This window comes from Chlamydia abortus (assembly GCF_002895085.1).
Lineage (GTDB): Bacteria > Chlamydiota > Chlamydiia > Chlamydiales > Chlamydiaceae > Chlamydia > Chlamydia abortus.
Window position 1 is genome coordinate 403,700 of the sequence record NZ_CP024084.1, and the last position, 55,833, is coordinate 459,532.

The following is a 55,833-nucleotide window of genomic DNA, read 5'->3' on the forward strand; positions in this document are numbered from 1 at the left end:
CAGATCTCGTATCTACAGATTTGAAAAACATTCGTGTGATTTTTTCAGGACCGGATGAGAGTAAAAACGCGATTACTCAAGGCTACGTAGATTTAATAGATAACGCAAAGAAGTCCATAAAAATTGCCAATATGTACTTCATTCCTAACAACGACATTCTTGAGAGTTTGAGATCAGCGTCTTTTAGCCGTAAAGTACGTACCGAAATTATTACGAATGGATCCAATGAAAATAGTCCCCCACTTACAGAAGTCTATGCTTGGGGAAATCGTATGAACTATTTCTTTCTATCTTATGGTGAACGCCCGGCACTATGGAAAAAGTTCATTTTTTCTAAAAAACAGCCGAATTCTTCCCTACGCGTAAATGAATATTACGTTCGCGATACACAGTTACATAAGAAATGTATGATTGTAGATGATCGTGTGTTTGTCATCGGTAGCTACAATTTTGGAAAGAAAAGTGACCTTTTTGATTATGAAGGTATCATATTAATTGATTCTCCAGAGGTTGCTGCTAAAGCCAATGTCGTCTTTAAGAAAGATTTGAGCTTATCCAAACCTATAGAGAATTCTGAAATTTTTGGTTGGTATTTCGATCCGATGTATAATCTTCTTGGTCATTTACAGATTAATTTTATGCCGGCGTAAATCGGCATATACAATCCTACTGGGAAAAGAGCCCTTCTCTTTTCTGGTTCTCAGGGGATCCTTCTTGGTTTTTTCCGATCAATAGTTTACACTAAGTTTTTTATTGTTTATTCCAAGAGGGTGGCTTTGCTAGCGTTCTTTTATAAGCATCAGAAAAAATTCATGGGTTTTGTCATTGTTGGCGTATGCGTATCAGGTATAGGTATAGGCTGGGGACGCTATCCAGGAGAATCTTCCCGTGGCTCTAAGAAAATTGTTTTTTCTGTTCCGGGTAAAAAATATTCTGAGAGAGAATTTTTAGCTTTTAAGAGATTCTTCACCAACGAAGCTTATCCTTTCACTGGGAATCCTCAAGCGTGGAACTTCTTAAATGAAGGTTTATTAACAGAGCGCTTTCTAACGAATAAGTTAGGGGAAAAGCTGTTCTTAAAAGTATATTCTCAAGACTATCCCGCCTTTAAAAAAGAAAAAAACTATCAGTCATATCGGCGATTTGACTCTCTTTTTATTTCTTCCGAAGAGGTATGGAAATCCTCAGCACCACGTTTATATCAAGCTTTGGTCGCTTTGCAGGAAATCCATGATCCTGTATCTCCTGAGGGCTTTGTCGCTAGGGTTCAGCTATTTTTAGAAGAAAAAAAATTCCCTCATTATATTCTTAAACAAATGCTTGAATATCGTAGGCAGATGTTTAATCTTCCTCAAGATCCTGTTTTAGCTCAGGGCAAGGATCTACATTTATTTGGTTATCGAAACATTGCGGATTGGTTTGGTGATGCGTACGTTTCTGCGGCTGTTGAAGCTTTATTGCGTTTTGTCAATGAGCAGAAAAAAAATGTCGCCATGCCTTCCTTAAAAGAAGCTCAACAAGATTTTCAAGACAAAGCCAAACAAGCTTTTACGAAGTTAAGTAAACACGCTGGCCTGACTTTAAGCTTTGATCAGTTTGTTGCTTCTTATTTTGATTTTATGGGAGTCAGCGAATCAGAATTTTTCAATATATATCGCGAGATTCTGTTATGTAAGAGGGCTTTCTTACAATTAGAAGGTAGCGTAACTTTTGATTATCGTCCTTTGCAAGAGTTCTTCTCCCTGGGCAAAGACTCTACGTCTGTAGAAATGGTAAAACTTCCTCGTGAATATCAATTTAAGAACAAAGAGGATTTAGAAGCTTTTGAAGTATACATTAGTCTTGTGGGCGAGCCTATAAAGGATTGTCTTAGTGTTCCGCGGTGTACTTTGCCTATAAAAACTATAAAAGCTAAAGAACCCAGGTTAGTAGGACGAAGGTTTTTAGTTTCGTACAAGAGCGTGAAACTTCAGGATTTAGAAACGAAAGTTCCTATGGTGGAGGTGCACCAATGGCAGCAAAATCCTGAAAATTTCCAAGTGCTACTCCAACAGTTCCCTAAAATTGAAACATGTAATTCGAGCAAGGATTTCCAAACTCTTAAACCTTCCCTTGTAGAAAAGATCTATTCTTTCACCAGGAAAGAGATATTACGATCTTCTCCGAAAAGAATCCTGGAGGGGTTAGCTCAATGTGAACAGAAAAGTCATGAAGTTTTCCTCTCTGCACGGAAAGATAGTGTCTTAGAAGGGATCCTAGATGGGAATGAGTTGGCCAAGTTGTTGTTAGATAATGAGGTGTTAGAAGCCTATAGTCAGGACGGCGAACATTATTATACTTTTGTAGTTGATACATGCTTTGAAGGGGAAGAAGTGATTCCTTATCGTGAAGTTTTGCGTAAAGGTCTGGCCAAAACCTTAGTTTCCTCTCATAAAAATATTGCGCATATAGATAGAGTGGTGGCTGCTTTAAAATCACGGTATCAAGAAGAAGAGAACAGTAATTTATGGCAAAAGCGGCTGTGGTTGCTCGTCGAGGAACATAGAGAGGGCACATACCAGCCGGGCGCTCTTTCCTGGAATCTGGAAAAATCTATCAAAGTATTTACTCGTGGGGATCAAAATATTCCTCAGCCCTATCCTGTCTTAGCTTCTATGGAGGAGGGGGCATTGTCCGGTGTGGAGTTTAACCCTGACGAAGGCCCATTTTTCTATAAATGTTTATCTCATCAGACATGTATGGAGCCCACGAGCGTGGAAAAGTTGTTCCTTACTAAAAACCATTTAAACGAAGAAATCCTTGGTAGTTATATAGAACATTTCATTGATGAAGGAGTCAGATAATGTGGTATTCTGATTATCATGTGTGGATCGACCCCATACACGAGAATATTGTACGTTTAGGATTGACGTCTAGGATGCGAGAAAATCTGGGGCAAATCCTTCATATTGACCTGCCGGCTTTAGGAAGCTTCTGTAAGGAAGGTGAGGTGCTTGTCATTTTGGAATCTTCAAAATCTGCTATTGAGGTATTAAGTCCGGTTTCTGGAGAAATTCTTGAGGTTAATGAGAATCTCAAAGAGGACGTACGGCTTCTGAATAATTCTCCTGAAGAAGCTGGCTGGTTTGTTATCGTTAAATTAGATCAAAAATTAAATATACAAAACCTTTCTCCCAAAGAATAGTTGGGTTATCTTTTCAAAAAAATATTGTATAGTTTATATTTTTTGAACTTGGATTAGAGTTTTTTTTTATCTTTTGAAGGAGTAAAATCTTTCCCTGAAAGATAAAAAAAACAAGTTCGCTATGTCTTCGTTTATGGTTAACGTCTCTAATCCTATAGAGATGGCGAATACCCAATTGCAGCTATCCAAGCAGCTCAAAGTATTAACAATTGCTACAGTAATACTAATTTTAGCTGTTATAGGTTTTGCTTGCTACGGATTGTTTGGAACCCCATGTATAGCTATTCAGTTAATGATATGGATTATGTGTACTTCTATGACTATTGTGGCATTGATTTGTTCGTGTGTGAAGTACCATCTGATTCGCCGTTATGAAAACACTTACTTAGTAGCAGGAAGTCTACTAGATAAAGGAATTAAGACTTATGATCATTAGTATCCAAAGATTTCAGCGTCCCTCCGCAGAGACTCCAACTACAGCGACGTTATTATATCGATTACATGAAGGGCCGGTAGGCGAATCCGAAGGACTAAGAACGTTTCGCAGAGTGTTGTCAGTGTTGTTGACCTCTCTTGCGATACTCGTTATGACAGTATTTACTGTGCAATCTCCTACAATTACTCCTGCAGCATTATACACAGCGATTTTCTTTGCTTGCTGTACCCTTGTGTGTATCGCTATGTTTATAGCGAAACACGTGTTATGCCAATTTCCAGAAATTGCCAGGGGCAGTATAGCAAACATTTCTACGATGTAATTACTGAAGTTTCCCTTTTTTTGTATTTATCGTTTTGGTCTTACCAGTACGCTGCGGAGCTGAGCGTACTTTTTTTATAGGTTTGACTTCGTTGACTTCTGCCGAAGAGACTTTTTGGTCTTCTAAGACATGAGCAGCTTCTACTGTGGTGGATGGTTTAGAGATATCAATACCCGTGAGGCTCATGAAAGCCATAGCTATCAGTCCTGTAGTAATGAAAGAGATGCCCATTCCCTGAAGATTTTTGGGAATATCAGAATAGGCGAGCTTTTCTTTAATCGTGGCAAACAAAACAATAGCTAACCACCAGCCGCATCCAGCACCCAAAGAGAATATCATCATGGGAATAAACGGATAGTTGCGTGTGATTCCAAAGAGTACGCCGCCTAAGATTGCGCAGTTTACTGCGATTAGGGGGAGGAAGATGCCTAAGGAAAGGTAGAGATTTCTTGAGACTTTTTCTAAAAACAGTTCAAGGATTTGTGTGAAAGCCGCAATGACAACGATGAAGATGATGAGTTCGAGAAAATTTAAGTTTACGTTAGCTAATGCTGGGGATAGCCAAGTTAAAGCTTTAGGTCCTGTAATAAATGCATGTACGAACCAGTTAATACTTCCAGTCACGGTGAGTACCAATGCTACGGACATGCCTAAACCGTTGGCTGTAGAGACTCGTCCTGAACAGGCAAGATAGCTGCACATCCCAAGAAAATTGGATAGTAGAATATTTTGGATAAAGGTGGCTTGTAAAAAGATACCAAAGACATTTAGCCATGTATATTCACCTAACCACATAGATCTACCTTCTTTCTTTCTTAGATCTCAGAATATTGACACCCCAAATCATTATACCCAAAAGGAAGAATGCTGAGGGAGCTAAAACCATCAAGCCAAAGTTTTCATACCCATCGGGATGAGCTTCTGAGGCATAAAAACATTTAGGAATCAGTTGTAATCCAAGAATTGTCCCAAAACCGAAGAATTCTCTGATGATACTTACAGTAACTAATACCCAACCGTAACCTAATCCTGAGGCAAAACCATCCAAAAAAGCAGGAATAGGTGGAACATTTCTTGCTAGACTTTCTGCTCTTCCCATGACGATACAGTTGGTGATAATTAACCCGACGAACACAGAAAGTGTTTTTGAGATATCAAAGAAAAAAGCCTTGAGGAATTGATCAATGACAATCACGAATAAGCTAATGATAATTAGCTGGGTGATCATACGTACGCTATCCGGGGTGACTTTCCGCAATAAAGATACGAAGAACGAAGAACACCCTGTAACGAAACTCACAGCGAGACCCATGGTCAATGCTGTATTTACCGTTGTTGTTACAGCCAACGCAGAGCAAATCCCTAAAATAGCAATAAGAGGTTGGTTATTGTTCCAAAGAGGATCAAGAAAGTAACTCTTGTAGGATTTATTTGCTGCCATTTTGATCTCCCCGGTGATTAAGTTTAGCGAAAGACATCAACAAATTGCGATAGGGAGCTAAGGATTGCGCATAAGCTTCAGTAACACCGTTACATGTTAACGTAGCTCCAGAAATGCCATCGATAGCAGAGAGAGCTTTAGGAGATGTCCCGAATGCGGATTGTACCGCGCCTTTGACGACTTCCAGACCCAGGGGAGTTGTGGAGAAATCTGTATTTCCTGACGCTTCTTGTAAAAAGATTTGCTTTCCATAAAACTGCTTTTGCCATTGGGGATTGGCAATATTGGCGCCTAAGCCTGGAGTTTCTGCTTGTTGATACCACGCTGTTCCTAATACTGTATTCCCATTATTTTCTACAGCGAGATAGCCGTAAATAGGTCCCCACAAGCCAAATCCTGAAATAGGAATGACAATAGCGTCTATTACGGAAGGATTTTTCACAACCTCAGTGGCGCTCATCACTCTAGCTTGCTCTGTATTGGCTAAGATTACATAAAATAAAAGTAATGGCTGCTGATAGAAATGCCCATTTTGGTGTTTTTCTATAAACTCTGAGACGGAGATATTTTTCTCTTCAAAAGAAAACATTTGTCCTTGTCTATCTGCAAGTAAGGGACGGACAAATCCTTGTGTATAGGAGTCTAAAATAGAGCTTGTGACAACAGGGACATTTGTGTCGGCCACTTTAAGTAATTGGGATTTTTTATCATAGGTGGCAAGTTTCCAAGAACCATTCTCATAGATTTGAAATTTTCCTGAAAAATCTAAAACACGAGCTGCAGTGAGCATTTGTTGGTTGCGATCAAAAATCGCAGCGCGTTCTTGAAAAGGAGCAAGCACATAATACACAGTAGAAAGGAAAACGCTAGAGAATAAACTTAATACGAGAATAAACAGGATAACATACCAAGTTTGATTCAGATAGCGTTTGGATTTCTCTGAGGACATAGTTTAAATTCTCCTTCGTCTATACTTTCTTACAGCAAAGTAATCAAGAAGAGGAGCAAATACATTTCCAAGAAGAATGGCTAGCATAACTCCTTCGGGATATGCAGGATTGATTAATCGGATAATTATGGTCATAAAACCAATGAAGAGTCCGTAAATCCATTTGGCTAATTTCATGGTTGGTGAGGATACAGGATCCGTCGCCATGAATACGAGACCGAAGGCTAACCCCCCTAGGAACAATTGGCGGTAGGCTGGAATAAAGAATTTTGCGGGAGCCCAAGCTCCGTGTTTTCCAGCAATAAGAATACTACAAATCTTAAATAACCACGCTGTGACGAACGCCCCTATACCGAAAGACACCATCGTTCTCCATGAGGCAATCCCGGTAATCACAAGAAATACCGCACCGAGTAAACAGGCAAATGTGGATGTTTCTCCTAAAGAACCGAGAATGTTTCCCCAGAAGAGATTCCCTGAAGAGAATTTCCCAATTCCATAGATCACATCGGTAATCGCGTAGGCTGAGTCAAATTGCGTTGGGAGTAAGCCGAGACCGCCTTCACTTAATGGAGAGGTGACAAAGCTTTGCAGTTGCTCTAAAGTTAGCTTGTCTAACAGCAAACCGGGATGAGACTCTGTCCAGATCGAAAATTGTGATTCTATGACATTTTGTGTGGGGACGTGTGTCATGTGTAAAATGTTAGAGGCTATAGCATCTACATGGATTCTTTTTACAGAAGGTGGTGTAGAGTTTAATGTTTGTAGGCACGTAGATTGTGAAAAGCCGTCGATGATGGATTTTCCTGCTGTGGCGTTCATAGTGAGCAGGCTATCTTTTATGTGTGTTGGGTTGCTCCCTACCCAAACATCACCGCTCATCTTTGCTGGAAATGTAAAAAATAGAAAAGCTCTTCCTGAGAGTGCAGGATTGAGAATATTCATTCCTGTCCCACCGAACAATTCTTTACTAACCACAACGCCGAAAGCAATCCCTAAAGCGGCCATCCAATAAGGAATTGTGGGAGGTAAGGTCAGGGGATAGAGGATCCCTGTGACGAGCAATCCTTCAGCAATTTTATGTTTTCTAATGACTGCGAAGAGGACTTCACAAGCTCCTCCTACTGTATAGCTAATGATAAGTAAGGGAAGAAAAATTTTGCATCCCGTCCAAAGAACGGAAAACATGCCTATGTCATTAAAGATAAATGAGAGATAACTGCGAAATCCTGAGATATGTAAAAATGCTTCCATGAGCTGGGCATTTCCCGAGCCATAGACTAAAGCCTGAATACCCGAATTCCATATGGCTAAGAACGTCGCTGGAAAGAGTGCAATAACCACAAGCATCATCCAACGTTTAATATCTACAGCATCGCGAATGAACGGTGGAGATGAAGCTTGGTGGATGGGTTCGTAGCAAAACGTATCAATAGCGTCTGCAACTGGAGTAAAGCGTTGAAACTTGTCTTTTTGACAAATTTCCCAGATGGAATTAACAAATCGTTTAAGCATTGCTACTGAGAGGGAAGTTGAAGCTTCTACGTTTAAGAACGTAACAAATTGATTAAAATTTTAGGAATAAAAATTTTCTGTGATTCAGAGATTCTTTCGTTTTTTCCTTTATTTGATTTTCCCGAAACTCTGTTATGGTTGTCGACAACCCGGAGAGTTTTTGTGTCGGGGATGTTTAGAAACTTTAAAAGTAGTAAAGGTAACAGGGCGTTGCCCGCATTGTTATAGTATTTTGGCTGTAGGGGAAACGCAAACATGTCGTCATTGCTTGCCCTCTTTTTCTCGGAAAACTTTTTGTCTTTATGTTCCTTCGATAAAAGTACTCGCTCTGTATTCTCAAGCCTGCCTAGGGAAGGTGCCAGCTATACGTTTTTTTACACAGGGATAGAACGCCAGTGGGAACTCCACCAAATCCGTCCTAAAGCGATTTTTTATCTGATCTCAAAAATACCAAAAGATATGGCTAAGCAATTATCTACGGAGACAAACATTCCTTACCGAGGGATTTTGCCTTTAGAAAGAGAGTTCAGAAGATTGAAAACATACGTAAATGTAGGCGCCATTTGTATTTTATCAGATTATCCTTTGCCACGTGCATGGCAAGATACTATAGAGCGCTGTGCTCCACAGCCAGCGATTCTTATGAGTCTTTTTCTTTCTGAGACTCTGTGTTAATCCCGACAATAGCTACATAGCCTAAAAGACGTACACCTTCATCAACGCACAGGGTCCCTGCTTGGATATCCCCTTTAACCATAGCTTCACCACGGAGCTCTAATTTTCCGCTGACTGTAATATTCCCTTCGACCGCACCTTCAATAATGGCTTCTTGAAGTTGGATATCCGCTTTCACGCAACCTTTAGGGCCGATGATAATTTTCCCATTAGACACTAAAATACCTTCAAAGGTGCCATCAATACGCAACAAACGATCAAAGGCTAACTCACCTTTAAATGTTACACCCTCTCCTAAAGTGGTTTCAGGTTCTTCAGAAAACGAGAGCAAGGAATCTACTTCCGCAGATGCAGGGATCCATTTTTGTGCTTCTTCATTTAGAGGATAGGTGGGAGACAAAGGGCGTGTTTCCGGAGATTTTGGAGAGTCAAAAAGATTTGGAGGAGAATCTAAACGCTCAGATCTAGGATAAGAAGAATAAGTAGAATGCGCAGGCGTTTCTTCTTCATATAACGTTTGCACATCTTCAAAGGGATTTTTTCCAGTTCTACGGAACATGAGAAATTCTCCTAGATTACCCAACAATATGGTTTTTACATAAACTAATTTGACGCGTTAGAGTTTCATCTTTTTCTATTTTTTGTTCTATAGTTTTGCAAGCATAAAGTACTGTAGAATGTGTTTTTCCAAAAGCAGAACCTATAGCAACTAAAGAATCTGTGATAAGTGTTTTTGCCAGGTACATAGCCACTTGACGTGCCAAAACGAGTTCTTTAGAACGAGAGTTTCCTTTAAGCTCTTGGAGCTTGACTTGAAAGACTGTAGCCACACTTTTTAATATGCTTTCTACAGAAACTTTTTGTTTAGAAGGGGAGCGAAAAAGTTCTTTTAACGTGTCGCGGACAATAGTTTCGGTAAGTGTTTTTCCAAATAAGCGGCAATAAGCAGTAAGTTTATTAATAGCGCCTTCTAGTTGGCGTACATTTCCATAGATATGATCTGCGATGTAAAAGGCTATTTCATTAGGAATATGTAAGCCTTTCTGTTCTGCTTTATGTTGTAAAATGGCTACCCGTGTTTCTAAATCTGGGATGCCTACGTGAGCAACTAACCCCCATTCCATTCTAGCAATGATACGTTCGGAAAGTTTTAATTGTCCTGGAGGCTTATCACTAGTAATGACAATTTGTTTATTTAAGTTAATTAATGTCTCAAAGGTATTGCAAAATTCTTCTTCGAAATTTTGTCTGTTTTGCAAAAACTGGATATCATCGACAAGAAGTAGATCTAACGAACGATAAAAATTTTTCATTTTATCAATTGATTTCAATCTGAGATGTTGCACGAGATCATTAATGAAAGCTTCAGTGGTGATACAGTGAACACGAAGGTTTTTGTGATGCTCTCTGACATAGTGACCTACAGCATGGAGAAGATGTGTTTTTCCTAGGCCTACGCCTCCATGAATGAACAGAGGATTATACGAACGCCCGGGACGGCCAGCAATACCTACAGCTGCGGATTTCACAAATTGGTTTGAAGGGCCTTCTATGAAATTATCAAAACGATAAGCCGTGTTTAACTTTAGTTCGAAGTCTTTGGATTCTTCAAAAGTTTCTATAGGGGTTTCTTGCTGCTCTCGAGGGGCTACGGGTTGCGGAGGGGCTTTTTTAATTTCCGCAACAACAAACTCTAAAGCTGGCTCCCCTTGAGCATCAAGAGGAACGAAAGAACACAGGTCTTGTTTATAATTATCAAGAAGGTAGTTTTGAACAAAGATATTGGGAACTTCTAAACGGATCTTTTCCTGGGTTTCTTCTATAATTTGAATAGGAGAAATCCAGTTTTCAAAAGCCGTTTTAGAGCAACGTGTCTTGACATAATTCACAAACTGTTCCCAAGTACTACAATCGCTACAGGTTAACATGCTGCTCTCTTTTATGTGTCGAGGATTTCCTTACAGACGGGCAATTCTTGCTCGTTGAGGAAGAAATTGCCAATGTACCATTGCTGTTGATAAGCAATCAATAGTTTTTCTGCAAAAAAGAGCAGGATGATGCCAAATAGATGAGAATTCATTTTAATCGTCTGTGCCACTTCTTAGTCGGCGGGCACAAGATTAATGGGAAAGAGTTGCGGGTTTTTTGATGATTTTTTTTGTATAGCTCATAAGCAAAGCTTCAGCATCATTAGCAATTATAGGATCATCACAAGACGCCAGGTAGACAGCTATTGCGGAAGCTTCATCAATACGATTTAGGCAAAAGAGAGCTTTAGTCTTGTTTAATAGTGTGGGCAGATGGTCTCCTTGCATACGTAAAGCTTGATCTAAAACGCCTAAAGCTTTGGCATTTTCTCCTATTTGCAAATACAATCCCCCGAGGGTTTGGAAATCATAAATGCTTAATGGATCTAAAATCACTAAGGCTTCGAAAAAAAGAATCGCCTTATGATAATGTCCTTGGCGAAGAAATATGTAACCGGAAATGCGTAACTCTTCGAGTTCTTGATCTCCCCAACCTAAGATAGCTTTCCATTCGTTATCTAACATGTCTTAGCCTTGCACAAATTGAAAAATACGGGAAATAACGTAGTCGATCAAAATATTAGAAGACTTCAATCCTAGATCAATAGCCTTAAGTAAAATTTTACCTTCCTGAACGATGACGTCTTCTTCAGAATCCGCCGCCTCTTCTTCTGGATTTTCTTCTTGATCTTTGTAAGAAAACACAGGATTGACACGACTTTGATAAGAAAATTTTCCTCGGGTCAGCACTTTTAAGTAGGAAGAAATTTTCTCTAAATCCTCGTCTTGCTGATCGGGGGATCCTAGTGAAGGGGCTAAATAGGGAGTAGAAAATCGCTGTTTATGAAAGTTGCTAGGGGGTGAAAAGAAAGCCCAATCGGTTTTCTTATTCGTTTGCATCAGGGAGCTCAAGGCTGAAGGCTTGGGCGTCATGTCCAAAATTTGAGCATGCTTAGCCACATCACGGATCGTCAAACTTTCCATGTGGACTTCCTTACGGAAATCACTCACTATTTTATTGTTAGACGCGTGTTTTTCGTAAACAGAAGTACTGTAATTAAAAATTTCTACCATAATACAGCCTGTAAAACCCTATTTTCTAAATCATAATAGGGTAAAGGAAAAAGTCAATAGTCTTAATTATTCTTAAAATAGAGAATGAGGAATCAATAGAAATCTTTTCGCATTCTCTCTAATGGTGTATCTTTGTCTTGCATTGATGTTTTTAGAATGATTTAGGCGTTTTTGTGTCTGCAACCCCTTCTCATATTCCGGTATTGGTAAATGAATGTTTGTCTTTATTTGCCGATCGTCATCCAAAATTTTTCTGTGATGTTACTGTAGGAGCCGGAGGTCACGCTGAAGCTTTTCTCTCCGCATATCCTTCTATAGTTTCTTATGATGCATCTGATCGCGACGTGGCAGCTTTATCTATGGCTAAGGAGCATTTAGAAAAATTTGGCGATCGTGTGCATTTTCATCATGCATCATTTGAAGATCTTTCTAAAGATCCTAGGGAACATGTGTATGACGGCATACTTGCCGATCTTGGCGTTTCCTCTATGCAGCTAGATAATCTATCTCGGGGATTTAGTTTTCAAGGAGACGATCATGCTTTAGATATGCGCATGGATGTGACTAAGGGAATCACGGCGAGCGAGGTTTTACATACACTTCGTGAAGAAGAGTTAGGGAAAATTTTTCGTGAATACGGAGAGGAACCTCAGTGGAAAAACGCGGCTAAGGCGATAGTACATTTTAGGCGTCGTAAGAAGATCGTGACGGTTAGAGACTTAAAAGAAGCTACAGCCAAAGTTTTTCCTTCTTATCGTCTGCGCAAGAAAATTCATCCATTAACTTTGATTTTTCAAGCTTTACGGGTGTATGTAAATCAAGAGGACGTGCAATTGAAAGTATTGCTGGAGTCGGCTATGCGTTGGCTTGCTCCTGGAGGGCGGTTGATCATTATTTCGTTTTGTAGTTCCGAAGATCGCCCAGTAAAATGGTTTTTTAGAGAGGCTGAGAAATCCGGATTAGGAATGATTCTGACTAAGAAAGTGATCATGCCTACATATGAAGAAATTAGGAAAAATCCTCGATGTAGATCGGCAAAGCTCCGTTGTTTTGAAAAGAAATTTTTATGAGTAATTATCGTTTTGTACGTCTATTCTTATGTTTTTGTTTTCTAGGCGGATTGCTTTACTCCTATATTAACAAACAAAACGATCTGACTAAATTACGCTTAGAAATTCCTGCTTTATGGTCGAAGTTGCGACAGAGAGAACAGGAGAATATATCTCTACACTTTCTTATTGATAAAATAGAGAGTCCAGAGCATCTCATGCATATAGTTAGCCTTCCTGAATACCAATATCTCCAATATCCTACAGAAGATAGTGTTTGTGTTGTAACTTATGAATCACCGTAAATGCTTAACCATGATTACCTATGGAGTTCTGCTCTCCTATTCTTTCCTGATCATACGGTATTATAAAATTCAGATTTGTGAGGAGAAACGTTGGGCAGCAGAAGCTTTAGGACAACATGAATTTCGAGTAAAGGACCCTTTTCGTAGGGGGACGTTTTTTTCTCAGATGAATTTACGTAAGGGAGATTCAGAGCAACGACAAGCTCTGGCCGTGGACATTACGAAATTTCATCTTTGTTTAGATGCTGTAGCTGTTCCTGAAGAACACCGTGATGTGATTGCTAAGAAAGTTTTTAGTCTCATTGGAGAAGGTGATTATGACAAACTCCGTGCGGAGTTTGATAAAAAATCTCGCTATCGAAAGTTATTTCTTTGGTTAGATCGTGCGGATCATGACCGCATCCTGTCTTGGTGGCGGGGGTACGCAGCAAAATCTAAAATACCCTCGAATGCTTTGTTTTTCATGACCGACTATCAAAGATCTTATCCCTTTGGCAAACTTTTAGGCCAAGTTCTACATACTCTGAGAGAAGTCAAGGATGAGAAAACAGGCAAAGCTTTCCCTACAGGAGGTTTAGAAGCCTATTTTAACCACGTCCTTGAAGGAGAGCCAGGAGAACGGAAATTCCTACGTTCTCCTTTAAATCGTTTAGATCTAGATAAAGTCACAAAGATTCCTAGGGATGGTTCGGATATTTATCTCACAGTCAATCCCTGTATACAGACTATAGCGGAAGAGGAATTAGAAAAAGGGGTAAAGGAAGCCAAAGCTAAAGGTGGGCGTCTAATTTTAATGAATGCTTATACAGGCGAGATTCTTGCTTTAGCACAGTATCCTTTCTTTAATCCTTCGGAATACAAGGAATTTTTCAATGATAAGGAAAAAATAGAGCACACAAAAGTAACATCAGTCAGTGATGTGTTTGAACCCGGCTCTATCATGAAACCTCTGACTCTGGCTATAGCGTTGCTGGCCAACGAAGAGATGGTGAAAAGATCAGGAAAGCCCTTATTTGATCCTAATGAACCTATAGATGTAACCCGCAGGATTTTCCCAGGAAGAAAGCAATTTCCGCTTAAGGATATCTCATCGAATCGGCGTTTAAATATGTACATGGCGATTCAAAAGTCTTCGAACGTTTATGTAGCGCAACTTGCTGATCTTATAGTGCAACATCTAGGGAACCACTGGTATGAAGACAAGTTATTGTTATTAGGATTTGGTAAAAAGACGGGGATAGAATTGCCAGGGGAAGCGTCAGGATTGGTACCTTCACCTAAACGTTTTCATATTAATGGGGTTCCTGAATGGTCTTTATCTACGCCTTATTCTCTTGCTATGGGGTATAATATCTTGGCTACGGGAGTGCAGATGGTTAAAGCCTATGCCATTCTTGCCAACGGTGGTTATGATGTGCGCCCTACCTTGATAAAAAAAATAGTCACTACTTCTGGAAAAGAGTACGTGTTGCATCCTCAAGTTCGTGGAGAAAGAATTCTTTCTCAGGACATTGTGGATGAGGTATTGAAAGCTACGCGTTTTACTACCTATCCTGGAGGAACGGGATTTCGGGCTGCGCCTAAAAAGCATTCCAGTGCAGGGAAAACAGGAACAACAGAAAAGCTAGTTCATGGAAAGTATGATAAGCATCGGCATATTTCTTCATTTATAGGTATCACGCCGATATACCCTTCGGCAGGGGGGAGTGTTCCTTTGGTCATGCTTGTCTCTATAGATGATCCTGATCATTGTGTTCGCGAGGATGGAACAAAGAACTATATGGGAGGCCGATGTGCCGCCCCTGTATTTGGCAGAGTTGCGGATCGTGTTTTATCTTATCTAGGAGTTCCCGAAGATAAAGAAAAATACAGTTATCAGAGTGAGGTGGCTGCTATGAAAGCTTTGTATGAGGAATGGAATCGTTCGGGGAAATAATTTTTATATTATGTCTCCGTAGTAGCGGATGGGGCATTGGGCAAATTCCGGTTGTTTCTGAGAAAATCGCCAAAGTAAGAAGATGATGGTAAAAATGATTTTAAGTGCCAAGATGATTAAACCCAGGCCGAGCATTTCTAGGATTCCGGCAAAGGTATGCACTGCGATGTCGACTTTGCTATCTTTTTTTATCGGGGCTGCAAATATGCTAAAAAGTTTAGAGAATCCTAAAATATTGCCTAGTCAGGGTATAGTGCGGGCAAGAGTTTCTAAAATAGATTTTTTATTATTCAACAACCAATCATTATGCATAATGCCTTGGTGGTTGCGTATACATCCTAATTGTATGATTTTTGGGAAACGACTTGCGTGTACAACGAAGTCTCGATTGTTTTTGTACAAGCAGTTTCTACTGCCAGCTTCATAGTGAAGGTCTTGCTCCATCTTTCCCTTTGTATTCTTGTGCTTTGAACTAGGATAGCTAATTGTTATTGGGAAACAATTTCTTTTCACTAAAAATGGTATATTTTTTATGCGAGAAAAAATAGATGGACTATTTTAATAGCTGTAAGTAAGATAGTTCGGCGGCAAATTCTGCGGGCATTGCTCGTTTGCGAAAGTTTATTGATAACTTATGGAATACGGTTGCCATTTTCATTCTTTGCCGAATGAAAATAAGAGTGCTTACAGATATATTAGGAACAATTTTGGATATAGAAGTGGTCTAGCTTTTGAAGAAGGACCTCAGGCTAAAAAATGAATTTAAAAGAACTCCTTCACAATACCAAAGCGAAAATTTATGGGAAGATTTCTTCTGTAGAGGTAAGAAATCTCACAAGAGATTCTCGCAATGTTGGAGTTGGAGATATCTTTATCGCCAAGCAAGGCAAACACTGTGATGGTAATGACTTTTCCCACCTAGCTGTTGAAAATGGAGCGATTGCTGTAGCTTCTTCTATCTATAATCCTTTTTTACCCGTTGTACAAATTATTTCTTCTGATCTTCCTCGGCTTGAGGCGGATCTGGCTGCGAAATACTACGGTCATCCTTCGCAAAAGCTCTGTGTTGTGGGGATTACAGGCACCAATGGGAAAACGACAGTTTCCCATTTAATCAAACTTCTGTTTGATGCTTGCGACAAGCCTGCAGGTTTAATAGGGACGATTGAGCATATTCTGGGAAATAGTCGTATTCAAGATGGGTATACCACTCCTGAATCCTGTTTGTTGCAAAAGTATTTAGCTAAGATGGTGAAGAGCCATCTTTCGGCTGCGGTTATGGAAGTCTCTTCTATCGGTCTGGCTGTAAACAGATTGGCTAACGTCGATTTTGATGTTGGTGTCTTAACTAACCTGACTCTAGACCATTTAGATTTTCATTCTTCGTTTGAAGAGTATAAGCAAGCAAAGCTGAAGTTATTTTCGATGCTTCCTTCTTCAGGCCTCGCTGTAGTCAACAACGACTTATGTGATGCTGCGCAGTTTATTGAGGCTACTCAAGCCCAACCTATTACCTATGGAATAGAGCAGCATGCAGATTATCAAGCTTCCCATGTGCGCTTTTCTCCTTTCGGAACGGATTTTGACTTGCTATATAAGGGAGAAACTTTTGCCTGTTATTCACCTTTAATCGGACAGCATAACATTTATAATGTTCTTGCGGCTATTGCTGTCACTCACCAACGATTACGTTGTGATTTACCCCACCTCATCTCTGTTATTGCCAATGTAGGAGCCCCTAGAGGGCGGCTAGAACCCATATTTTCCGGCCCTTGTCCTATTTACATTGATTATGCTCATACTCCCGATGCCTTAGATAATGTATGCCAAACACTCCAAGCTCTCCTTCCTCAAGATGGCAGACTTATCGTGGTCTTTGGGTGCGGAGGTGATCGAGATCAGAGCAAAAGAAAAATCATGGCTCAAGTCGTCGAGAAGTATGGATTTGCTGTTGTGACTACAGACAATCCTCGTGGTGAAGATCCAGAAAAGATCATTAATGAAATTTGTTCCGGCTTTTTAAAAAGAAATTTTTCTATCGAAATCGACAGAAAACAAGCAATTACATATGCTTTGTCCATTGCCTCAGATAGGGATATAGTGTTAGTGGCAGGTAAAGGGCATGAGACGTACCAGATTTTTAAACATCAAACCATCGCTTTTGATGATAAGGAAATCGTACTCGGGGTATTGTCGTCTTATGTTTAATCGTTACACTTTACTCACTGCCTGTGTCTTCGGAACTGCTTTAGGAGGAATTGCAGCTGAAAGTGCACTTCCACAGCGTGTGCGTCGTAACGAAGTCATTTTTATCGACCCGGGACACGGAGGTAAAGATCAAGGCACTGCAAGTAAAGAGTTCCATTATGAGGAAAAATCTCTAACCCTATCTCTTGCGTTTTCAGTGCAGAGTTATCTCAAGAGAATGGGGTATAAGCCAGTTCTTACGCGAACATCTGATGTGTATGTAGATCTCGGGAAAAGAGCGGCTTTAGCAAATCAAAACAAAGCTGATATTTTTGTCAGTATTCACTGTAATTATTCGTCCAACACGTCAGCCTTTGGTACTGAAGTATATTTTTATAATGGCAAAAATAACGTTGCTTCGAGAAGTCGTGCTTCGGAAGCTCTAGCTAAGGATGTCCTAAATGCTATGCAGAAAAATGGCGCATTGAAAATTCGGGGAGCGAAGAATGGCAATTTCGCTGTTATCCGAGAAACCACAATGCCTGCTATTTTAATTGAAACAGGATTCCTTTCTAACCCCAGAGAACGAGCTGCTCTTTCCGATGCACGTTACCGAATGCATATAGCCAAAGGCATAGCCGAGGGCGTGCATACATTTCTTACTGGTCCGAACTTTCAGAAACCAAGTTTAGCAAGTGTAAAGGCCAGAAAACTTTCTGCAAAGGTGAATTAGTTTTTTTAATTAGAAAAAAGCCGTCCTCGATGCGATTCGAACGCATGACCTGCTGCTTAGGAGGCAACCGCTCTATCCTACTGAGCTACGAGGACACTAAGGCCAGTACTTTATCAAGTTAGATTAAAGAAGTCACGTGTTTGCCGTTATTAAATTAGAATAGGAAAGCTTAGAAGTTTTTGTCGGACTGTAAGGTGCAGAAATCATAAGTTTTGACAAATATGAATTTTCGTTACTTATAACGATATAGAACAACCACGTATTTTTAAAAAATGTCTTGAATCCAAAGGATGAATAGATATGATACGCATATACTTCAAAAGTTTATTATTTAGGGCTACTCAGCAAGTTACTTTAGGGCACTTTAATTAGGAGGCAATGGCTAATATGGCTACCATGACCAAGAAAAAACTGATCAGTACAATATCACAGGATCACAAGATTCACCCGAATCATGTGCGTACTGTAATCCAAAATTTTTTGGATAAAATGACAGATGCTCTAGTCAAAGGTGATAGGTTAGAGTTTAGAGATTTCGGCGTTTTACAGGTTGTAGAACGCAAACCTAAAGTAGGTCGTAATCCTAAAAACGCTACTGTTCCTATTCACATTCCTGCGAGACGTGCCGTCAAATTTACTCCAGGAAAAAGAATGAAACGTTTAATCGAGACTCCTTCGAAGCATTCCTAATTTCGTGCCTTTCTCTTTTATCTAATTTATCAGGGTCAAGTTTTTAGGATGTACTTAGAGGCTTGACTCTAAAGTTTTTTGTTATTATTGTCTGGGCGCAATCCGTTTTTGAGTAAGAAATTGTGAATGGTGATGGGATCACAGCTAAGATTACAAGAATGTATCGAAGTGTTTCCCCACTCAAATTTTGACTTGCAGGTTAAACAGTTAATCTATGCTTGTCAGGATAAAAAACTTCGTAATTTCGTCTTTAAATTTTTTCGCTATCATCCTTTATTAAAGGTGCATGACATTGCAAGAGCAGTTTACTTGCTTATTGCTTTGGAAGAGGGACAAGATTTGGGGTTGGACTTCTTGAAGTTAGAGCAAGAAGACTCGGGAGCTGCGCGTTTATTTGGTCGTGGAGGTTTCCCTTGGAAAGGACTTCCTTATCCCGGAGAACATGCAGAACTCGGCCTTTTGCTTTTGCAAATCTCCAGGTTTTATGATGACAGTTTGAAACAAGCTCAGATGATGGGTGAGTTTCAACAGGCGTTATTTATGCATGAGGCGACGATTTTCCCTGCTTTATGGAGTCAGGAACACGCTCGATCCATAAAAGAAAAAACCTCGTTGAGTAAGTCTTTCCTATACCAGTTAGATCAACAGGTGACGAGTGAGTATACATTTACGGATCCGCATTTAGGTTTTTGGATGCAACGAACGCGGTCGGCATCCGCTTTTGTTTCTGGATCAGGATGTAAAAGTGGCGTGGGTGCTTACTATTCCGGAGATGTCGGTGTTGTCAACTACGGCCCATGTTATGGCGATATTAGTGATTGTCAGGGCTTTGGTCTATGTGGAACAGTTAAGGAATTCTCTTTTGCAGAAAATCCGGATACTACAGAAATTTCTTTTCTTTCGGCAGGGTCTGTTCCTTGTTCGAGAATTACAGGTTTTTCTTACTTACAAGATGCTTACCTAGGATCTAAAATTCGTCATCATATTACGATTTCTGAGAGACGGTGTCAGATATACTCTTTGATAGAAGATCCTTGCAAATCCACTTTTTCCATTTTTTGTAGGGGAAAAAGTTGTCAAGTGGTTGAAGGGCCGAGGTTACGGTCAAGCTCCTTAGATTCTTATAAAGGGCCGTCTAACGATGTCATTATTCATGGAGAGCGAGACTCCTTACGCATCCTGTCTTCAAGTCTCTATATGGAAATTTTTTCTTTACAAGAAAAAGAAAGGTTTTGGGGAAGTAATTTTTTGATTAATATTCCCTATCAAGACGCCGAGGTCTCGGTTGTTTTTGAAAAATGCAATTTATAGTTTATTATTTTTTTTGAAAATAGAAGAGAAAGTAATCTTATAATTGTTTTTTAAGGATTATTTGTATTAAAATTATCCTTTTTGTAAGAGGAGAGAATGTTATTATGGAGCTTCTTCCCCATGAAAAACAAGTCGTAGAGTATGAAAAAACGATAGCAGAGTTTAAGGAAAAAAATAAAAAAAATTCTTTACTCTCCTCCTCAGAGATACAAAAATTGGAAAGGCGCTTAGACAAGTTAAAAGAGAAGATCTATGCAGATTTGACTCCTTGGGAACGTGTGCAGATATGCCGTCATCCCTCGCGTCCTCGATCAGTGAATTACATTGAAGGCATGTGTGAGGAGTTTGTAGAGCTTTGTGGAGATCGTACATTTCGTGATGACCCTGCTGTTGTTGGCGGATTAGCGAAGATTCAGGGCCAGAGATTTATGCTTATTGGCCAGGAAAAGGGGTGTGATACCTCATCCCGCATGCACAGGAACTTCGGCATGCTCTGCCCCGAAGGCTTTCGTAAGGCGCTACGTCTTGCAAAAATGGCGGAGAAATTCGGTCTTTCTATTGTCTTTTTGGTGGATACTCCAGGGGCTTTCCCAGGTCTTACTGCTGAAGAGCGTGGTCAAGGATGGGCGATTGCTAACAATCTTTTCCAATTAGCTAGATTAAAAACCCCGATTATCGTTCTTGTTATTGGAGAAGGGTGTTCCGGAGGGGCTTTAGGCATGGCGATCGGGGATGTGATTGCGATGTTAGAACACTCCTATTATTCTGTAATTTCTCCTGAAGGCTGCGCCTCTATTCTTTGGAAGGATCCGAAAAAGAATAGTGAAGCGGCTGCTATGTTAAAAATGCATGGTGAGGATCTCAAACAATTTGCTATTGTGGATGTTGTCATTAAGGAGCCGGTAGGTGGTGCTCACCACAACCCAGCTGCTGTATATCGCGATGTTCGAGATTTTATACTTCGGGAATGGTTACGACTCAAAGACCTATCAATAGAAGATTTGTTAGAACAGCGATATCAGAAATTCCGAACTATAGGTCTCTATGAAACTTCTTCTGAAAGCAGTCCTGAGGCATAAAAAGCATCTCACGCTATTAGGTTTTTCTTTGCTTGCCATCTTAGGATTGACCGTGTCGTCTCAAGCAGAGATTTTTTCTCTAGGTATTATTGCAAAAACAGGACCTGATGCTTTTCTTCTTTTCGCCCGTAAGGAAAATAATCGACTGATCAAGGCTTCACAGCTAAGTCAAGAACAGATTTTAGAGAGATGGTCGGACATCTCTCCCGATTCTGACACGATAACTACAGCGGAGGCACATGCCTATATTTCTCGTTATGGAAAGCAAGGCACATCGATCACTAGCAGATTATCGTGTTTTATCTCTCGCTATATAGATTTGTCGTGTTTTGGTTCCTTAGCTTTGTTTTTAGTTATTGTGGCGATTTTTAAAGCCGTGACTCTATTCTTTCAGAGATTCCTGTCTCAAGTGGTCGCTATTCGTGTGAGTTGTGATCTCCGCAGGGATTATTTTAGGGCATTACAAAAGTTACCAATGACCTTTTTCCATGCCCATGATATGGGAAATCTCAGTAGTCGTGTGATCACAGATTCTGCTAGCATAGCTCAAGCAGTAAATTCTTTGATGGTGAATTATGTCCAAGCTCCGATAACTCTAACATTAGCTTTAGCTGTGTGTTTATCGATATCTTGGAAATTTTCTCTTTTAGTTTGTATTGCTTTTCCTGTATTGATTCTTCCTATTGTGATCATCGCGAAGAAAATCAAAGCCTTAGCGAAGAGAATACAAAAAAATCAAGATCAGTTTTCTTCCGTACTTTTAGATTTCCTTGTGGGCATAGTCACCGTCAAGGTTTTCCGTACCGAATCATTCGCATTTAAGAAATATTGTGATCAAAATAGTCGGATAGCCGCTTTAGAAGAAAAAAGTACGGCTTATGGGCTTCTCCCACGTCCTTTACTGCATACAATAGCTTCGTTATTTTTTGCTTTTGTTGTCATTATTGGTCTGTATAAATTTCATATTGCTCCCGAAGAGCTCATTGTATTTTGTGGTTTATTGTATTTCATCTATGACCCCGTGAAGAAATTCGGAGATGAGAACACGACCATTATGAAAGGTTGCGCGGCTGCGGAACGGTTTTATGAGGTGCTTGCCCATCCTGATTTGCATGAGGAGTCTGAAGAGAGTCAAGAGTTCCTGGGATTAACCAGAAATTTAGAATTCCGTGATGTGTCTTTTTCTTATGATAATGAGAGGAAGGTTCTTAAGAATCTGAGCTTCACTATCCATAAGGGCGAAGCTATTGGTATTGTAGGCCCAACAGGCAGTGGGAAGACAACAATCAGTAAATTGCTGCCTAGGTTATATGAGGTCTCTCAAGGAGAAATTCTTCTCGATGGAGTGCCGATTCAGTCATATAGTAAGTCGTCTTTGAGAGATCATATGGGTTGTGTCTTACAAAACCCATTTTTGTTTTATGACACTATTTGGAATAACCTGACTTGTGGTAAGGATATCCCTGAGGAAGATGTCATGCATGCATTAAAGCAAGCTTATGCTTATGAATTTGTGCAGAAGATGCCTCAGGGAGTACATAGTCTTCTTGAAGAATCAGGGAAAAATCTTTCAGGAGGGCAACAGCAAAGATTAACCATAGCGCGAGCGTTGTTGAAAAATGCCTCCATTTTGATTTTAGATGAGGCGACTTCTTCCCTAGACGCTATTAGTGAAAACTACATCAAAGAGATCATCGGGCAGTTAAAAGGCCAATGTACTCAAATTATTATAGCACACAAGCTCTCTACTTTGGAGCATGTAGATCGGGTAATTTATTTAGAACACGGCAGGAAAGTAGCAGAGGGAATGAAAGATGAACTTTTATCATCTTGTCCTGCTTTCTTAAAAATGTGGGAATTATCCGGGACGAAAGACTGGGAAACTTCCCCATCTGTAAGCTCAGAGTTGATTACGCCACTATCCTTCAGTTGATAGGCGCACATCTTTAAACGGCTAGGGTAGAGAGTTCTATAATATCGTAAATAGCTGAGGCAAAAGCACAGGACAGTTTTTTAGATAAGACATGCTTGTGTTGTTGAATATAGTCTCTTCCCTCTTTTGTCGTATAATCGGAAGTGATTTTCAACATCATACACCGTAGATGCAAGTTTTTACACAACTCAGCAATAAAATATCCTTCCATATCGACAAGCTGAAATGTGTCATGGAATCCGTATGTATAAGGAGCATGAGCAGAAACTAAGGTAGCTTTGGTTAGGCTAGGAAGAGCTGTAACTGTCAGTTCGGGTGTAGTGTCGAGTTGATTAGGAATATCTTTGCTCAGCTGAGATACTTTATCAATAGTATAGCGCGTTTGAAGAGGAAATTTCGAGGAGCAGGCCCCTGCAAATCCCACATTTACACAGGAGTCGTAATTTTGTAATACAGTATGGGTTAAAGATTGCACGACACCATCTTTTCCCCACCGGTCGAGGATAATCATATCTATAAGTATAGACATATGCCGATCCGGACATCGGTAGAAATGATTTGTGAGTTTTGTAAAAGCAAAATCTTGAAGTAAAGACTGTGCCTCGTTCTTGTCTGCTAAGACAAGGAGAATTTTGCAGAGATAATTAGATGGTGCAGCGGACATAATTGGTGAGTGTGTGCAGAGCTTTTTTCCCCAAGTCAGATAATACGAGAGTTTCTTCATTCACATAAGTAGCTATAAATTTTCTAATGACAGTTGTGTCTTTATTTCTGGAGTATTCTAAAGCTTTGTTTTCAGAACCTTCGGGGTCTTTCATCGCTAGAAATAAGGATTTTCTTAATGCTAAGGTCAGCATATGTACAATATCTTGGGGAACAGTCTTTGATACAACAAGACACCCTAAAGGTAGGGGAAGTTGTGTTTTCTCTTCCCATAACTTGCCCAGATCTGCTCTTGGGCATAGTTGTGCTGCGTAGTTAAACCTTTCTTCATGGATGATCGTCCCTGCATCTACAGTGCCGCGAAGAATAGCCAGGAGAATTTCGTGATATTTCATAGGGATAAGCTCGGCATCAGGATAAAATATCTTGCAGAGCAGGTGAGCAGTTGTCGTGATTCCAGGAGTGGCTATTGTTTTGATAGGCGCTTGAGGATCTAAAGCTAAAACTAAAGGACCGACTCCGTAGCCAAGAATCGTTCCTACTTCCATGAGAATATAATCATTAGTGACTTTCGGGAATAGGGCGGCTGATATTTTGACTAAAGAAAAGCGGTGCTGCAAGGCTAATGCGTTTAAAGTTGAGATATCTGCTACCCTCATTTGATTGAACAAAGGGGATTCTTGATGACATTCTAAAAAAGAACGAAATAGGAAAATATCATTGGGACAGGGTGAAAAAGCCGCAGAAAGTATCATGTCAATTGTTTCATTAAGTCAATAGCCGCTTTCATATCTTTATCTAAGTTCCCTTGGTTTTCTAACCATTGGATATAAGATGGAGGCACTTCACTTAGAGGTTTACCCTTGTATTTCCCAAAAGGCATTTTAAATGTTTTCGGGTGGTAACTTTCTTCCATTAGCGCCAGTACTTGCTCTGCGGAAAGATCTCCAATCAGTGCTGAAAATACATTATGCAGGGTAATGACATCGTCTAAAGCTCGGTGTGCTTGGTTTTCAGCAAAACCGTACACTTGACGTAGATACTGTAAATTGTGTTTAGGTAGGTCAGGCCGGTACTTTTGAGCCCATTTGAGTGAGTCTATCGTTTTTAGAGATAAAGGTTCTAAGGCATGTCGGCGACATTCTTTTTCCATGAGTGGGAAATCAAAACTATCGTTATTGTGCGCAACAAGAACAGCATCGTTCCCACAAAACTCGCAGAAATGTTTATAGGCTTCTGGGAACTTAGGAGCAGAGATGACTGTAGATGTCGTAATGCCATGAATCTTCGACGCTTCCTCAGGAATAGGAATTTCTGGGTTAACATAAGTGACAAAAGATTCTTTAGTTATGTGGTTATAGGCAGCAATTTCAATAATACGATCCTTATCTATCTGTGTTCCGGTAGTTTCAGTATCGTAAAAAATGAGTGTTGTCATCGAAGTTGCCCTCAGTTATTCATTTTTTTCTTTACGTGCCTGTTTTTTCAATTCATCAAGATTCATATTTCCTGAAGAGATCAAACCGATAGAGTGAGAAAAACTATCGCAAACTAATTTAATTGTGTCGATATATACACGTAACAATGTTTCATTCATTTCCCCTTGTAGGCAGGGAATAACTAAACGATAGAAAATGAGTCCCTGTTCTTCGTCCATGCCGAACCCAGGAATATCTACATCTCTATTAAGTAAATGGAGGAGCCGTGCTGTCGCTTCTTTTTGGTTATCATAGAGCTGATAGGGAAAGTAACATATCATTTGAAGGATTTCTCCTTTACTGCGAATCACAAAAAATAAGGGGAGTTCATGATCTTCAGCTTGAATGTTGATATAAGTTAAACCACTTTCTTTCTCTAAAAGAGGTTCTAATCCCGCATGTGTGAGATATTTTGATAAGTTATTTTGATTTAAAGACCATGTTGTCATTGAACATACTCCAAGTATTCATAATATGCGATTACACTTCTTTATCAGTAAAATTAGAAACACGAGAGTCGTCTGTTTTCTTATTCTTATGAAATTTTTGAATACTCTTACTGAGAAAAGCCGAGGTAGGTGATGATCGTTTTTTTTCATTTTGCTGCATGAGGTCGTTAATGTCCGTATCAGGAGGAAATTCTGAAAGTAGGGTAATGTTTTCTCCCGATTCCGCAATAACAAGAATTTTATTTACAACGCGAAGGATGTAGATGCAAGTTTTTGGATTTATGGAGCGTCTATCAAGAATTTTTATTGTTGAAGAGTTCCCTAGCCCTTGACCCTTGGATCTTAGGAACTTCTTAAAAGCCCAAACTCCGATGCCAAACAAAGCAAGTAGCAGAGTTAAGGAGCCCAGCATTTTAAACATTTCCAGTTTCATATTTTCTGGAAACATTCCTGGGAGATGTATTTGCTCGCTAGAAGTATCAGCAAGAGCAAGGTCATCCATACAAAATATGAGAAAAGAAAAGATTTTATTCGGCATATTAGAGACTTTGTTGCGTTTCTATGTCGTCATAAACCAAGAAACAATTTTAAGTTAGGATGTTTTACGAACGCATAGTTTTCAATCAGTTCTTTATAAGTTAATGTTTGATTAGTTCCAAGAATAAATTAAACTGTAACTTTATGTGTTCCTGTAAGCCGGTATATTGAGATGATGAATTTTGAGTTTAAGCGGGATGTACGAAGATTCATCTCGCAGGGTTTTTAATAGTTTCTTTCTTTATCATATTTTATATTGATTTTGTTCTTTATTATAGACCGATTTTCATGCCTGAGAATCAGGCGCGGTGAAAGGAGCGAAATCAGTTTAAGGGGAGTGGTAAAGTTACTTATGGATAAATTGCTCATTACGGATATAGACGGTACGATTACTCATCTTCCACACCATTTGGATCCTAAAATTGTTCAGCGTTTAATCCATCTCCATCATGCTGGGTGGGGCATATTTTTTCTTACTGGCAGGTATTTTTCTTACGCGCATCAGCTCTTCAAAGATTTTCCTATTCCCTATTTATTGGGTTGTCAAAATGGTGCTTGTGTTTGGTCTTCAGTAGAGAATCAATTTCTATATTTTCAAAATATTCCCCATGAAATTTTACCCGCGTTAGAAATGTGTGTAGAGGATAGTCATGTCGTTTGTTCTATAGAATCGGGAGCTCTGTATCAAGACCATTATTATCGCCACGTTGATTGTTCTACTGCGAAAGATCTTTTGCGTCACCTAGACCCTGTGTATTTTCCTAGTGCGAAAGACCGCGAGAGATTAGTAGAAACTAAAAAACTGTCTAAGGACTATCCTAACGCCACGTTTGCTGTTGCGAAAATCTTTGGTAAGAAAAACGAGGTAGAAAAGGTCCAGGAGAGGATTATCCAATCGCAAGAGTTAGTGAACAATTTGACCATTACATTCATGCGTTGGCCGTTTGATTTTGACTATGCCATTTTGTTCATGACGGACAAATCCGTCTCTAAGGGTTGTGCTGTGGATCGTGTCGTTGACATAGTTTATGAGGGACAAAAGCCGTTTATTATAGCTTCAGGGGATGATGCGAATGATATTGATTTGATAGAGCATGGTGACTTTAAGATCGTCATGAGCTCCGCTCCGGAATCTATGCATATGATTGCAGATTTTCTTGCCTCCCCAGCGAAAGAGCTAGGTATTCTTTCGGCATGGGAGGCAGGTGTTGCACAATACCACAGAATTAAGAACGCTTAGGAAGCATTTCAGGACCAATGCCCATGATATTGGCGCCGTGATCCACATAGAGAGTTTCTCCGGTAATTGCGCTAGCTAACGGAGAAGCTAGAAAAGCGGCAACGGCTCCTACTTGTTCTGTTGTCATCGGCTCAGGAATCGGGGTCCAATCTAAATAATAATCGACCATTTGCTCGATAAATCCAATCGCTTTTCCTGCGCGACTGGCTAGAGGACCTGCCGAAATAGTGTTTACACGGACGCCCCACTTTCTTCCTGCTTCCCATGCAAGCATTTTTGTATCACTTTCTAAAGCAGCTTTTGCTGCGCTCATGCCTCCGCCATATCCTGGAACTGCTCGAGAAGAAGCTAGGTAAGTTAAAGAAACACTCGTGCTTCCTTGAGGCATAATAGGCCCAAAGTGAGCTAATAAACTCACTAAGGAGTAACTGGATGTGCTTAATGCAGCTAAATAGCCTTTACGTGATGTTTCTAAAAGTGGTTTAGAAATTTCCGGACTGTTGGCTAGGGAGTGGACTAAAATATCAATATGACCGAAATCTTTAGTAATGCGTTCAACAACCTCTGAGACAGTATATCCCGAAATGCCCTTATAACGCTTATTTTCTGCAATATCCTCAGGGACATCTTCTGGTTTATCAAAACTAGCGTCCATAGGATAGATTTTTTTAATTTCTAAGAGGTTGCCATCAGATAATTTTCTCGATTGATCAAATTTTCCTAAATCCCAAGACTGCGTGAAGATTTTATAGATGGGCACCCAGGTTCCTACGAGAATAGTGGCCCCCGCTTCTGCTAGTGCTTTAGCGATTCCCCAGCCATAGCCTTGATCGTCACCAATCCCTGCTATAAAAGCTATTTTCCCAGTTAAATCGATTTTTAACATTCGTCAACCTTATTTCTAGTCTGCATTGATATTCTGAGGAGGGTAGCAGATTTCTTGATTATTACGAAACTCTTTGAAAATCCCTTTTTATGGCTCTGTGGCGATAGATTTTTTTCTTACCTTTCTCAAGTGACAATTAAAATTTTTATTTACATTTGAGTTTCTCAAATATAGATTCTCAGCCCCTTGCGCAAGTTCGCAAGTCAAATCCTATGTTTGGTGTGATCTGTAAGTGAATAGGATAAAATTAAAATAGGAGAAAAATCATGACATTTCCATTAGGGAATATACGTTCTTTCTTAGGTTATGGAAAACCTCAAGAAGCACCTAACACTACAGAGAACACATCATTGGTTTCTGCTGTTGCTGAAACAGTGTTGACTAGTGTCACCGCACCTTCAACTTCACAAACATCCCCAGAAACTGCAAATAGTCGGGAGATCACTTCTTCTGCTTTTGTTGCAGATGCAGGTGAGGCAGCCGCAGCAGCTTTATCAGTTTTAGACTCAAGTTTAGAAGATATTTATGAAGATATGTCACCATCTAGACGTGATAGTGAATCACAAACAGATAAAGTGACGTATTTAGAATATCTCAAAGAGAGACAAAATGAGACAGTCGTGTTACGAGATCATGTAAAAGAAGTGATGACGCGCTCTGTTTCACTTGGAGCAGATTTTTTTGCAAGATCTTCAATATTGACACAACCGCGTGCGAGTATGGAGTGCTTAGACGATCTTTCACTTCCCGAGACAGAAACAACTCCTTTAGCAGGAAATGAAGAAGTGGAGCTAAAGGAGAAATCTCCAGTATTGCGTACGCAGTTATTCAGCTTTTTTATTGATCTCCTAAAACAAGATTTACTTCACGGTAGCATTAGTGGGGGCAAGATCGAAGCATTTTTTGATCTCCTTTCAGGAGGGATGTCCAGAGAAGAATATCGTGAGTTACTTGACTTGATTAAAGAAGGGGATTTCACCTCTATAAGAGACATCACGAAGTTTTGTAACATGATTATGGAAACACCTGTGTGTAAATCTTCTCACGAAATGCAGATGTTATTTACCTTCTTTAAAGGTGAAGGTGGTGCGATAACTCTCGTGGTATTGCAGGAGTTAATGGGGATATTAACAGAAACATTGGGCTTGCCTCTTCCTGAAGGCATGAGCTCTTTCTTCATTGCCATTAGAAATTTATATGAAACTACCCACCCAGATGGAGTATCCAATGTCGCTACTGCTGTCTCCATACTTTCTTTAGTTTCTGGGGTATTGCAAAGCGAGACAACACGACGTGTTATGCAGTCGTGTTATGATGGCTGCGCAGATTCTTGTTCAGGAAATTGTGGTTGTGTAGGTTGTGGATGTACAGAAGGAGCTGGTGGTTGTGGCGGCTTCGGTTCATTTTTATGTGGTCTTTTTGCAGGATGCTTTAATTTAGATACCCGCAGAGGGGCAATTACGGAAGAGGAGTTCAGAAAACTAGAAACAAAATACAGCTCGGCTGTTGTTTTAGTCGCTTTAAATAACTTAGGAGTCAATACGGTAGATCTTTTAGCTGGTAAACGCATAGGTTTGCCTACTTTAGATCGAGTGAAAGCTGAATGTGACCGGACTTCAAATGATCTGAATAAAATTATTAAAAGTAAAAGCAAAGAGGTATGGGGAGAGGCTGCGTGCAATTATGCCCATATTTTATCTCGTCCGCTTCTTAAGGAAGGTATCATATCCGGATTGTCTAATCACCACATCGTAATAACAACAAATTGCGTGGAAAGGTCATGATTGATTGTTCTTGGGGATCACAAGGATTTGTTGCTACTAATGAACCCTTTGATGCGGAAAGATTGGTCAGTTCTCTTGTTTCTCTTGTAGTTACGAAAGCCGAAGATGGAGATGCGGATGCAAAAGTGCATCGTAGGTTAGGTACTTCTGATGCTTCTAGTGTGATGACTCATGTGTCTAGGATTCTTTCTGCGGCTGTATCGCATGGGGATAATATTTGGTTGTCTACAGATGATCTGATGACTTTAGTTTGTATTGTTTTAGCTTATAAGAAGCTTGTTATAGTAGATGAAACTGGCTCTGACAAATCTAAAATACATAGACATCCGGAAATTCAACAACTATTTGAGACAATTCAAGAGAACTATGTTCAATTAGAAAGAAATCAGCGTAGTGACATTAGAGCGAGTATGAACGCTTCTGTTTTATATACGCATATAGCTAGAAAAGTCGCTCAGAAAGAAAATAACAATCGCACTTTGAAAAACAGAGCTAGAGTTGACGTTAGGGATAACCTAGTTGTTAAGATGTCTATGCCATGGATGAGAGCTGCTGGATTGGTATTAAAAAAACCAGACCAGCACGGCATGGATGTTGTGGACCAACCTGTTGTCAGATCCGTCAACAATTCCAGAGCTGTCTATATTCCACAAGAGTATCGCGAGACCTCAGTGTAATATAATTTTTTGAAAAAAATCACATCCCGAGCATGTAATCATTCAGCTCAATCTCGTTCTTAAGTTCTTAAGCCGTAAAGAGTAACGAAAGAATAGATGGCTATCTGTTGCATGCTCACTTTCTAAAATTCAAATTTTTTCTATACATTTCTTGTCTTCTTATCTAAGCTCCTTGGTACTAATTTTTAAGGTCAATGACTTCGGGTTAAATTCCCTGTATGAGTTATTTTAATCAAGGAGACATAGAAATGACAGTACCCACAAGTGCAGGTAATAGCAACCCCGCTTTTACTTTTGATGATGGTAGATCAAGAACATTAGAGACTTCTAATTTTATGTCTATGCTGCGTGGAGGAGCACAACCTAATGATGGAGGTGTGAATCAGAATGTGTATGAGTTATTGCAGAGTTCCGGTTTCAATTCAGCACATCGGATAGCTAGAAGAACGACAACGACCCCTCCTGTGATTACGACACAGCCGAGTGCCCATGGTGTAGTGCAAACAGTGGGGAATAATCAAGCGTTGTTAGATATGCTCATGCAAAGTGTTGGTGGTGCTTTAGGTCAAAGAGAACAAGTACTTGCGCATTTACTTCAAGGTGCCTCGGGACTTTCCGGTCCGCAACAACAGTATTTGCTATTATTACTCAACACGCTTCAAAGCCAAAGTTCTCTAGGGTCTTTAGGAGCGGGTTCTCTACGTCAGGGAGCCGGAAGGCCGACGATACTGCCTCCTGCGATTATCACACAGCCTGAAGCTAGTGGTGTAGTGCAGACAGTAGGGAACAATCAAGCGTTATTAGATATGCTTATGCAAAGTATTGGGGGAACGTCAGGTCAACACTCCCAGGAACTTCTTTCCTTACTCCAGTACATTGCTGGCATGCCTTCCCAGGCACAAGGTGCGCAAGGGTTTGTCAATACAATTCAAGGACAAGACCCTGCGCATATGGAGCTATTGATTTCAGCTTTAATGAACTTATCAGCTAGAAACAGGAGAGGTTCTTCTAGCGTGGGGAGGGTGATGCAACTCGTCGAGTCATTAGGGGGGTTAGCTGGACCCGCAGGTGTTGCTGCCGTGTCTTTAGCCTCTCTTATTTCTGCTGCTGTCAATAGCGAACGCGCTCAACTTAGCGGAAGGTTCTGTTACGATTACTGTCATAGGCACTGTGAGAGAAATTGTTGTTGTCCTGGATGTGGATGTAGCGAAGGAGAGTATGGCTGTGGAGCTGTAGGAAGATTTTTGTGTGGTCTATTTGGAAATTTCTGCGGAGTAGAAGTTGATATTAGAAGAGATTTAGAGGAAGAGCTGCAACGTATAGAAAATGAGTATTCTAGTACGATATTGCTTTTGGCTTTGAGTCGTTTAGGAGTGGATCTAGTCGCTCTCTTGTCAGGAAATGCCACAGTTAGGTTGCCTTCTTTGGAGCAGATTCGAGAAGAATGTAGTAAATGTTCTAGAGACTTGCCCAGGATTTTGAAAGATAAAACCAATACGATGTGGTGTTGTGCTGCACAAGGGTATAACTGTATTTTAAAGAACACCTTTTTACGATCAGTGTTTGTTTCAGGAATGGGAAGTTCTTGCGATATCGATAGTGTACAGTTGGGGCAGTGCGTGCGTATTCTTCATGAATGGCTAGGGGATGAAGATGTTATGGTTGTTTCAGATTTTGATATGGAAAAACTAGCTCTTAGTCTTCCCGATCTTTCTGTGATTTCTCGTCGGCATTCAGGAATAGGATCTTTAGGAGTGGTTACCTCTGCCTATGTTATGCAAGATTTAGGGAAAATTTTAATGAAAGCCTCTCATGGTGGAAGACAGGTTTGGCTGAATGTGAGCGACTTAAGACAATCATGTGCATGATTTTAGCCTATCGTGGTATCACCATCGTATCTGATGAGATTCCTGTTGAAGAATCAAGAATATACGATAGGTCAGAGATGCGTACGTTATTTAACGACATCAATAATCGTCGTTTGATAAATGAGCGTACGTAAAGTCAGTTGCACCAAGAACCTCAGGAAAACCCTTACCTTAATCTTGCTAAGAGGTGTTTTGACAAGCGTCATGAAGAAATGGAAAATATGCAAAATCTTAGTCAAGAATCCAAACAAGAGGTTTTACAGAGAATCTCTAGAAAATGGATGTTATTAGCAGGGATCCGAAAAAATTCTGTTGTCACGCAACAACCTATGAGGCAGCAGCAAGCACCTATAGTCACACAATCTACAGCTTCCGGGCTCCAGTTGGCTCGGTCTAGATCGAGTTCCACAGGTCGCAATTATGAACAAGAGGGAGCGCGTCCCCGAACTGCGCAAAATCTACACGGAGATCGACTCGATCACTGTAAAGACCCGCACGTTCAAGACAACAGTGGAGAAGGGAGTCAATAAAGCTTCTACTCCTGTCAAAAATAGAAGAAAAGACTAGGATTTAGTTAATGAGCAAATGAGGCGCCTCTTCTCGAGGATCTCCAGAAGTAGAGGCAGTTACTGCTACCTTTTCTTTTGAAAAAGGCGATGTGAAGGTTAAGGCGTGAGCATGTAATAACGGACGAAATACATGTTTCGGTTGTTCTTTTCTGCCGTAATCTACATCGCCTACAATCGGATGGCCTAGTGTCTGCATATGCAGACGGATCTGGTGGGTTCTTCCTGTGATCGGTTCACATCGCATGAGGGTGTACTGTTTATAAGTACGAAGAATAGACCACTGTGTGATCGTTAATTTCCCTTGATTCTTGGGGGTATTTCCAAAAATTACCGAGCCACAACGACGAGATTTAGGAGCAGTATAAGAAATTACGGTTCCTGAGGATTTTTTTGGATGACCAAAAACTAAAGCAGTGTATTGTTTATGTATTTTTCGTTTCTTGAATAATTCTGAGAGGGCATTAGCAGCACTGGCATGTTTGGCGAATAAGATACACCCCGTTGTGTCTCTATCTAGCCTATGGACAATATTGAGTCTGGTGATTTTTGCAAGATCTTCCGTAGAGGTGTGCGAAGGCTTATTATAAATGCAGCAGTGCGCATCTTCCCAAAGGATTTGTGGCTCTAATCTTGTTTGCACAGTAAGAGTAATGCGATCTCCAGGTTGCACTCTATAAGACTCGAATCTTTCCACACGACCATTTACACGACAACCGTGATAACGGACCGAATCCATGATGATGTGTTTTTTGTAATCGGGCAGCCGTGAACGCAAGAAAGATGACAATCTTTCTTCGTGCTGCGCAACCCATGAGAATTCTTCCATAAAGTGTGGCAAAAATTAAAACCTAGGTAAAATTTTACGAGAATTTGTATGACAAAGATAGCTTTTTCTGAAAGGGCGAAGAATTTTCCTATAGGAAAGTTAAAACAATGGTTTATAGAGAATAAACGTAGCTTTCCTTGGAGAGACGATCCTTCGCCTTACAACGTATGGGTTTCTGAAGTTATGCTTCAGCAAACTCGAGCGGAGGTTGTAGTAAAATATTTTATTGAATGGATGAAAAAATTTCCTACCATAGAATCGTTAGCTACAGCTAATGAGGAGGACGTGATTAAGGCCTGGGAAGGCCTGGGATATTATACGCGAGTCCGAAATCTTTTGCATGGCGCGCGCATGGTCATGACAGATTTTGGTGGGAAGCTTCCTGATGATCCTTTAGATTTAATGCAGATAAAAGGTTTAGGTCCTTATACAGTACACGCCATTCTAGCATTTGCTTTTAAAAGAAGAACCGCAGCGGTCGATGGCAATGTACTACGTGTAATCAGTAGAGTATTTTTGATAGATGCTTCTATAGATTTAGAGTCTACGAAAACATGGGTATTTAGAATTGTTTTGTCCTTTTTGCCTGCGGAAGATCCTCAAGTTATTGCTGAAGCTTTGATAGAACTCGGAGCGTGTATTTGTAAACGTGCTCCTAAGTGTGATATTTGTCCTTTACAGTCTATTTGTGGCGCTTTTAAAGAAGGAAGACAAAAATCTCTTCCTGTACGTCATGCTAGGAAAAAAACTGTGACGCTATTTCGTTGGGTAGCCATTGTTCTGTATAACGATTGTATTGTTCTTGAACAGAGAAAACCCGAGGAGATGATGGCCGGGTTGTACGAATTCCCTTATATAGAGGTGAAGTCTTTGGAAGATCTTTCGGACATAGATGGATTAGTGCACGACATGGAAGAGTACGTACAGGCTCCCTTGGTTTTTGCTGGGGAACTCGAAGAACAACGTCATGCATTTACTCACTATAAGGTACACCTGATTCCCAAAATTTTTTATGCAAAATCCAAGCCAAAAGCAGAGCTTCTCTATCCTTTAGATAGTATAGATTCTTTACCTTTTTCTTCTGGGCATAGGAAAATCAAGGCATGGTTATTAGAGCATCCTTATGCTACCTTTCATTCTGAACTTATACAGGTTTGAAGTTCATGAAAAATATAGATTTTTCTCAGTTGCTAAAGCTTGTTAGAAAAATGGTCTTAGATGGTGTCTGTCCTTGGACAGATCGTCAAGATTTTGATTCGATAATCAGTCATATTCTTCAAGAGTGTCAGGAGCTTTGTGAAGCTGTTCATGAAGGGCACTCTGTTGAGGAGGTGACCTCTGAAGCTGGTGATGTCCTTACACTCGTGTTGTTATTATGTTTTAAGATGGAGTTACTAGGCATGTCTTCAGTCGGGGCGATTGTTAGCGAAGCTTTCGCTAAAATCCGTCGTAGGGCTCCTCATGTTTTCGACACGAGTACAACCATTTCTTATGAAGAAGCCAGGCAGGCGTGGGCTCTTGCTAAACTTGAAGAAAAACGAGGAAAATAGGCTGTTTTCCTGAGGGTTTCCTCTTTAGCAAAATTCACCAAGTATGATATCAAGGAGCAGTAAGTTGGGGACCTTTTAAGAGAAGAGGCCTACGAACCGGGTCAGGACTGGAAGGTAGCAGCCCTAAGAAGTGCTTTCTTTTGCTAGGAGTGTTCTCCAACTTACTCTTTTTCTCTCTAGTTATCTTACAGATAGCATTCCAATATTCGTAGAGTTAAATAGTATATGCAGTGCTATAGGCGCCGCAATATGACGTTCTTTTTCATACAGAAATCCTGTAAATAGAGAAAAGACAAGAAGCACGGGGACAAACACTAAGCTCCCCCAGGAATGCTCTACGTGAGTAAGAGCAAAGAGTACCGAGGAATAAAGAAGGGCATAAATTCTATTCATTTTATTTTTCAGAAAGGTTTGTAGGAAACCTCTGAAAAATATCTCCTCAGCAAAGGGGATCAAAATCCCTAAGCTGAAAATAAATCCGTGATCATACACTGTTGATGTTAAGGTGTTTTGAACTTCTTGCGTGAGCGTTTGTTCTTCTAGAGCTTCTAGAGGCATGATGAGCGTCAGCCCTTTGTTGAGTACCAAACCGATGATTTGCGTAACAGGAATAACAATTACCCACATCCGCAGGGCAGAGCCTATAGCTTGAAAAAAAGTTGCCTCAGGTTTGTTCCCTGAATAAATCGCACTTCTTGTAATTTCAATAGGTAGACCTAAGAGATAAAAGATAAATGCACATGCCAAAAATATTCCATGAAGTGAGCGTGCTGCGGCTTCAGAATGTGATCCAGTAATCCAAGGAATCCATCCTGGAAGAAACAAAAGAACAACTCCAATAAGAACATGTTGTAGTTGTATAGGGTTTTTTTCTGCAGGTTTCGGCCAAACAAAAAAGTTTCTTGATGCTATTGCTGCTAAAGCTAGCAATACAAGAAGGAATAACCAAGAATGCGTCATAAGTTACGAATAATTTGCACAAACATAGCCTTCAACTCTGGCGACAACTTCTCGAAATAGACGGTTGTGCATCAGACCCATAGGTGTTGCTTCAAAATTTTTTGTTTGCCACCCATAACGATGATAATCGCTAGTTGTTGTAGCAAGAGGTTGGCTAGATTCAATAATTTCTTGATAAATCAAAGAAACCTTGTTGTGACGAATATCAAAAACACGCACACGAACAGATGCTGTTATGGAGTCGTGACCAAACGCATCTTGAGAAGTTTTTTGCTCCAGAAGCTCTGTAGCGACAATAAACTCCGCCGGAAGAAATTCTACTACTGCTTGAGGAGAAAACTCAGGAATCACAGGGGAATAAAACTGTGAAATGACCTGTGGAGACGCGGTATGTTTAATTAAAAATACTTTATCAGAGGCATGGAATCTCTTGCTAATTTCCTGTGTGAATTCTGCTTGTAAGTTCCATGGAAGGGCTTCTGAGGCTTTTCCAGCACGATAAAACACAGGCAGCATAGCCACAACACCTTTTGCCTTACTTCCTGATTTATACAGCTTAGGGTGATAGCTTCCTGATGCTGGTAGAGAACAGCTAGTTAGGTTGATAGACAAAAGTCCACAAGAAACTAATAAAAGTAGTTTTCGCATAATTGCTGTCCTTACATTGACGCATACCCTTAGAGTATGGGATTTCATTTTATAAAGCCCTCTTTCCTTTTGCAAGGATCTCTATTTTCCTCATGAATGGGGCTGCTAACTTATTACCTTTGTTAAGTTATAACAAAGAAAAAAATAAAAACAAGTCCCGACTCATAATCCTAGGAAACTCGAGATCACCATGCCCTGGATTTTTGTTATTTTGATAAAGAAGAATCCGCATTGTGGTATTCGCAGGGACATTCCCAGTCTTTAGGGATTAACGTGCACCCGGGAATTAATAATGCAGGGGATGAGAATACAAGAATAGAAAGAAACCATTTCATTACTATGCTTATCCTTACAATGTCTTTTTCTATCGATTCATAATATTAAGCACGGTTTTATGCAAAGTCTATTTAATACATTTGCTTACAAGAAAACTAGGAGTGCTGAGGTAAGATATCTAGGAGATTTGATGAAGAGATACTCCCCCTACCCGCAATTTTGCGGACAGGGGATGTTTCGCAAACAACTCCACAGTTTCAGTCTGAGAGTGCATGAACTTGCTGATCTGCTACTTTGCGTCGATATTGAGTGTTCTTGAGTGAGATCAAACTGACTCTCTTCATGTACTGCGGAAGGCTATTCAGATACTACGACATCTTCAAGCTTGATCGTTCTTGGAGTGTGAGAGTCCATTGCCATGAGCTCTTCAAGCGTAGCCGGACGAGGTGCTTCACTGTCTTTAGTCTCGCTAGCTGTTTGAGACTGGGTTGGTGTTATGGGGGGGGGTACTCGGAGATGGCTGTTGTATGGAGAGTTCTTTACTAGAACGGTTCTTATGAATTGCAACTAACACAGCTATAGCAAGAAGTATGGTGACTACGGGTAGGGCGAAAAGACCACTGATGCCGGTTACAATCGCACCAATGATACCAGCAGCGGTGCATAACGTAGTAGCTACTATTGTAACAATTGAGAGGATTGTGAGTTTATTTATTTTGCGAAGAGGTTCTGGAGTCTGTGTGTGTGAAGTTGAGACAGAGTTTAGAAATGGGTTATTTTCTGTCGATGTGGGTATAGACGTTGTCATAATGTTCACCTCAAATAACGTTTTGCGGAGTCATGCTAGCAAAAATATAATAATAAGTCTCTTAATTAAGAGCCACTTATTGTTGTTATCAGTGATAAAGTCTAGAGAGTATTTTAAGCAAAGACACCAGAAATCTCATCGTCTTCGAGCTTCTATTTGTAAAGGCTTGATGACAAAAAAAGAACCCAGACGCTTGTCTGGGTTCATTCATCTTTCTTGTTTAGAACAGAAAATGTACGTGTTAATCTTGTCTAAGAAGCTCTGATCCTAATCCTTGAGCGAAATCAGGCTCTGTATTAGCAAACCCTAAAACTGGGCCTTGGCTAGATTCTTCAAAAGGCGTGAAGGATAACTTAGCTCGAGACCTCTGGATAATAGCTAGGATGACAACTACGGAAAGAACCAACGCAGCTACAGGTATAGCTCATAAAGCTTCTATCCCGGTAACTACCGCAGCGGATATACCCGCAGCAGCGACAAGTGTTCCAATGGTAACCACAAGAAGGGAAAGGTTACGTACCTTTTTTGATCCCCTATCATATGATTGGAGAGTGACGGGTGGTTGTTGATCTACTCCAAGAGTATTCAATGAGGTCTCTGAAGATGCAGGAGATATAGTCATAATAACCTTAAAAAAATAAAATGATTCTATATTTTTTAATACAAAAGATGTTTTAAGTCTTTTATTTATAAGTATATAATTTCATTAATTATCAGTTCGTTCATAAGAATGTTCTATAGGCATGCCTTCCTTCCTGACTACCACTACGGTTAAGGAAGTGTTAGGATGTCTCTCAGAAAATTCTTGGAGGGCGACTACGCGAGCAGCTTTTGCTGCTTTTAGATATGGATGATCAAAAGGAAAATCACCATCATATGGGTCTCTTCGGATCGACTCTGAGAATAATAGAGGGATTTGCACCATGGTGGCGGGGTTTTCCCCTAAAATCGCTTCTTCAAAGCATTGTATATAGGTTTCTTTACATATTTCAAATGACTGTAGGGGAGTATAGCATTCAGGGGATGGAGGGTTGTAGACATGGGAAAACCAAAAGGGTAAACCTGTATTTGGAGGATTTCTAGACTCATCAATAGTTTCCCAGCGACATTTTTTAGAGCAGGTCCCTGGAGCTAAATAGGAATTCTTTGTGGCGGTCTGTTTCGCTTGGTTCCAGCAATCCCCGCCGACGGTTTTATAGAAGGTATAACGTCCCCAAAATACGTCTTCTCTCGTCATTGCAGTATTTGTAGGATTGACCATCATTAATGTGCACTTAGAGGTTGTTCTTGGTAGTGTAACATCTCCCACTGTCGAGATTAAAATAATGTCAGGATGGCGATTTAGCCGCCATACAGCTTGCTGTATGCTATCGGGTAGGGGACGTATCTGGTCAGGGAGATCACGCCACCGAGCTTCTGTCCATAAAGTATCTAACAACTCATCATATGTAGGGGGGAGCGTAGGTTCTTTCACTATAGCAGGCTCTGTAATAACAGTAGGTTCTGTAACAACTGATTGGACTGTGATAGGTTGATATGGGTAGTCTTTGGTCAGCAGATCACCGCAGTTAAAAGAGCTCTGCTGTACAGGTGGCATGGAGGAAGTTTTCGTATTTATGAAATCCAAAAGACAACATAGAATCATTAAGCTAACGGCTAGCGATAAAACTATAATAAATACTGCTGAAGGATAGGCTATGGCAAAGATCATACTGGATAAAATGATCGCAGCCGCAAGACTGAAAATGCACGCCACGATGCTTTTCTCATGGATTTTTAATACACCAGAGTAGGACTAAGGTGTATTTATGGACGGACTAAGTGCCTTGAACAATTGTTGTGGTGATGGCTGTATGAACATTGGGTATGCCAAATCATGTAAATTGTTTGACTGTATCAGGTTATATTATGAAAGTTGCCAATCAGAATTCACTAACTTACTCGGATATGCGCTAAGACTCACCCCCTTCTATTTTAGCTTATTAGTATTATCTCGTATCTAAAAAAGTAGAAAACTAAATATAAAAAATTTTCTAAATATTATTGTTTTGGTATATTCCAAGAAGAATATTTAGTTATAATTTTCTATTGATTGACCTAAGCAAGTGTCAGAAAATCTCTAATTTATACTTGCGTTTAGTAACTGATAGTTTTCATGCAAAATACTGTAGATTTTGATTATTTTGGTCTTAGCGACATAGGGATGGTTCGCTCCCGAAATGAGGATTTTTGGCAGGTAAATCTTTCTTCGAGAGCTGTGGCTATTGCCGATGGTATGGGAGGATGCTCCGGAGGAGATGTAGCTTCTCATGAAGCGATTTTCAGTCTCATGGAGTTGATAGATGCTCGACAACCCTATTTAGCTGAGTTTAAGGATGATCAATATCGCGAGGCGCTGAAGGTCATCCTTTCCGAAGTTAATGATACGCTTTATGAGCATAGTCTTATGGAAACGCGGCTTCGCGGCATGGGAACGACATTAAGTTTTATGCAGTTTTTTCGAGAAAAAGCTTGGTTACTCCATGTGGGAGATAGCCGGATTTATCGCTTGAGAGGGGATGAGCTTGCGTGTTTAACAGAAGATCATTCCCTAGCAAATCAGTTAAAAAATCGTTATGGACTTTCTAAACAATTAGATAAGGTGTATCCTTACCGTCATATTCTGACTAATGTTTTGGGAAGTCGTCCCTATGTTACCCCCGATATTCGGGATATTTCTTACGAGAAAGAAGATTTGTTTGTCTTTTGCTCTGACGGTTTGACAAATATGGTTTCCGATGCAGATATTCGGGATATTTTACTTCAAACTACGACTTTAGAAGAGGGGGGGAATATTTTAATTTCTCTAGCCAATAGTCGTGGGGGATCCGATAACGTTACCATAGTGTTAGTCCGAATACAATAGTATCCGTTTTAAGGAACTTTGTAATGATTTATTTGGATAATAACGCTATGGCTTCTTTGGAGCCGGGGCTTTTAGATTTTCTACAGCAACTGTTTAGTCAGGGCATTTATGCGAATCCTTCAAGCGTCCATAGTGCCGGAAAGAAATCTCGAAAACTCATTCATGATACTACCGGTTTAATTCAGAGAGTTCTGTCTTTTCCTGGAAAGATAATTTATACGTCAAGTGCCACAGAAAGTTTGAATCTTGCTATTGCTAGCCTTCCTAAAGGCAGTCATGTCATTACCTGTAGTAGTGAACATCCGGCGATTATCGAGCCTTTAAAACATGCTGATCTTTCCGTTTCCTATTTAGATCCCGAACAAGGAAGTTGTGTAGTTAGTCCTCAGCAAATAGAAGCCGCGATTCGCCCAACCACTTCCGCTATTGTTTTGGGTTGGGTAAATAGCGAAATTGGCGCAAAAATCCATATAGAGGCAATAGCACAGATCGCTAACGAACGTCATCTACAATTTATTGTAGATGCTACAGCTATTATAGGTAGAGAGAGGGTGAGTATTCCTCAAGGCGTGACTATGGTTGCCTTCAGTGGACATAAGTTTCATGCACTCTCAGGAATAGGTGCTCTTCTTATCTCTTCAGGGGTGAAGGTCGCTCCTTTAATTTGGGGCGGTGGTCAGCAAGGAGGAGTACGTTCAGGAACAGAAAATCTCTGGGGTATAGCTTCGCTGTTTTATATTTTCACCATGTTAGAGAAACAGCAGGAAGAAATAGCCGAAAGAATTGCACATTATCGCAATAACTTTGAAAAACGTCTGAAAGAACATATTCCTGAGATGCATATTCATTGTGAGCATCAACCTCGAGTGAATAATATTTCCGCTATAGCTTTCCCTCCTTTAGAAGGTGAGGTCATGCAAATCGCTTTAGATATCGAAGGTATCGCCTGTGGCTATGGTTCTGCATGTTCTTCTGGAGCTACTACAGCTTTTAAATCCTTAGTTGCTATGAACATGGAACAGGATGTTGCTACAGCCACGTTAAGGTTTTCTTTCTCTCATTTATTAGCTCAGGAAGATCTGGATTTGGCTATAGAAAAGATTGTCAAGGTAGTTACTCGATTAAAAGATGCTTGGTAAGACCTACGAGAGCAGATTCTTAATTGAGACACTTTTAATGCCATATAATGAAACTTCTTTAACTTCTAAAAGAAGGTTATCCGTAATTACGGATGTACCAATTTCAGCAGGGGTATCTAACAATTGTAACACTAATTGTGCTAGGGTTTCTACTCCATAACGTGTAAGTTCAATACCCAACTCTTTTTGTAGGTCTTCTAGGGGCGTATTTCCAGGGAATGTTCTTTCTATTACAGAGACAGTTTTAGGTTTTAGTTGCGCAATGTTCGTCGTATTAAATAGGATGTTAAAAATCGCACTTAAACTCAGAATTCCCATAGGTTCTCCAGAGGAATTCAAAACAACAGCAACACTAGAACGATTATCCCTAAACTCTTTTAAGATACGTATTAATTTAGATTTTGCTGTAATGAACCAGGGTGAATGGAGGTTGTGAATTAAAGCATCATCAGGGCGTTTGTTTACAAAATCTTTGGGAAGCGCTATGCCTATCACATTTTTACGTACCTTGTGATAAACAGGGATAAATTCCATATCAGTATTTTTAATCTTACGGCGTAAATCTTTCGCATTTGCTGTAGAAGGCAACATCGTCACCTGATCTAGGGGAAGACAGACTTGATCTGCGGATGTTGCACTTAAAGAGAAAATATTTGTCGCAATCACATTAAAGTCTTGTTCTTCATGATGTGTTTCTAAAGCTTTTTGAAATTCATCACGACTTAACGTGGAGTTCAGTTTTTCTTTCTTGATGTTTAAAAGGTAATAAAGTCCTTCAGTGAGACTACCTATAAACTGAATTAAGGGATAAAATACATAGTGGGAGTAATATAAGATGGGGGCACCCCAAAGCGCTAATCTCTCAGGAACCTTACGTGATATCGTTAACGGAAGAAGTTCAGCAAAAATGACCACAAGGAAAATCTGAGTGAATGGAGCATAATCAGGGGAAAAACCTAAAGCTTTATAACAATTCCGCGATGATTCAGAGCCCACTTGAAGCGCTATATTCACACCGAGCATTACCGTTCCGAACAGGCGGTAAGGACGGCGAATAAGAAAATTAATATAACGAGCTTTCTTATGATCTTTGGTTAAATAATATTGCAAGCGTACGCGATTGAAAGAAACGCAAGCCATTTCCATCATGGAATAAAATCCTTGAAGGACAATGCATAGAAAATTAATTCCAAGCCAAAAGAAAGGAGAGTCAGTCATGCATTTTCCTTATATAGACTCGGCGTATACGATTCGGCGCAGCATCCAAAACTTGAAACATAAGATTATTCCAAGTGATCTTTGTCCCTGTGATTGGAATAGATTCCATCTGCTCAGTTAACCATCCTCCTAAAGTTGCACTATTGTTATGCGTGGGAAGATTAATATTAAAAATCTCACTAAGGTCACTTAACTCTAAAGTCCCTGCGGCAATAATAACATCTTTCCCAGACATTGTATAAAGAACTTTTTCACTTCGTTGGTCTATGATTTCCCCTGAAACAATTTCAAACAAGTCTTCTTGCGTAATCAATCCTTCAATAGAACCATATTCATCAATAATCATACCGAGAGTTTCACCTTCAGCAGCCAAATGACATAAGGCTGTTTTTGCTGATATGGTTTCAGGCATATAGTAAGGCTTTTTCAATAAGGGCAAAAGGTCTTCGGAAGACTGCAAAGGCTTCCCATGGAGTAGTAAAGCTTTTGCTGTACAGATGCCCAATAAGTTTTGCAAGTTATCATTGCATACGGGAACCCGTGAGCAATGCTGCTCAGAAAATAGATCGTAGAGATTATCTAGGGGCGTTTGAATGTCATAGAATAACACATCTTGTCGGGGTTTCATGCGCTCTTTTACACTACAATCACTCAGAGATAAATAACCATACAGTAGACGGCTTTCATCCTGATTGACAACACCGAAGTCCTTACAACTTTGTAAAACTTCTTTCAACTCTTGAGGCTGGATAATATCCATTTTCTGAGACGAAAGAATCCATTGTACAACATAATTAATCCCACTAATTGCCCAATACAGTAAGGGGCGAAGAACTTTAGTAAAGACTAAAATCAAAGGAGCGACAAAATAGGCGATTTGTGTGTTATAAGGTAGAGCTACAGCTTTAGGCAAAATCTCACAAAGAACTAAAGTTAGCGCTAGAGGGAAACCTACAATAAGTAACCAAGATGCTTGATCTCCAACAAGTATAGCCACGCAGTTTTGAATCCCAATATTTAAACCAATATCAAGAAAAATCAGAGTGATTAATAGATGATGGGGATGGGAGAGTAGCGAAGCGACTAACTGCTGGTTTTTATATCTAGAGCGCTTGTAGTGAGAAATTAAAGAAGTAGGAAGAGAAAACAGTGCAATCTGCGACAGTGAAACAAATCCAGAACATAGAGTGAAAAATATGATTAAAAGGATCAATGCAGTAGGAATCATGCCCGCTTCTCAATCTGTACTCTTCGATTCTATAACCGGAGAAAAACATATTTTAGTATAACCCTTAGGAATCAAGCCTAATCTACGAATCAAAGCAGACTCAATCACTACAGGATTATCCCAGTGTTGAATATGCAGTCGAAGCTCTTTTTGTTCTTCTTCAGCACAAAGAATTTTTTCTTGAAGTTCCGATACACGTTTTCGTAATCGACTCTCTTCTTGTTTTAACTCACGAATAGCACGATCATACATAAACCCACTAATAAGCATGCAGAGGACTAACCACCAAGAGTTAACCACAATTTCGTCAAGGCATTTCTGCCAGTGAACTTTTTGCATAGTAAAACTTTAAACAAAAGGAACTGTAATTCCCTGCTGTTTTTGATATTTACCTTTTCTCTCAGCATAAGACACTTCACATATCTCATCAGCTTCAAAGAACAATACCTGAGCAATGCCTTCGTTGGCATAAATTTTTGCCGGTAAGGGGGTAGTGTTAGAAATTTCTATGGTAACGTAACCCTCCCATTCAGGCTCAAAAGGAGTTACATTAACAATAAGTCCGCAACGTGCATATGTAGATTTTCCTATACACATTGTTAAGACATTTCTTGGAATGCGAAAATACTCTACACTATGAGCGAGAGCAAATGAATTCGGAGGAATGATACACACATCATCAGTAATTGAAATGAATGTGTCTTCTGTAAAACGTTTGGGGTCAACTAAAGAATTGTAAACGTTAGTGAACACCTTAAATTCTCGGGACAAACGAAGATCATAACCATAGCTAGACAAACCGTAGCTGATTAACTTTTCTCCCGTCTCTGGGTTGAGATTTACTTGACCATCAGCAAAAGGCTCGATCATTCCATGAGCCAATGCCATTTTGCGAATCCATTTATCTTCTTTAATGCTCATTCAGAAACCTTAATATTTAGATTCTATAGAACGTTTTCGTAGTGTTTTGACTTCATAGAACTACTTCTCATGCGATGCAGGAAATGTAGTTCTTGAGCGCGACAATAGAATACATCATTTTGTCAGTATATGCAAATACCTAAAAAATTCAAAGGTCTTTTAACTTTTGAAACAACATATCTAGTCTCTCTGAAGAAGAAAGACATAGCGTTTGATGTGACTCTACGAGATGTTAGATAATACCATAGGAAAAAGGCAAATCTTATTTTTCTTAAGATTTGTTTTATTGCTAATGTCGATTATCGTCCTTTGCATAAGTTTCTTAGTCTGTGAGAGCGTGGACTTGAATTAGTCGTTTTCAAAATTTTGTAAGCTATTGTTTTGAGTTTTTTTCCGAAATGAGTTGTGTTGACTCTATAGAATGGGCATGAGTATAAGGATGTTGCTTGTGATGATCAAATGCGTGGTGAAAATTCGAAAAAAAACATAAGCTATGCTGTGCTTCGATCTGGCTTCAAAGACATCATCCTCATAGGATGGGGGCAAATTTCTTAGAAGACAGAAATTCCTATCCTTTGTGAGACTAAAGGAAATGCGGTAATATATGACACATCAAGTATCTGTCTTACATCAAGATAAAAAGTTCGATGTTTCTTTAAGGCCTAAGGGTTTAAAAGAGTTTTGCGGTCAAGCTCAGCTTACAGAACGATTGGAGTTGTTTCTTAATGCTGCGATACAACGAGGGGAAGTCCCTGGGCATTGTCTTTTTTTCGGTCCTCCGGGGTTGGGGAAAACCTCACTCGCGCATATTGTTGCAAACACAGTAGGAAAAGGGCTGCTTGTTGCTTCAGGCCCGCAATTAGTTAAACCCTCTGATTTATTAGGGTTATTAACGAGTTTACAAGAAGGGGACGTTTTCTTTATTGATGAAATCCACCGTATGGGAAAGGTGGCTGAAGAGTATTTATACTCTGCAATGGAAGACTATAAGATTGACATCACCATTGATTCAGGTCCCGGTGCACGGTCTGTCTCTGTAGATCTCGCTCCTTTTAGTTTGGTTGGAGCTACAACCCGATCCGGCATGTTGAGCGAACCTCTCCGCGCACGTTTTTCTTTTACTGGCAGAGTAGCGTATTATTCCGACGAAGATTTAGCGACAATTCTTCGACGATCGTCAAATTTATTAGGGATTGATGCAGATGCTTCTGCTCTATACGAAATTGCGCGAAGATCTAGAGGAACACCTAGGTTAGCCAATAACCTTTTGCGTTGGGTACGCGATTTTGCACAGATGCGCGAGGGGAATTGCATCAATAGTGACGTAGCCGAAAAAGCTTTAGCTATGCTATTAATAGATGAGTGGGGATTAAATGAGATTGATATTAAACTCCTCACTACAATAATGAATTATTATCAGGGTGGTCCTGTAGGAATTAAAACTTTGTCAGTGGCCGTAGGAGAAGACGTCAGAACTTTAGAAGATGTATATGAGCCTTTTTTAATTTTAAAAGGTTTATTAAAGAAAACATCCCGAGGGAGAATGGTTACCCAACTTGCCTATAATCATTTGAAAAGGTGTTCGGATAATTTGCAGAGTTTAGGAGAAGAAAAGTGAAGATATTGAAGTACATCCTTTTGGGACTTTCCTTCAGTATGGGTGTAGCCGGGTACACAGAAGTTAAGGTTTCTGATACGTTTACGGTGCAACCTATTGTTTCTGAACCTAAAATCCGGGTTCTTCTTCTGAATGAAAGTACAACAGCCTTGATAGAAGCTAAAGGTCCTTATCGTCTTTATGGCGATAATACATTGTTACAACACTCACCGCATGGTTTGCGTTGCGCAGCTCATGCACTTTATGGAGGAGTGCGTTGGGGAGAAAACTTCCCTGGAGTGCAATGTTTGAAAATAGAACCTATCGATGATTCGGCCTCATTATTTGTCAACGGACTACAGTACAAAGGGGCTCTATACATCCATAAGACGGATAAGCATTGTATTCTTGTCACTAACGAGCTTACCGTCGAAGAGTATCTTAAATCCATTCTTTCTACAAAATATCTCAAGGAATTAGATAAAGAAGCTTTGTCCGCATGCGTGATTTTAGAGAGAACAGCTTTATATGAAAGGCTGCTCGCTAAAAATCCTCAGGATTTCTGGCATGTGACAGGAGATGAAGACAATTATTGTGGTTACGGAGCTACCAAACAATTCTACGGTGTTGAAGATGCTGTAGATTGGACGTCACGCTTGATTGTGGATAATCCTGAAGGATTAATCATTGATGCTGATGGTTTGCTTAAAGCTAATGTCGATCGTCTTGCTGTAGAAGGCTATAATGCACGTCAAATCCTTGAAAAATTCTATAAAAATGCCGATTTTGTAGTTATAGAATCCTGGAATGATGAAGCTAATGAAATTAGCTAATCCTGGTGATTGGCATAGCTCATAGCAACTACCATCATGTAAGGGTCTAAAGTTATTTTTTCTGGTAAGTGCTGAGAAACAAAGCCAGAAGAGCTGTCTGCTATTTTTTGATAAGGCATGAAATTCTCTCTTAAGTTGGGTAGCTGAACTTTTATCTGCTCTTTTCCTGTATAGAACGCAGTAAATAAGCTGTAGCGCGCCTGTTTGAGTTCATAAGCTAAAAATTTGCCGGGATGCCATTGTATGGGATTGGCAGTAGCATCTAGCCACGTGATATTGTCTTGAGTGAGAAATCCTCGATTGAAGATTTCCTTGTGCTTTTTTCTAAAGTGAATAGCATGACAGACAAAGTCGACAAGAGAGGCATTGTTAGATAGTCTATCCCAAAGAAAATGGTTGGCATCAGTATCTAATGCCCAGCGATTATTATTGCCCTTTGCTGTGTGGCCGTATTCATCTCCAGATTGTAACATGGGTATTCCTTGAGAAAGGAATAGGGTGAGTAAGAAATTACGCATTTGACGTTGGCGTAATTCTATAATGTGTGGATTTTGCGTTTCTCCTTCTTCTCCAAAATTATAACTGTAATTTGCATCACTTCCGTCGCAATTGCCTTCCTGATTTTCTTCGTTATGTTTGTTATTATAAGCAACAGTGTCATACAAAGTGAAGCCGTCATGGCTACAAATATAGTTAATGGAATTACAGGGAGACCCATAAGGATAGAGATCTTGAGATCCAGAAATCCTTGAAGCGAAAGTACCAATCAGCTGGTCATTGCCATTTAGAAAAGCTTTTACTGTGTCGCGGTATTGGCCATTCCATTCGCTCCAACGGGAATGTAAAGTGGGGAAATAACCTAATTGATAGAGGCCAGCCGCATCCCAAGGTTCGGCAATAATTTTCGTGTCAGCAAGGATGGGATCATAGCTAATAGCTTGCAAAGCAGGGGAAAATGGAAGAGGTTTCCCCGAAGGATCACGTGAGAATATAGAGGCAAGGTCAAAACGAAATCCATCTACGTGCATTTCCTGAACCCAATAACGTAAGGAATCCAAAATCAATTGCGTCGTAGGCGTGTGGTTCGTATTTACCGTATTGCCACAACCTGAATAATTAGCAAACTCTCCTTGGGAGTCCACTATGTAATAAGAAGGAAGATCTATCCACTGTAGAGGACAAGTTGTATTTTCTAATCCCGTATGATTGAAAACAACATCAAGAATGACTTCAATACCTGCTTGGTGTAAGGCTTTGACTAGAGTTTTGAATTCTCGGCTAGGTGCACAAGGATCCGACCCATAGGCATAGCGTCGACACGGAGAAAAAAATTTACTGAAGCATACCCCCAGTAGTTGCAAAGGTGGGGGAAGTCTACCTTGCGAAAAGGATGGTAGGTTTCATCAAATTCAAAAATAGGGAGTAGCTCAATAGCATTAATCCCTAGCTTTTTTAGGTAATCTATTTTCTCAATAATCCCTAGGAACGTTCCCGGATAACGTGACTTAGAAGAATTATCCCAAGTAAATGAGCGGACATGCATTTCATAAATGATTGATTCTTCTTTAGGTAAATTGAGACAACGATCTCCTTCCCAAGAAAACTCTTCATTTTTTAAATAACTAAAGGCATAGTCTCCAGGAGTTTTTATAGAGCCAAAAGTTTGTGGAGAACGAAGGTTTTTTGCATAAGGATCAGCAAGATATTTTTTAAAATCAAATCTGCCTAAAGGGCTTGCAGGACCATCTACACGAAAAGTATATGACCATAGATCTGAAATTCCTTCCACTTCTATGTGCCAGATGGCCCCTGTACGGTTTTCTTTGCGAGACAAAACAATTTCTTGTGTATGTAAGTTTTGATCAGCAAGAACAAGTACCACTTGAGTAGCTTGTGAAGAAAATAACGCAAAACGATAACAGTCAGAAGAAAGCTGAGTTGCTCCTAAAGGTAGTGGAGAGCCTGGATAAAAACTAATTTTGCCCATTGCTAACCCGATAGCATAATGGGTTGAGAAACACAAGAAAGTTTTTGATTTCAAGTCTTTGAAATCGTTTACTAACAAATCTACAATATGTTAACTTAAAGAAGTAACAATTATCACAAGGAGATTCCCTCATGTCTAGGCAAAATGCTGAGGAAAATCTAAAAAATTTTGCTAAAGAACTAAAGCTACCTGACGTGGCTTTTGATCAGAATAATACGTGCATTTTGTTTGTTGACGGCGAATTTTCTCTTCACCTCACTTACGAAGAACATTCTGATCGTTTGTATGTGTACGCTCCCTTGTTAGACGGTTTGCCAGATAATACCCAAAGAAAGCTAGCTTTATATGAAAAGCTTTTAGAGGGATCTATGCTTGGCGGGCAAATGGCTGGTGGTGGCGTTGGCGTTGCTACTAAGGAACAGCTCGTGTTAATGCATTGTGTTTTAGATATGAAATATGCTGAAACCAATCTTTTGAAAGCGTTCGCCCAGTTGTTTATTGAAACTGTTGTCAAGTGGCGGACTGTTTGTGCTGATATCTGTGCGGGTAGAGAGCCTTCCGTAGATACTATGCCTCAAATGCCTCAATCTGGTGGCGGAATGCAGCCTCCTCCTACAGGAATTCGTGCGTAAAGCGTAATTTCATCCAGGGTGCGTCACGCGTTTTTTCTATATGGCAAAGACGCTCCTTGCTCTTAGCTAAGTTGCACAGCTTCTTACAAATAGAAAGTTTTAAATTCGTGGCTACCTCCTTTCTTTTAGTTCAATGATTCCATGATTTTACATCATGGATCATAGTTCCTGTGTGTGGGGAAAATTCTCTTCGCCGTTCTTTTTTTAGTTTTCCAATGACTCATATTGACGATATTATTTTGCAGATGTATAACACGTTGTCTCGTGATATTAGCTTCTAAGACGAGCTGACCAAGCTGATATTGAGGTTTGGGTTATAGGCTAAGCCCAACTAGATATTAAAGAGGCACTGTGTAGTAGCCCATGTTAAGAATACATAGTGCTTCTCGAGTAAATTCCAGAGGGAAGTTTGAATTTATTGACAAAATGACAAGTGGCGAGATTTTTTCAATTTTGTGTTATGTGTGAACGTCTTTAGCTCGATCCTTGAGGTATTTTACAGAAGCTGTATTGGGGTCCTAATCTTAGCAGTCTTTAGATTTCCACCTCGTAAGCTTATCTGATTTTCACAGTATTTACATAGCAACATAACCTCTGCTCGCTATAAGCAAGAGAGCGTGAGCTCTAAGGAAATTCAATAGGTGATTATATGATGTTTGGTTATTTCGTCGGTTATTTAGGAGCAGATCCTGAAGAAAGAATGACTTCAAAAGGTAAACGTGTAGTTGTGTTGCGTCTAGGTGTGAAATCTCGCGTAGGAACCAAAGATGAAACCGTGTGGTGCAAATGTAATATCTGGCATAACCGTTACGATAAAATGCTCCCTTATTTGAAAAAAGGATCAGGAGTCATTATTGCAGGGGATATTTCTGTAGAAAGTTACATGAGTAAGGATGGCACCCCTCAATCTTCTTTGGTCATTAGTGTCGATACAATTAAGTTTAGTCCTTTTAGTAGAAGCGAAACTCGCTCTCCAGCAACAGAGGAGAATGTATCTCATGTGTCTTATGACAATGTGTCTATAGGATTTGAGGGAGAGAGTTTGGATACTGAAGCTATAGCAGATAAAGATATGTATGCTGGTTATGGTCAAGGTCAGCAATATATATCTGAAGATGTGCCTTTTTAGTGGCTAACGAAATAACGATTTTTATAAAGAGGTAATTGTGGTTCTATTTCACTCTCAAGCATCTTGTAGTAAACGAGTTAAGGCTGACGCGATTGTTCTTCCTTTTTGGAAGGTTAAAAGTAAGCCTAAATGCGCAGCTTCCATTGCAAAGGAATATGAATCACTTTATCGCGTTGCCTTGGATAGCTTCTCTGGAGAAAGAGGGGAAGTCGAGTTTATCTATAATTCTGGACAAGGGAAGGAAAAGCGTCTTTTAATTTTAGGATTAGGGAAGAATGAGGAGCTAACTTCTCAGGATGTTTTAGAGGTTTATGCTAAGGTAACACGCACATTACGTAAGGCAAAATGTACAACAGTGAATGTGGTACTTCCTACAATTTCTGAGTTGCGTATTCCTGTGGAGGATTTCTTAACCAATCTGACTTCGGGAATCCTATCTTTGAACTATAATTACCCTAAGTATACGAAGGAAGCGAAAAAGACAGATCCTTTACTAACGAAAGTTACTGTATTGGGCATTGTACCTAAGATTGCCGATAGAATCTTTAGAAAAGAAGAGAGTATTTTTGAAGGCGTCTATCTGACACGAGATCTTGTGAATGGGAATGCCGATGAGGTCACTCCCGAAAAATTAGCAAATATTGCTAAAGGATTAGCTAAGCAATTCCCTAGTGTTGACGCTAAGGTTTTGAATAAGGATGCTATTCTTAAAGAGAAGATGGGCTTGTTGGCCGCTGTGGCTAAAGGTTCAGCTGTAGACCCTCGTTTTATTGTTTTAAGCTATCAAGGTAAGCCAAAATCTAAAGATCATACTGTACTTATAGGTAAAGGGGTAACTTTTGATTCTGGAGGCTTAGACCTGAAACCCGGCAAAGCCATGTTGACGATGAAGGAAGACATGGCAGGAGCCGCTACAGTATTGGGTATTCTTTCTGGGGTGGCTGCTCTTGAGCTTCCTGTAAATGTTACCGCTCTTATTCCTGCCACAGAGAACGCTATAGATGCTGCTTCTTATAAGATGGGGGATGTTTACGTCGGGATGTCAGGACTCTCCGTAGAGATTGGTAGCACGGATGCTGAGGGGCGTCTAATACTTGCTGATGCAATCACTTATGCTTTAAAATACTGCAAGCCTACGAGAATTATTGATTTTGCTACTTTAACAGGCGCTATGGTCGTTTCTTTAGGTGAGGATGTTGCTGGTTTCTTCTCAAATAATGATGTATTAGCTCAAGATCTTTTTGAAGCTTCTGCTGAAACTAGCGAATCTTTATGGCGCTTGCCGCTTGTTGAGAAATATGACAAAGCTTTGCATTCCGATATTGCTGATATGAAAAATATTGGTAGTAACCGTGCAGGGGCGATTACAGCGGCACTTTTCTTAAAACGTTTTCTTGAAGATCAACCGGTGGCGTGGGCTCATTTAGACATCGCAGGTACTGCGTATCGTGAAAAAGATGAAGATGCTTACCCAAAATATGCTTCTGGTTTTGGTGTTCGTTGTCTTATTTATTACATAGAAAAGTTCTTATCTAAGTAACTGTTTTTTAAACTCCTTCTAATTTAATAACGTGAATTTGTTTTTAATTTATTAAAATAAATGCGCGTTTTATTAAAGTTTTTTCAATTTCCTGCCGATAAATGGGGTAAGTAATTACCTGTCTAATTAGGGGAAATGAAAATGTTAGGAGTACAAAAAAAACGTAGCAGCAAGAAAACAGCGACTAAAGCTGTTCGTAAACCTGCTAGGAAGGCTACTGCTAAGAAGACGGCGACGAGAAAGCCTGCAGTTAAAAAGGCAGTTCGCAAGACAGCTGCGAAAAAAGCTACTGTGCGTAAGACTGTTAGCAAAATGACAGTACGCAAGACTGTAGCGAAAAAAGCTACTGCTAAGAAGACGGCGACAAGAAAGCCTGCGGCGAGAAAGACGGTCCGTAAGACAGCTGCGAAAACAGCGGCTACTCGCAAGCCTGCCGCTAGAAAAGCCGTAGCAAAACCTGCTATGTCATGCCATAAGCATCACAAACACACAGCTTCTTGCCAACGTGTATGCGCTTCTTCAGCAAAAAGACGCTGTGGTTCTAAAAGCCGTGTTCGTACAGCTCATGGCTGGCGTCAACAATTAATGAAACTTGTTTCTCGATAGGAACTAATTTCATTAGGCGATGGTGAACGGTAAGAGGATATAAAAAAAAGATCTCTTACCGTTTTTTTTGTTGATACCGAGGATTCTATCGACTCTCTCTGTACAGTTAGATGCGTAAAGGGTATAGTAAGTCCCTACCCTTATCTGTGCTAGGAGGTTTAGGAGATGCAAGATTACACTTGCTTCCAAGATTTTTCCAAATTTTACAAGGAAAAGGCTCCACACCTCACAGTCATTGGCTCAAATTCTGAAGAAGATCGGCGAGTGTGTGTAGAGTTGCTTGTTTCTGGGAAAGCTCAGGAAATGGATGCTTTGGGATTAACAATCAGCGACTTATCACAATGGACGGAGTCTTATGGTTTATTTGCCTCTAGAGAAGTCGTTTCTATTTTCCAAGCGGAGAAGCTCTCCTCGCAAACGCGTGATTTTCTAGCTCGCTATGCTAGAAATCCTCATCCTCATCTCACTTTAATATTATTCACGACGAAGCAGTCGTTTTTCCAGTCTTTGCGGAAGGAGCTCCCTTCTGCAGTGTTCTTATCGTTATTTGGTGAATGGCAGTCGGATGCGGAGAAACGTATGGCGATCCTCCTATCTCAAAAAGCTTCTCTGTTAGGGATTTCCTGTTCTTTAGCCTTGGCTTCAGCATTTATTAAGAAATTTCCTCAAGCGGAAATGCATAATCTTCTTGGGGAGTTTCATAAGTTGCTTTGCTGTTTAGGGAAAAAGCAAGTTCTAGAGTACAACGATATTGAAAACTTTGTTGTGAAACAAGAGCAGGTATCTCTATGGAAATTACGCGATGCTGTATTTCAAAGGAATACGTCTGCGAGTCAGGCAATGCTTCAAGCTTTGCTGCATGAACATGGCGAAGAACCTTTGGGATTAATAGCGTTTCTTCGTGGGCAGTGTTTGTACGGCTTGCGTAGTTTGGAAGAAGCCGCGGGGGATAGGAAACACCGCTTTTTTGTTGCCTATGGGAAAGAACGGCTCTATCAAGCCTTGAGTTATTTATTTTATGCTGAGAGTATAATTAAGAATAATGCTCAAGATTCTATAATTGCTATGGAAACTTTGCTGATTAGGATGACAAGTATATGACTTTATATATTTTCCCCAACACTTTAGGAAATCGACGCGTGGATCTTTTACCCGCGGGTATAGGTGAAGTTATACCTAAGCTCCACGGTTTAATTGCCGAGAGTGATCGTGGTGGTCGTACCTTCCTGAATTTATGGAAAGTTCAAGAAACCCATAAGTTTCCTATAGCAGTATTAAGTAAGAATGCACGGTCTGTAAAGGCTTGGGATTTTTACCTTGAGCCTATTGTAAAAAAACAAGAAAGCTGGGGATTAGTTTCTGATTCGGGGCTTCCTTGTATTGCCGATCCTGGAGCAGGACTGGTCCGTCGTGCTCGTGCTCTGAATTTACCTATTCAAGCATTTTCTGGTCCGTGTTCTATAACATTAGCGTTAATGTTATCCGGATTGCCGGGGCAAAACTTTACTTTTTTAGGTTATCTTCCGCAAAACCCTAGGGATAGAGAACGGTGTATAAGGAGTAGCTCCGGGAAACAACATACACAAATATGTATCGAAACACCCTACCGTAATGTCCATACATTTCAAGCATTATTAGAAGCTTTACCGGGTCATGCTGATCTATGCGTAGGCATAGACCTGACTGGTGATCAAGAGTTTGTTTCTACACGATCTGTAGATATGTGGTTGCAATCTAAGGATATCGATCAGGTAACTCAAAAAATTACAAAAACGCCTGCAATTTTTCTTTTCCATACTCCGAGATAACTGATGGAGAAATAAAAAGAGGAATCTTTGTGCAAGATTCCTCAATACCTGTTTTCTACATATCTGTAAGATTGCTGCAGCAGGAGTGCTCTGAGCAGCATTTCATAGCAGGAGACTGTTCGGATTGTACAGAGGCATGTCCTGCTGCTTTCGCAAGTCTTGCGTAGTGATTTTTTATCTTCCGCATTTTCTTACAAAGAATGAATGGTTCGATTAACGACCAAA

The 55,833-nt window shown here is 40.0% G+C and carries 57 protein-coding genes, 1 tRNA gene, 1 other RNA gene and 4 pseudogenes (2 of these 63 only partly in view); 33 read left to right on the forward strand and 30 right to left on the reverse strand.

All coding sequences use genetic code 11. The annotated features are described in order from the left end of the window. From CHAB577_RS01850 to CHAB577_RS01870, 5 genes are all read left to right on the forward strand, one after another. A protein-coding gene (locus tag CHAB577_RS01850; RefSeq protein ID WP_045071823.1) for a phospholipase D-like domain-containing protein crosses the window boundary here: on the forward strand, nt 1-650 show its final stretch. 775 nt of this gene lie to the left of the window's left edge; the window shows 650 of its 1,425 coding nt (coding positions 776-1,425); its start codon lies off the left edge, out of view; it ends in the stop codon at nt 648-650. Between the two features lie 126 nt (nt 651-776). Further along, the gene (locus CHAB577_RS01855; protein WP_167382214.1) at nt 777-2,843 is read left to right on the forward strand and encodes a hypothetical protein; all 2,067 of its coding nucleotides are present in this window, start codon (nt 777-779) and stop codon (nt 2,841-2,843) included. After that, nucleotides 2,843-3,184, forward strand: coding sequence for a glycine cleavage protein H-like protein (locus CHAB577_RS01860; protein WP_006343998.1), 342 nt, complete (start codon nt 2,843-2,845; stop codon nt 3,182-3,184). The genes CHAB577_RS01855 and CHAB577_RS01860 overlap by 1 nt, the downstream gene beginning before the upstream one ends. A gap of 121 nt (nt 3,185-3,305) precedes the next feature. After that, complete coding sequence (locus CHAB577_RS01865) at nt 3,306-3,620, forward strand: hypothetical protein (RefSeq protein ID WP_011097007.1); 315 nt, start codon at nt 3,306-3,308, stop codon at nt 3,618-3,620. Beyond that, nucleotides 3,610-3,942 carry a hypothetical protein gene (locus CHAB577_RS01870; RefSeq protein ID WP_011097008.1) on the forward strand — a complete coding sequence of 111 codons (333 nt, stop codon included), beginning with the start codon at nt 3,610-3,612 and terminating at the stop codon, nt 3,940-3,942. The genes CHAB577_RS01865 and CHAB577_RS01870 overlap by 11 nt, the downstream gene beginning before the upstream one ends. On the opposite strand, the gene nqrE is transcribed toward CHAB577_RS01870, so the two are convergent. The 4 genes from nqrE to CHAB577_RS01890 are packed head-to-tail and all read right to left on the reverse strand — an operon-like array spanning nt 3,943 to nt 7,847. Next, nucleotides 3,943-4,737, reverse strand: a complete 795-nt coding sequence (gene nqrE, locus CHAB577_RS01875; protein WP_011097009.1) for an NADH:ubiquinone reductase (Na(+)-transporting) subunit E — start codon at nt 4,735-4,737, stop codon at nt 3,943-3,945. It abuts the gene before it with no gap. A 4-nt stretch (nt 4,738-4,741) separates the two neighbouring features. Then, entirely contained in the window at nt 4,742-5,383 is a 642-nt protein-coding gene (gene nqrD / locus CHAB577_RS01880; RefSeq protein WP_011097010.1) for an NADH:ubiquinone reductase (Na(+)-transporting) subunit D, read from the reverse strand. Beyond that, nucleotides 5,370-6,332 (reverse strand): Na(+)-translocating NADH-quinone reductase subunit C, encoded by a 963-nt coding sequence (locus CHAB577_RS01885; protein ID WP_011097011.1) that lies wholly within the window; start codon nt 6,330-6,332, stop codon nt 5,370-5,372. Before CHAB577_RS01885 ends, nqrD begins: the two co-directional genes overlap by 14 nt. Nucleotides 6,333-6,335: 3 nt before the next feature. Continuing rightward, nucleotides 6,336-7,847, reverse strand: a complete 1,512-nt coding sequence (locus CHAB577_RS01890; RefSeq protein WP_011097012.1) for a Na(+)-transporting NADH-quinone reductase subunit B — start codon at nt 7,845-7,847, stop codon at nt 6,336-6,338. 79 nt (nt 7,848-7,926) lie between these two features. On the opposite strand from CHAB577_RS01890, the pseudogene CHAB577_RS01895 reads away from it, so the two are divergent. Next, nucleotides 7,927-8,522: pseudogene (locus tag CHAB577_RS01895) on the forward strand (hypothetical protein). On the opposite strand, the gene CHAB577_RS01900 reads toward CHAB577_RS01895, so the two are convergent. The 5 genes from CHAB577_RS01900 to CHAB577_RS01915 are packed head-to-tail and all read right to left on the reverse strand — an operon-like array spanning nt 8,488 to nt 11,623. Beyond that, a complete protein-coding gene (locus tag CHAB577_RS01900; protein ID WP_011097013.1) occupies nt 8,488-9,081 on the reverse strand; it encodes a bactofilin family protein in 594 nt (197 codons plus the stop codon). The pseudogene CHAB577_RS01895 and the gene CHAB577_RS01900 overlap by 35 nt on opposite strands. 16 nt (nt 9,082-9,097) lie before the next feature. Continuing rightward, on the reverse strand, nt 9,098-10,450 hold the full coding sequence (gene dnaA / locus CHAB577_RS01905) for a chromosomal replication initiator protein DnaA (RefSeq protein WP_006344007.1): 1,353 nt from the start codon (nt 10,448-10,450) through the stop codon (nt 9,098-9,100). An 11-nt stretch (nt 10,451-10,461) separates the two neighbouring features. Next, entirely contained in the window at nt 10,462-10,620 is a 159-nt protein-coding gene (locus tag CHAB577_RS05150) for a hypothetical protein (RefSeq protein WP_157668419.1), read from the reverse strand. 22 nt (nt 10,621-10,642) lie between these two features. Then, nucleotides 10,643-11,074, reverse strand: coding sequence for a hypothetical protein (locus CHAB577_RS01910; RefSeq protein WP_006344008.1), 432 nt, complete (start codon nt 11,072-11,074; stop codon nt 10,643-10,645). Between the two features lie 3 nt (nt 11,075-11,077). Continuing rightward, nucleotides 11,078-11,623, reverse strand: coding sequence for a DUF5399 family protein (locus tag CHAB577_RS01915; RefSeq protein WP_011097014.1), 546 nt, complete (start codon nt 11,621-11,623; stop codon nt 11,078-11,080). 173 nt (nt 11,624-11,796) lie between these two features. Between CHAB577_RS01915 and rsmH the strand changes: the two genes are divergently transcribed. From rsmH to CHAB577_RS01930, 3 genes are read left to right on the forward strand one after another with little or no spacing between them, the layout of a single operon-like run. Next, the gene (gene rsmH, locus CHAB577_RS01920; RefSeq protein WP_011097015.1) at nt 11,797-12,693 is read left to right on the forward strand and encodes a 16S rRNA (cytosine(1402)-N(4))-methyltransferase RsmH; all 897 of its coding nucleotides are present in this window, start codon (nt 11,797-11,799) and stop codon (nt 12,691-12,693) included. Beyond that, nucleotides 12,690-12,977 (forward strand): hypothetical protein, encoded by a 288-nt coding sequence (locus CHAB577_RS01925; protein WP_011097016.1) that lies wholly within the window; start codon nt 12,690-12,692, stop codon nt 12,975-12,977. The genes rsmH and CHAB577_RS01925 overlap by 4 nt, the downstream gene beginning before the upstream one ends. Then, a complete protein-coding gene (locus tag CHAB577_RS01930; RefSeq protein WP_011097017.1) occupies nt 12,964-14,913 on the forward strand; it encodes a peptidoglycan D,D-transpeptidase FtsI family protein in 1,950 nt (649 codons plus the stop codon). The genes CHAB577_RS01925 and CHAB577_RS01930 overlap by 14 nt, the downstream gene beginning before the upstream one ends. A gap of 243 nt (nt 14,914-15,156) precedes the next feature. Here CHAB577_RS01930 and CHAB577_RS05220 read toward each other — a convergent pair whose 3' ends face one another. Further along, nucleotides 15,157-15,357: a hypothetical protein gene (locus tag CHAB577_RS05220; RefSeq protein ID WP_232500314.1), complete on the reverse strand. Its 201-nt coding sequence runs from the start codon at nt 15,355-15,357 to the stop codon at nt 15,157-15,159. A gap of 312 nt (nt 15,358-15,669) precedes the next feature. Between CHAB577_RS05220 and CHAB577_RS01940 the strand changes: the two genes are divergently transcribed. Together CHAB577_RS01940 and CHAB577_RS01945 are read left to right on the forward strand one after the other, a co-directional pair. Continuing rightward, nucleotides 15,670-17,121 carry a UDP-N-acetylmuramoyl-L-alanyl-D-glutamate--2,6-diaminopimelate ligase gene (locus tag CHAB577_RS01940; RefSeq protein ID WP_011097018.1) on the forward strand — a complete coding sequence of 484 codons (1,452 nt, stop codon included), beginning with the start codon at nt 15,670-15,672 and terminating at the stop codon, nt 17,119-17,121. Continuing rightward, nucleotides 17,114-17,833, forward strand: a complete 720-nt coding sequence (locus tag CHAB577_RS01945) for an N-acetylmuramoyl-L-alanine amidase family protein (RefSeq protein ID WP_011097019.1) — start codon at nt 17,114-17,116, stop codon at nt 17,831-17,833. Before CHAB577_RS01940 ends, CHAB577_RS01945 begins: the two co-directional genes overlap by 8 nt. A gap of 21 nt (nt 17,834-17,854) precedes the next feature. Here CHAB577_RS01945 and CHAB577_RS01950 read toward each other — a convergent pair. Continuing rightward, nucleotides 17,855-17,928, reverse strand: a tRNA-Arg gene (locus CHAB577_RS01950). 292 nt (nt 17,929-18,220) lie between these two features. Between CHAB577_RS01950 and CHAB577_RS01955 the strand changes: the two genes are divergently transcribed. From CHAB577_RS01955 to CHAB577_RS01970, 4 genes are all read left to right on the forward strand, one after another. Continuing rightward, complete coding sequence (locus CHAB577_RS01955; RefSeq protein WP_006344016.1) at nt 18,221-18,523, forward strand: HU family DNA-binding protein; 303 nt, start codon at nt 18,221-18,223, stop codon at nt 18,521-18,523. A gap of 126 nt (nt 18,524-18,649) precedes the next feature. Then, a complete protein-coding gene (locus CHAB577_RS01960) occupies nt 18,650-19,834 on the forward strand; it encodes a hypothetical protein (protein WP_011097020.1) in 1,185 nt (394 codons plus the stop codon). A 104-nt stretch (nt 19,835-19,938) separates the two neighbouring features. Continuing rightward, nucleotides 19,939-20,913, forward strand: coding sequence for an acetyl-CoA carboxylase carboxyltransferase subunit alpha (locus tag CHAB577_RS01965; RefSeq protein WP_011097021.1), 975 nt, complete (start codon nt 19,939-19,941; stop codon nt 20,911-20,913). Then, nucleotides 20,879-22,846: an ABC transporter ATP-binding protein gene (locus CHAB577_RS01970; protein ID WP_011097022.1), complete on the forward strand. Its 1,968-nt coding sequence runs from the start codon at nt 20,879-20,881 to the stop codon at nt 22,844-22,846. Before CHAB577_RS01965 ends, CHAB577_RS01970 begins: the two co-directional genes overlap by 35 nt. Before the next feature lie 13 nt (nt 22,847-22,859). Here the strand turns inward: CHAB577_RS01970 and CHAB577_RS01975 are convergent, their stop codons facing one another. Genes CHAB577_RS01975 through CHAB577_RS01995 form a run of 5 tightly spaced genes read right to left on the reverse strand, consistent with a single transcriptional unit; the run spans nt 22,860 to nt 25,974 of the window. Then, entirely contained in the window at nt 22,860-23,510 is a 651-nt protein-coding gene (locus tag CHAB577_RS01975; protein WP_011097023.1) for a nucleoside phosphorylase-I family protein, read from the reverse strand. Then, complete coding sequence (locus CHAB577_RS01980) at nt 23,491-24,264, reverse strand: 1,4-dihydroxy-6-naphtoate synthase (protein WP_011097024.1); 774 nt, start codon at nt 24,262-24,264, stop codon at nt 23,491-23,493. Before CHAB577_RS01980 ends, CHAB577_RS01975 begins: the two co-directional genes overlap by 20 nt. Then, a complete protein-coding gene (locus tag CHAB577_RS01985) occupies nt 24,261-24,947 on the reverse strand; it encodes a putative quorum-sensing-regulated virulence factor (protein ID WP_006344022.1) in 687 nt (228 codons plus the stop codon). The genes CHAB577_RS01980 and CHAB577_RS01985 overlap by 4 nt, the downstream gene beginning before the upstream one ends. Nucleotides 24,948-24,962: 15 nt before the next feature. Beyond that, a complete protein-coding gene (locus CHAB577_RS01990) occupies nt 24,963-25,436 on the reverse strand; it encodes a type III secretion system chaperone family protein (RefSeq protein ID WP_006344023.1) in 474 nt (157 codons plus the stop codon). Nucleotides 25,437-25,467: 31 nt separating this feature from the next. Next, complete coding sequence (locus tag CHAB577_RS01995; RefSeq protein WP_011097025.1) at nt 25,468-25,974, reverse strand: FliO/MopB family protein; 507 nt, start codon at nt 25,972-25,974, stop codon at nt 25,468-25,470. Between the two features lie 351 nt (nt 25,975-26,325). Between CHAB577_RS01995 and CHAB577_RS02000 the strand changes: the two genes are divergently transcribed. Next, nucleotides 26,326-27,213, forward strand: coding sequence for an HAD family hydrolase (locus tag CHAB577_RS02000; RefSeq protein WP_011097026.1), 888 nt, complete (start codon nt 26,326-26,328; stop codon nt 27,211-27,213). Here the strand turns inward: CHAB577_RS02000 and CHAB577_RS02005 are convergent. Further along, nucleotides 27,200-28,099: an enoyl-[acyl-carrier-protein] reductase gene (locus tag CHAB577_RS02005; RefSeq protein WP_006344026.1), complete on the reverse strand. Its 900-nt coding sequence runs from the start codon at nt 28,097-28,099 to the stop codon at nt 27,200-27,202. The genes CHAB577_RS02000 and CHAB577_RS02005 overlap by 14 nt on opposite strands. Before the next feature lie 266 nt (nt 28,100-28,365). On the opposite strand from CHAB577_RS02005, the pseudogene CHAB577_RS02010 reads away from it, so the two are divergent. From CHAB577_RS02010 to CHAB577_RS05230, 4 genes and pseudogenes are all read left to right on the forward strand, one after another. After that, a pseudogene (locus CHAB577_RS02010) lies at nt 28,366-30,560 on the forward strand (hypothetical protein). A 248-nt stretch (nt 30,561-30,808) separates the two neighbouring features. After that, nucleotides 30,809-32,428: a hypothetical protein gene (locus CHAB577_RS02015; protein ID WP_232500315.1), complete on the forward strand. Its 1,620-nt coding sequence runs from the start codon at nt 30,809-30,811 to the stop codon at nt 32,426-32,428. Beyond that, a complete protein-coding gene (locus CHAB577_RS05225; protein ID WP_231908349.1) occupies nt 32,419-32,562 on the forward strand; it encodes a hypothetical protein in 144 nt (47 codons plus the stop codon). The genes CHAB577_RS02015 and CHAB577_RS05225 overlap by 10 nt, the downstream gene beginning before the upstream one ends. Nucleotides 32,563-32,649: 87 nt before the next feature. Further along, a complete protein-coding gene (locus tag CHAB577_RS05230) occupies nt 32,650-32,958 on the forward strand; it encodes a hypothetical protein (RefSeq protein WP_231908350.1) in 309 nt (102 codons plus the stop codon). Between the two features lie 40 nt (nt 32,959-32,998). Here the strand turns inward: CHAB577_RS05230 and CHAB577_RS02020 are convergent, their stop codons facing one another. Then, the gene (locus tag CHAB577_RS02020; RefSeq protein ID WP_006344028.1) at nt 32,999-33,823 is read right to left on the reverse strand and encodes an RluA family pseudouridine synthase; all 825 of its coding nucleotides are present in this window, start codon (nt 33,821-33,823) and stop codon (nt 32,999-33,001) included. A 48-nt stretch (nt 33,824-33,871) separates the two neighbouring features. On the opposite strand from CHAB577_RS02020, the gene mutY reads away from it, so the two are divergent. From mutY to ffs, 3 genes are all read left to right on the forward strand, one after another. Continuing rightward, nucleotides 33,872-34,981 carry an A/G-specific adenine glycosylase gene (gene mutY / locus CHAB577_RS02025; protein ID WP_006344029.1) on the forward strand — a complete coding sequence of 370 codons (1,110 nt, stop codon included), beginning with the start codon at nt 33,872-33,874 and terminating at the stop codon, nt 34,979-34,981. A 5-nt stretch (nt 34,982-34,986) separates the two neighbouring features. Then, nucleotides 34,987-35,373 (forward strand): MazG nucleotide pyrophosphohydrolase domain-containing protein, encoded by a 387-nt coding sequence (locus CHAB577_RS02030; protein ID WP_041461323.1) that lies wholly within the window; start codon nt 34,987-34,989, stop codon nt 35,371-35,373. Nucleotides 35,374-35,436: 63 nt separating this feature from the next. Then, nucleotides 35,437-35,537: signal recognition particle sRNA small type (gene ffs, locus CHAB577_RS02035), an RNA gene on the forward strand. 16 nt (nt 35,538-35,553) lie between these two features. Here ffs and CHAB577_RS02040 read toward each other — a convergent pair. From CHAB577_RS02040 to CHAB577_RS02060, 6 genes and pseudogenes are all read right to left on the reverse strand, one after another. Continuing rightward, complete coding sequence (locus CHAB577_RS02040) at nt 35,554-36,333, reverse strand: CPBP family intramembrane glutamic endopeptidase (protein ID WP_011097029.1); 780 nt, start codon at nt 36,331-36,333, stop codon at nt 35,554-35,556. A 3-nt stretch (nt 36,334-36,336) separates the two neighbouring features. Continuing rightward, nucleotides 36,337-36,981, reverse strand: a complete 645-nt coding sequence (locus CHAB577_RS02045; protein ID WP_035395288.1) for a CT253 family lipoprotein — start codon at nt 36,979-36,981, stop codon at nt 36,337-36,339. Nucleotides 36,982-37,187: 206 nt separating this feature from the next. After that, nucleotides 37,188-37,316, reverse strand: coding sequence for a hypothetical protein (locus CHAB577_RS05320; protein WP_257614961.1), 129 nt, complete (start codon nt 37,314-37,316; stop codon nt 37,188-37,190). A gap of 410 nt (nt 37,317-37,726) precedes the next feature. After that, nucleotides 37,727-38,065 carry a hypothetical protein gene (locus CHAB577_RS02050; protein ID WP_231908351.1) on the reverse strand — a complete coding sequence of 113 codons (339 nt, stop codon included), beginning with the start codon at nt 38,063-38,065 and terminating at the stop codon, nt 37,727-37,729. A 241-nt stretch (nt 38,066-38,306) separates the two neighbouring features. Continuing rightward, a pseudogene (locus CHAB577_RS05330) lies at nt 38,307-38,687 on the reverse strand (hypothetical protein). A gap of 84 nt (nt 38,688-38,771) precedes the next feature. Next, on the reverse strand, nt 38,772-39,839 hold the full coding sequence (locus CHAB577_RS02060) for a hypothetical protein (RefSeq protein ID WP_306689452.1): 1,068 nt from the start codon (nt 39,837-39,839) through the stop codon (nt 38,772-38,774). Between the two features lie 381 nt (nt 39,840-40,220). Between CHAB577_RS02060 and CHAB577_RS02065 the strand changes: the two genes are divergently transcribed. Both CHAB577_RS02065 and CHAB577_RS02070 read left to right on the forward strand, forming a co-directional pair. After that, a complete protein-coding gene (locus tag CHAB577_RS02065; RefSeq protein ID WP_006344035.1) occupies nt 40,221-40,970 on the forward strand; it encodes a PP2C family protein-serine/threonine phosphatase in 750 nt (249 codons plus the stop codon). Between the two features lie 23 nt (nt 40,971-40,993). Further along, a complete protein-coding gene (locus CHAB577_RS02070; RefSeq protein ID WP_011097031.1) occupies nt 40,994-42,109 on the forward strand; it encodes a cysteine desulfurase family protein in 1,116 nt (371 codons plus the stop codon). A gap of 3 nt (nt 42,110-42,112) precedes the next feature. On the opposite strand, the gene CHAB577_RS02075 is transcribed toward CHAB577_RS02070, so the two are convergent. Genes CHAB577_RS02075 through dcd form a run of 4 tightly spaced genes read right to left on the reverse strand, consistent with a single transcriptional unit; the run spans nt 42,113 to nt 45,476 of the window. Further along, a complete protein-coding gene (locus CHAB577_RS02075) occupies nt 42,113-43,327 on the reverse strand; it encodes a CNNM domain-containing protein (protein ID WP_011097032.1) in 1,215 nt (404 codons plus the stop codon). Further along, a complete protein-coding gene (locus CHAB577_RS02080) occupies nt 43,320-44,555 on the reverse strand; it encodes a hemolysin family protein (RefSeq protein ID WP_011097033.1) in 1,236 nt (411 codons plus the stop codon). The genes CHAB577_RS02075 and CHAB577_RS02080 overlap by 8 nt, the downstream gene beginning before the upstream one ends. A gap of 9 nt (nt 44,556-44,564) precedes the next feature. Continuing rightward, complete coding sequence (locus CHAB577_RS02085) at nt 44,565-44,894, reverse strand: membrane protein (protein WP_011097034.1); 330 nt, start codon at nt 44,892-44,894, stop codon at nt 44,565-44,567. 9 nt (nt 44,895-44,903) lie between these two features. After that, entirely contained in the window at nt 44,904-45,476 is a 573-nt protein-coding gene (gene dcd, locus CHAB577_RS02090) for a dCTP deaminase (protein ID WP_011097035.1), read from the reverse strand. Between the two features lie 604 nt (nt 45,477-46,080). On the opposite strand from dcd, the gene ruvB reads away from it, so the two are divergent. Further along, nucleotides 46,081-47,094, forward strand: coding sequence for a Holliday junction branch migration DNA helicase RuvB (gene ruvB / locus CHAB577_RS02100; protein ID WP_011097036.1), 1,014 nt, complete (start codon nt 46,081-46,083; stop codon nt 47,092-47,094). Further along, nucleotides 47,091-47,906 carry a SpoIID/LytB domain-containing protein gene (locus CHAB577_RS02105; protein WP_006344042.1) on the forward strand — a complete coding sequence of 272 codons (816 nt, stop codon included), beginning with the start codon at nt 47,091-47,093 and terminating at the stop codon, nt 47,904-47,906. The genes ruvB and CHAB577_RS02105 overlap by 4 nt, the downstream gene beginning before the upstream one ends. Here the strand turns inward: CHAB577_RS02105 and CHAB577_RS02110 are convergent. After that, a pseudogene (locus CHAB577_RS02110) lies at nt 47,903-49,893 on the reverse strand (glycogen debranching protein). The gene CHAB577_RS02105 and the pseudogene CHAB577_RS02110 overlap by 4 nt on opposite strands. A 131-nt stretch (nt 49,894-50,024) precedes the next feature. On the opposite strand from CHAB577_RS02110, the gene CHAB577_RS02115 reads away from it, so the two are divergent. From CHAB577_RS02115 to CHAB577_RS02145, 6 genes are all read left to right on the forward strand, one after another. Then, the gene (locus CHAB577_RS02115) at nt 50,025-50,525 is read left to right on the forward strand and encodes a type III secretion chaperone Slc1 (RefSeq protein WP_006344044.1); all 501 of its coding nucleotides are present in this window, start codon (nt 50,025-50,027) and stop codon (nt 50,523-50,525) included. A 649-nt stretch (nt 50,526-51,174) separates the two neighbouring features. After that, complete coding sequence (locus CHAB577_RS02125; RefSeq protein WP_006344045.1) at nt 51,175-51,654, forward strand: single-stranded DNA-binding protein; 480 nt, start codon at nt 51,175-51,177, stop codon at nt 51,652-51,654. Nucleotides 51,655-51,691: 37 nt separating this feature from the next. Continuing rightward, complete coding sequence (locus CHAB577_RS02130) at nt 51,692-53,194, forward strand: leucyl aminopeptidase (RefSeq protein WP_011097039.1); 1,503 nt, start codon at nt 51,692-51,694, stop codon at nt 53,192-53,194. Between the two features lie 141 nt (nt 53,195-53,335). After that, nucleotides 53,336-53,800 carry a histone H1-like repetitive region-containing protein gene (locus tag CHAB577_RS02135; protein WP_006344047.1) on the forward strand — a complete coding sequence of 155 codons (465 nt, stop codon included), beginning with the start codon at nt 53,336-53,338 and terminating at the stop codon, nt 53,798-53,800. A gap of 165 nt (nt 53,801-53,965) precedes the next feature. After that, nucleotides 53,966-54,901: a DNA polymerase III subunit delta gene (locus tag CHAB577_RS02140; RefSeq protein ID WP_006344048.1), complete on the forward strand. Its 936-nt coding sequence runs from the start codon at nt 53,966-53,968 to the stop codon at nt 54,899-54,901. Beyond that, complete coding sequence (locus CHAB577_RS02145; RefSeq protein ID WP_011097040.1) at nt 54,898-55,608, forward strand: SAM-dependent methyltransferase; 711 nt, start codon at nt 54,898-54,900, stop codon at nt 55,606-55,608. Before CHAB577_RS02140 ends, CHAB577_RS02145 begins: the two co-directional genes overlap by 4 nt. Before the next feature lie 55 nt (nt 55,609-55,663). Here CHAB577_RS02145 and CHAB577_RS05245 read toward each other — a convergent pair whose 3' ends face one another. Beyond that, nucleotides 55,664-55,833, reverse strand: partial view of a hypothetical protein gene (locus tag CHAB577_RS05245; RefSeq protein WP_306345614.1) — the 3' portion only. The gene runs 91 nt beyond the window's last position; 170 of the gene's 261 nt are visible here — the last part of the coding sequence; its start codon lies off the right edge, out of view; it ends in the stop codon at nt 55,664-55,666.

What these genes read in the sequence shown, in the direction of transcription:
- CHAB577_RS01860 (WP_006343998.1), top strand. Translation starts at nt 2,843, where the DNA reads ATGTGGTATTCTGATTATCATGTGTGGATCGACCCCATACACGAGAAT.
- CHAB577_RS01865 (WP_011097007.1), top strand. Translation starts at nt 3,306, where the DNA reads ATGTCTTCGTTTATGGTTAACGTCTCTAATCCTATAGAGATGGCGAAT.
- CHAB577_RS01870 (WP_011097008.1), top strand. Translation starts at nt 3,610, where the DNA reads ATGATCATTAGTATCCAAAGATTTCAGCGTCCCTCCGCAGAGACTCCA.
- nqrE (WP_011097009.1), bottom strand. Translation starts at nt 4,737, where the DNA reads ATGTGGTTAGGTGAATATACATGGCTAAATGTCTTTGGTATCTTTTTA.
- nqrD (WP_011097010.1), bottom strand. Translation starts at nt 5,383, where the DNA reads ATGGCAGCAAATAAATCCTACAAGAGTTACTTTCTTGATCCTCTTTGG.
- CHAB577_RS01885 (WP_011097011.1), bottom strand. Translation starts at nt 6,332, where the DNA reads ATGTCCTCAGAGAAATCCAAACGCTATCTGAATCAAACTTGGTATGTT.
- CHAB577_RS01890 (WP_011097012.1), bottom strand. Translation starts at nt 7,847, where the DNA reads ATGCTTAAACGATTTGTTAATTCCATCTGGGAAATTTGTCAAAAAGAC.
- CHAB577_RS01900 (WP_011097013.1), bottom strand. Translation starts at nt 9,081, where the DNA reads ATGTTCCGTAGAACTGGAAAAAATCCCTTTGAAGATGTGCAAACGTTA.
- dnaA (WP_006344007.1), bottom strand. Translation starts at nt 10,450, where the DNA reads ATGTTAACCTGTAGCGATTGTAGTACTTGGGAACAGTTTGTGAATTAT.
- CHAB577_RS01910 (WP_006344008.1), bottom strand. Translation starts at nt 11,074, where the DNA reads ATGTTAGATAACGAATGGAAAGCTATCTTAGGTTGGGGAGATCAAGAA.
- CHAB577_RS01915 (WP_011097014.1), bottom strand. Translation starts at nt 11,623, where the DNA reads ATGGTAGAAATTTTTAATTACAGTACTTCTGTTTACGAAAAACACGCG.
- CHAB577_RS01925 (WP_011097016.1), top strand. Translation starts at nt 12,690, where the DNA reads ATGAGTAATTATCGTTTTGTACGTCTATTCTTATGTTTTTGTTTTCTA.
- CHAB577_RS01930 (WP_011097017.1), top strand. Translation starts at nt 12,964, where the DNA reads ATGAATCACCGTAAATGCTTAACCATGATTACCTATGGAGTTCTGCTC.
- CHAB577_RS05220 (WP_232500314.1), bottom strand. Translation starts at nt 15,357, where the DNA reads ATGGAGCAAGACCTTCACTATGAAGCTGGCAGTAGAAACTGCTTGTAC.
- CHAB577_RS01940 (WP_011097018.1), top strand. Translation starts at nt 15,670, where the DNA reads ATGAATTTAAAAGAACTCCTTCACAATACCAAAGCGAAAATTTATGGG.
- CHAB577_RS01945 (WP_011097019.1), top strand. Translation starts at nt 17,114, where the DNA reads ATGTTTAATCGTTACACTTTACTCACTGCCTGTGTCTTCGGAACTGCT.
- CHAB577_RS01955 (WP_006344016.1), top strand. Translation starts at nt 18,221, where the DNA reads ATGGCTACCATGACCAAGAAAAAACTGATCAGTACAATATCACAGGAT.
- CHAB577_RS01960 (WP_011097020.1), top strand. Translation starts at nt 18,650, where the DNA reads ATGGTGATGGGATCACAGCTAAGATTACAAGAATGTATCGAAGTGTTT.
- CHAB577_RS01965 (WP_011097021.1), top strand. Translation starts at nt 19,939, where the DNA reads ATGGAGCTTCTTCCCCATGAAAAACAAGTCGTAGAGTATGAAAAAACG.
- CHAB577_RS01970 (WP_011097022.1), top strand. Translation starts at nt 20,879, where the DNA reads ATGAAACTTCTTCTGAAAGCAGTCCTGAGGCATAAAAAGCATCTCACG.
- CHAB577_RS01975 (WP_011097023.1), bottom strand. Translation starts at nt 23,510, where the DNA reads ATGTCCGCTGCACCATCTAATTATCTCTGCAAAATTCTCCTTGTCTTA.
- CHAB577_RS01980 (WP_011097024.1), bottom strand. Translation starts at nt 24,264, where the DNA reads ATGATACTTTCTGCGGCTTTTTCACCCTGTCCCAATGATATTTTCCTA.
- CHAB577_RS01985 (WP_006344022.1), bottom strand. Translation starts at nt 24,947, where the DNA reads ATGACAACACTCATTTTTTACGATACTGAAACTACCGGAACACAGATA.
- CHAB577_RS01990 (WP_006344023.1), bottom strand. Translation starts at nt 25,436, where the DNA reads ATGACAACATGGTCTTTAAATCAAAATAACTTATCAAAATATCTCACA.
- CHAB577_RS01995 (WP_011097025.1), bottom strand. Translation starts at nt 25,974, where the DNA reads ATGCCGAATAAAATCTTTTCTTTTCTCATATTTTGTATGGATGACCTT.
- CHAB577_RS02000 (WP_011097026.1), top strand. Translation starts at nt 26,326, where the DNA reads ATGGATAAATTGCTCATTACGGATATAGACGGTACGATTACTCATCTT.
- CHAB577_RS02005 (WP_006344026.1), bottom strand. Translation starts at nt 28,099, where the DNA reads ATGTTAAAAATCGATTTAACTGGGAAAATAGCTTTTATAGCAGGGATT.
- CHAB577_RS02015 (WP_232500315.1), top strand. Translation starts at nt 30,809, where the DNA reads ATGACAGTACCCACAAGTGCAGGTAATAGCAACCCCGCTTTTACTTTT.
- CHAB577_RS05225 (WP_231908349.1), top strand. Translation starts at nt 32,419, where the DNA reads ATGTGCATGATTTTAGCCTATCGTGGTATCACCATCGTATCTGATGAG.
- CHAB577_RS05230 (WP_231908350.1), top strand. Translation starts at nt 32,650, where the DNA reads ATGCAAAATCTTAGTCAAGAATCCAAACAAGAGGTTTTACAGAGAATC.
- CHAB577_RS02020 (WP_006344028.1), bottom strand. Translation starts at nt 33,823, where the DNA reads ATGGAAGAATTCTCATGGGTTGCGCAGCACGAAGAAAGATTGTCATCT.
- mutY (WP_006344029.1), top strand. Translation starts at nt 33,872, where the DNA reads ATGACAAAGATAGCTTTTTCTGAAAGGGCGAAGAATTTTCCTATAGGA.
- CHAB577_RS02030 (WP_041461323.1), top strand. Translation starts at nt 34,987, where the DNA reads ATGAAAAATATAGATTTTTCTCAGTTGCTAAAGCTTGTTAGAAAAATG.
- CHAB577_RS02040 (WP_011097029.1), bottom strand. Translation starts at nt 36,333, where the DNA reads ATGACGCATTCTTGGTTATTCCTTCTTGTATTGCTAGCTTTAGCAGCA.
- CHAB577_RS02045 (WP_035395288.1), bottom strand. Translation starts at nt 36,981, where the DNA reads ATGCGAAAACTACTTTTATTAGTTTCTTGTGGACTTTTGTCTATCAAC.
- CHAB577_RS05320 (WP_257614961.1), bottom strand. Translation starts at nt 37,316, where the DNA reads ATGAAATGGTTTCTTTCTATTCTTGTATTCTCATCCCCTGCATTATTA.
- CHAB577_RS02050 (WP_231908351.1), bottom strand. Translation starts at nt 38,065, where the DNA reads ATGACAACGTCTATACCCACATCGACAGAAAATAACCCATTTCTAAAC.
- CHAB577_RS02065 (WP_006344035.1), top strand. Translation starts at nt 40,221, where the DNA reads ATGCAAAATACTGTAGATTTTGATTATTTTGGTCTTAGCGACATAGGG.
- CHAB577_RS02070 (WP_011097031.1), top strand. Translation starts at nt 40,994, where the DNA reads ATGATTTATTTGGATAATAACGCTATGGCTTCTTTGGAGCCGGGGCTT.
- CHAB577_RS02075 (WP_011097032.1), bottom strand. Translation starts at nt 43,327, where the DNA reads ATGACTGACTCTCCTTTCTTTTGGCTTGGAATTAATTTTCTATGCATT.
- CHAB577_RS02080 (WP_011097033.1), bottom strand. Translation starts at nt 44,555, where the DNA reads ATGATTCCTACTGCATTGATCCTTTTAATCATATTTTTCACTCTATGT.
- CHAB577_RS02085 (WP_011097034.1), bottom strand. Translation starts at nt 44,894, where the DNA reads ATGCAAAAAGTTCACTGGCAGAAATGCCTTGACGAAATTGTGGTTAAC.
- dcd (WP_011097035.1), bottom strand. Translation starts at nt 45,476, where the DNA reads ATGAGCATTAAAGAAGATAAATGGATTCGCAAAATGGCATTGGCTCAT.
- ruvB (WP_011097036.1), top strand. Translation starts at nt 46,081, where the DNA reads ATGACACATCAAGTATCTGTCTTACATCAAGATAAAAAGTTCGATGTT.
- CHAB577_RS02115 (WP_006344044.1), top strand. Translation starts at nt 50,025, where the DNA reads ATGTCTAGGCAAAATGCTGAGGAAAATCTAAAAAATTTTGCTAAAGAA.
- CHAB577_RS02125 (WP_006344045.1), top strand. Translation starts at nt 51,175, where the DNA reads ATGATGTTTGGTTATTTCGTCGGTTATTTAGGAGCAGATCCTGAAGAA.
- CHAB577_RS02135 (WP_006344047.1), top strand. Translation starts at nt 53,336, where the DNA reads ATGTTAGGAGTACAAAAAAAACGTAGCAGCAAGAAAACAGCGACTAAA.
- CHAB577_RS02140 (WP_006344048.1), top strand. Translation starts at nt 53,966, where the DNA reads ATGCAAGATTACACTTGCTTCCAAGATTTTTCCAAATTTTACAAGGAA.
- CHAB577_RS02145 (WP_011097040.1), top strand. Translation starts at nt 54,898, where the DNA reads ATGACTTTATATATTTTCCCCAACACTTTAGGAAATCGACGCGTGGAT.